Genomic DNA, 57,671 nt, shown 5'->3' with positions numbered 1-57,671 from the left:
TAGTTGGAATAGGTCTTATTTTCACTATTTATCTAGGTTTTCCGCAATTTCGTTATTTTAAAGAAGGCTTGAGTGCAAGTTTTGGAGATTTATTCAAAAAAGGTAAGAAAAAAAATTCTGGAATAACAGCCCTACAAGCTATGATGATTTCAATTTCAGCACAAGTTGGAACAGGTAATATCATAGGCGTTGCAACTGCTATCAATTTAGGTGGAGCAGGAGCTATATTTTGGATGTGGGCTAGTGCATTTTTGGGTATGGCTACAATTTTAGCTGAAGGTGTTTTAGCACAACGCTACAAAGTATGGCAGCACGGACATTATATCGGAGGTCCTGCGTTTTATATAAAACTTGGTCTTAAGAAAAAATTAGGTGCTAATACTTGCAATTTACTCGCTGGATTTTTCGCTATTGCAATTATTGTTGCACTTGGTTGTGCGGGTCAAATGACACAAAGCAATTCTATTTCAGGTGCAATTCATCAAGCTTTTGGGGTGGATTTGAAAATCACAGGAGCAATTACTGCAATTATCGCAGGATTTGTGGTGATTGGTGGGGTTAAAAGGATTGCTAGATTTGCTGAACTTGTAGTGCCTTTTATGGCTATATTTTATGTTTTGGTTGCAGTTTATATTTTAATAGCATTTCACGAAAATATAGGCAATGTATTTTCTATGATTTTTAAACAAGCTTTCGGACTTGAAGCAGTAGCTGGTGGAGCTGTTGGAATTGGTATTAAAGAGGCTATTAGATATGGGGTTGCAAGGGGACTTTTTGCAAACGAAGCAGGTATGGGAAGCACACCACACGCACACGCAAGTGCAACTACTAAAAATTCTGTTTCTCAAGGTTTTGTGGCAATGCTTGCAGTATTTATTGATACAGCATTTATTTGCACAGCAACTGCTCTTATAATCTTACTTAGCGGAGCTGATTTAAGTCTTAGCGGTATTGAGCTAACTACTTCGGCATTTAGCATTGCTTTTGGTAGTATTGGTGTGAAATTACTTGCAATTTGTCTTGTGTTTTTTGCATTTACAACCATTATTGGCTGGTATTATTTCGCTCAAATTAATGTGCAATATTTATTCTCAAATAAAGCTTTACCTATATTTAAAATAGTGTTTGTTTTATGTATTTTTATAGGTGCTATGCTAAAGCTTGATTTGGTTTGGAGTATTTCTGATTTATGTAATACTTTAATGGTATTACCTAATGTTTTAGCGTTATTTTTATTAGCTCCAGTAGTTAAAAAAGAATTATTAAAATTTAATGAAAGTAAGAAAAAATAAGTTTTATTCCTATTTCAAATTCTAGAATTTGAAATAGGATTTTTTTTATTTTATTTGAGTAAAATTCATACCGTTTATTTTTATTTCTACATTATCGTTAAAGTCTTTAGGTAATTGATTTTCACTTTCTTCTATAGCTTTTAACATATTATATTTATTTTTAACTTTTAAACTTTGCTCAAATTTGTGTGGTGTATTAGCAAAAAAACTATCAACAATTGGTCTAAATTGTTCAGGGACTTTATCAATATTTTGCATTACATATTCTTTAATAGCTTTTAAGTTATTGTTAATATTTATTTTGCTTTCAATTGAATTAATTAATAAAGATTCTGCAAATTCTTTATTATCCATATCGTATTTATCAAGTGTATCTACATTATCAATCTTATAATTATCAATATTATAAGTAATATTTAATTTATCACATATTTCAAAGAATTTATCTAATACATTTAAATCTATTGCAAAAGCTAATTCATTTTTATTATGTTTGCCGATTAATTTAAATTCAACCTTAACATTTCCATTATTTGCCACATCTTTTGTTTTAGTAATTGTGTTGATAGAATATTCATCTTTTGCTAGTTCTGGAAGTATTCCTAATTTATTATCAGAAATAGCCAACATACTAGCAAATCCTACAGCTATTTCACCTAGTTTAATTGATTTTATTTCGCTTTTATAAAAACTTTCTTTAGGAGTATTAGTTGCTAATTCTTTTATGCTAACACTTCCTTTTTTATCTCCAGTATAAAATCCATTTGTTTCAATTTTTATTTCTTCAACACTTAAAACTTTTTGATTATTTATAATAACATCAATACCTTTGCTCTTACATTCTGCATAATCACCTTTATTTTCACATTTGTAATCACTAATATTTACATTAGATGGAATTTCAAACATAGCAGTTAGAACTTTTAATTTTTCAATTTCGTTTTTAATAGAATTATTTAATGAAATTTCAAAATTTTTAACTTGCTCATCACTGATTTTGTTTCCACAACCAATAAACATAACAGCTACTGCACTAAGTGCTAATAATGATTTTTTCATATTTCTCCTTTTTTTATAAATTTGTTAAGAATATCAATTTATAGTTAAATAATACTAGTGAAAATGAAAAATATTTTTAATTTAAATAATAAAAATTATTAAATAATAAAAATTAATTAATCTATTTTTGTTATAATGCAACACAAATTCAATTAAAGGAGACAGAATGTCATTAGAAAAACAATTATTACAATTACAAGCTGATGCACACGCATTATTTTTAAAGTTTCATAACTACCATTGGAATGTAAAAGGATTACAATTCTTTGCACTTCATTCATATACTGAAGAAGCATATGAAAAAATGGCTGAAATGTTTGATGATTGTGCTGAAAGATTATTACAATTAGGACATAAAGCTATAGTTTGCCCAAAAGAATTAATGGAAACTTCAAAAGCTCCAAGAACTGATAAAACTTGCTTTGAAGCTACTGAATTAGTTGGACTTATATTAGCTGATTATGAATACTTATTAGCTGAGTTTAAAAAGTTAAATAAATTTGCTGAAGAAGCAGGAGATACAACTACTGCAGCTTATGCTCAAGAGCAAATTGCTAGTTATGAAAAATCAATTTGGATGCTAAAAAATACAGGTGCAACAAGTTGTTGTGTAAAATAATTTAAAGGCTTGATTATCAAGCCTTTTATTTTATAATATCTGCTGACATTTTCCATAAATTATCAATTTTTACCATTTTTCTCTTTTCATTTTTAACAAAACCATTATTAAATTTAGTAATAATTTGCACTTCAGCACTATTATTAGAACTATTTAATATATCTACTTTAATTTCTGCAATTCCACCATAATTATTAAATAATTTAGGTAATACATTTTCAAAATTAATACTTAATTGTCTTTGAAATTCATTTTCATAATAAAAACATTTATCAAAAACAGCTTCACTTGGTTGATTTGAAAGTTCGTTTAAGCAATTTTTGACACTTTTTTGTATATCTTCGTTTTTACAAGCACTTAAAAATAATAGGCTAACAATCATCATATATTTTTTCATTTTATATCCTTATAATTTATTTAAAATTAATCTTAAATCTATCAATTCTTTTTCTAATTCTTCTAATTCATCTGTGCTAAGTTCTAAATAAAATACAACATTTGCTCCAAAATCTTTAGAATAAACGATATTTAGTTTATCTAAAATATAACTTAATTTATTTATTTGGCTATATTCAAGTTCTATATAATATGATTCTTTTTTTATATAATTAGAAAGTAGATTTAGCTCATTAGCTTTTGAAATTCCTAAATTAACTGCGTTTGAATATGCTCTTACAAGCCCGCCAACTCCTAATAATGTTCCACCAAAATATCTTACTATATAACAAGCTGCATTTACAATATCAGCTCCCCTTAATACATTAAGAGCAGGTGCTCCACTACTTCCTTTAGGCTCTCCATCATCACTTTGATTTTCTACAATTTGCCCAAATTCATTTAATACTCTACTAGCATAGACTACATGAACGCATTTAAAATGCTCGGCTCTTAATTCTTCTTGTCTAGTGCGAACATTTTCGTTAATATTAAGTGGTTCAAAATAGCATAAGAATTTAGAACCCTTTACTTCAAAACTATCAAAACAAGGCGATTTTAAAACTTTCATTTGCTAATATTAGCGTTTTTTATTAAAGGATTAATATGAAAATAATTTTTAGTTTTATATTATTTATATTTTTAGGATGTAGTTCTTTAATAAGCGGTGTGGCTTCTGTCGCAACTTCTGTTGCTGTTTTTGCAATTACAATTCCTATTAAAGTTATTTATAGTGTTGGTAAATCAGCCTTAAATGCAGCTAGTTCTAATTCAAATTCAAATGATACTAAAATTGCTAAAAAAGCATTAGAGCAAAAGAATTTCAAAAAAGCTTATGAATATTATGCAAGAGCTTGTAATGATGATGAGCCTATGGTTTGTGCTTTAGGAAATTATGCTTATACAAAATGTGAATTATTAAATGATGGTTGCAAGATTAATACAATAATAAATAATAACGCTATAAAATATTTTAGTGCAAAATTATTTTTAGATGAGGCAAAAGAGCTTAGCGGGGACAATAAAAAAGCTTATATAAATATAGCTTGTAGTTACGATAATAGTATAAGTAAAGATTGTAAGTAATCTTCCTAATAATTTAGGAAGATTAAATATTTACTTGCCTCTAATTTTATTCATTAAAGCAGTAATTAATCCGTTTTGGTAAGCAACAGCAAGAAGTGCAATCACAACACCAACTTTTTGTAATAATGATGAGCTTTCGCCAAACATAAGAGGTCCGATTAAAGCAACAGTAGCTATTGGACTTAAGATTAATAACCCAGCACCTAAAGTAGGGTTTAGTTTAACTGAACCATGTTGAGCAAATGTCCAAGCAGCAGCTTGACCTGCAGTTCCTAAAACTATCATCCATAACCAGTTCATTCCAGTGATAGGATCACCTAAAGCCACATTACCAAATGGACTTGTAACGCTTTCTATAGCAGCTTGTGGTAAGTGCATTGCTTTAATACCAGCAGCAGTATCAATCATAACACCTTGGTCAAATATGAAACCATTTCCTGTGATTAAGAACGCCCATACAACAGGAGCTACAAGCTGAGCAGCACTTGAGATTAAGATAGGTTGAACAACTTGTCCGTTTCCAATTCTTCCTGCTCTTCTGCTAGCGAATAAGTAAATTCCATAGCAAAATCCTGAAGTAAGACCGCAAATTGTTCCAACTGCCATAATACCAGTACCAAATACTTCTTGAGGGCCATTTGGATCAACTATACCATTTTCTAAAGCACCACCAGCTAAAATAACACCAGCAAGCATTATAGGTGCTATGAAATAATAGCTAAATGGAATTCTTTCTCTATCTGTAATGAATGCTAAAGCTGGCAACATAATTACTTGAATATTTAAAAGAATTGAAGCAATTCCTGAACCTACAAAGAATATTGAATAATTCCACGCAGTAAAGTCAATCCCTAATACAAGTCCAGCTAAAATAGATAGCCATACGCCTTTTTTGGTAAGCTTACCGATTTTTTTAGCTTCCATAATTGCAAAAGGAATAAGGCAGATAGTTCCTATCAAGCAACGCATAAAAGCACCTGTAGCTGGGTCAAAGTTAGATAATTTTTGCCAAGGTGCAGTAAAAGAAAGAAATAAAATACCGATTAAGAATATGACATAGGTCATACCTGTGGCATTTCCTCTTAAATCATTATTCATGATTTACTCCTTAAAATTATTTTTAAATGATTTTTATCTTTTTGTAAAACAAAAATACATTTTCCTATTGTAGATTGATTAAAATTAAAATAATCTTAATCTTTATAAATAATTTATTGTTTTTTTTTTTTTTTATTTAAATTTATGCAAAATTTATACAAAATATGAAAATTATTTATAAAAATTAAATAATATATAATTATTATAAATAAATAATTAATAATAAAATTATATAAACTTTTTAAATTTTAAATAATTCAGCAATTTTTAAGCTTGATAAAACTAAACTAAAAGCTACAATTAATTTTTTTTAAAGGATTGTTATGAAAAAACCTGTCATTATAGGTGTAGGTGGTCCTGTTGGAGCTGGTAAAACTCTTTTAATAGAAAGGTTAGTAAGAGTTATGAGTAAAGATTATGAAATAGGCGTTGTAACAAATGATATTTATACAAAAGAAGATGCCTTATTTTTAGCGAAAAACAGCGTTTTACCACCAGAAAGAATTATAGGTGTAGAAACTGGTGGGTGTCCGCACACTGCGATTAGAGAAGATGCTTCAATGAATGAAGCTGCATTAAATGAATTACAAAAGAAATTTAATTTAGATTTACTTTTTTTAGAAAGTGGTGGGGATAATTTAGCTGCTACTTTTAGTCCTGATTTAGTTAATTTTAGTATTTATGTAATTGATGTGGCACAAGGTGAAAAAATCCCACGCAAAGCAGGTGCTGGAATGATTAAATCTGATTTATTTATAATTAATAAAACCGATTTAGCTCCTTATGTTGGTGCAAATCTTGATATTATGAAAAGCGATACTTTACATTTTAGAAAAAATAAAGACTTTTTCTTTACAAATCTTAAAAAAGATGAAGGTTTGTCTGATGTTATTAATTGGATTGAGAAAAATTGTCTTCTTAAAGGCTTAGAGTGAGCTTATTAAAAATAACACTTGAAAATAACCATTTAAAAGAGCATTACCAACAAGGTATGCAAAGGTTAATTCAAGTTCCAACTAGATTTGGAGAAGATAGCGAAAATGAAGATTTTTTTGCTTATCTTAGCACTTTAGGTGGTGGTTTTGTAAATCAAGATAATTACGCTCAAAGCTTTAAATTAGTTAATTCTAAGGCTACTTTAAGTTCTCAATCAAATCAAAAAATATATAAAGGCACTTCTAGTTTAAAAACAAATATAGAGCTTGATAATAATTCTATTTTGGTTTTTCATAATGATGCTAATATTTTTTATCAGAATTCAAATTTTTCAAGCAAAACTACTATTTTTATGAATGATAATTCAAGATTATTTTATTTAGATGGTGGATTTTTAGGCTATGCAAATTCGCAATTTAAAGCAAAATTATCTTTAAGAATATTTATCAATAATAAATTAAGCATTAATGATATATTTTATTATAACTCTAATAGTAGTTTAAATTCTCTTTATAATCATAACTATTTTTATACATTGATTATAAAAGGCGATGTGGAATTTAAAACAATTCATAATGAGAATTTAAAAGCTCATTCAAGTATTATTAATAATACTAATATTATTAGAATTTCATCAGATGATAATGATTTAGCTATGAAATATATTAATGATATTAAAAGCAATTTTTTGCATAAAGGAGGTATGAAGTTAATCTTAGCAAGACAATAAAAATATAATAATTTTATAAAACTAATTTTGTAAAGGAGAAATTATGACATTAACAAAAAAAGAGCAAGAAAAACTCTTATTAAGCTATGCAGCAGTAGTTGCTAGAAAGCGTTTAGACAATGGTCTTAAGTTAAATTGCCCTGAAGCAATTGCTATTATAAGTGATTATGTAATGGAAGGTGCAAGAGCAGGTAAGAGCGTAAGCGACCTTATGAACGAAGGTAAAAATGTTTTACGCAAAGACCAAGTTATGGAAGGTGTTGCTGATATAGTAAATGAAGTTCAAATTGAAGCTACTTTCAAAGATGGAACCAAATTAGTAACTATCCATAATCCAATTAACTAAGGAGGAATTATGAAATTAGGTGAAATAATTTATGCACAAGGTGATATAGTTTGCAACGAAGGTCGTGAAAGTATAGAAATTGAAGTTGTAAATACAGGAGATAGACCAGTTCAAGTAGGTTCTCATTATCATTTTTATGAAACAAATAAACTTTTAGAATTTGATAGAGAAAAAGCTCGTGGAAAGCGTTTAGATATTATTAGTGGAACTGCAGTTCGTTTTGAACCAGGTATGAAAAAAAGTGTTAAGTTAATTGATTTAGCAGGTAGTCGTGAAGTTTGGGGACAAAATTGCAAAATCAATGGTAAATTAGATAAATAAGGAGCAATAATGTTTAAAATAACTAGAGCAGAATACGCATCTCATTTTGGACCAACTACTGGTGATAGTATAAGATTAGCTGATACAAATCTTTTTGCTAGAGTTGAAAAAGACTATACAAAATACGGCGAAGAGTGCAAATTCGGTGGTGGAAAAACTCTTCGTGATGGTATGGGTCAAAACTCAAGATTTTTAGATAAAGATGTAGTTGATTTAGTAATTACAAATGCACTTATAATTGATTATACAGGTATTTATAAAGCAGATATAGGTATTAAAAATGGAAAAATCCACGCAATTGGTAAAGGTGGAAACCCTGATATTACTGATGATATTGACTTTGTAACTGGAGTTGGCACTGAAGCACTTGCAGGAGAAGGTCTTATAGTTACAGCAGGTGGGATTGATACTCATATACATTTTATAAATCCTGAACAAGTTGATGAAGCTTTAAGCAATGGTATTACTACTTTATTTGGTGGTGGAACAGGTCCAAACGATGGTTCTAAGGCTACAACTTGTACCCCTGGTATATTTAATATAAAAAGAATGCTTCAAGGCACTGATGATTTACCTATTAATATAGGTCTTTATGCTAAAGGTCATGGTTCTAATGTAGAAGTGAATTTAGAACAACTTCGTGCAGGTGCAGCAGGACTTAAAATTCACGAAGACTGGGGAACTACAAAAAGTGCTATTGATAACGCATTAAAAGCTGCAGAGATTGCTGATGTATCAGTAGGTATTCACACAGATACATTAAATGAATATGGTTGCGTAGAAGATACAAAAGCAGCAATTAATGGTAGAACTATTCATACATTCCACACTGAAGGTGCTGGTGGCGGTCATGCTCCTGATATTATTAAATTAGCAGGTGAGCCAAATATTTTACCAGCTTCAACAAACCCAACAATGCCATTTACGGTTAATACTATTGAAGAGCATTTAGATATGTTAATGGTTTGCCATCACTTAAGTAAAAATGTTAAAGAAGATGTTGCTTTTGCTGATAGTAGAATTAGAAAAGAAACAATCGGTGCTGAAGATGTATTACACGATATGGGTGTAATCTCAATTATGAGTAGTGATTCTCAAGCTATGGGAAGAATTGGTGAAGTTGTAAGTAGAACTTGGCAAACAGCTCATAAGATGAAAATCCAGCGTGGAGCATTAGGTAATGATAGTGAATATTCTGATAATGAGCGTATTAAAAGATATATTGCAAAATATACAATAAATCCAGCAATAGCAGCAGGAATTTCTACTTATGTAGGTAGTGTTGAAGTTGGTAAAATTGCTGATTTAGTATTATGGGATCCAAAATCATTTGGAACTAAACCTAAATTAATAATTAAAGGTGGATTTTGCTTACATTCAGTAATGGGAGATAGCAACGCATCAATTCCAACTCCACAACCAGTAATGCATAGAAAAATGTTTGGTGCTTTAGGTGTTGCATTACACGAAACTTGCTATAGTTTTATGTGCAAAATGGCAGTAGATGCAAATGTTGCTAAAGAATACGGAATTAAAAAACAAGTATTACCAATACAAGGTGCAGCTAGTGCTAAAAAATCTGATATGAAATTAAACAACGCAACTCCAAAAATTGAAGTTGACCCACAAACTTATGTAGTAACGGTTGATGGAGAAGTTGCATATAGCGAACCAGCTACAGAATTACCACTAACTCAAAGATATTATTTATTTTAGGAGAAAAAATGATAGTAAAAACCATACTAGGCAATATAAAAGATTATGATACTAAAGGCAAAATGATAGATAATGTAAAAGTTTCGCCTGATGATAGATTAAAACACATACTTCGCTTAACAAGTGATAGTGGAGTAGAAATTGGCATAAGCCTAGATAATGGTCATTTTCATAATGGCGATGTTTTAGGCGAAGATGATAAGAGAGTTTTTGTGATAGAATGTTTGCCACAGAGTGTAATTTTGATTAAGCCAAAAGATATGATGCAAATGGGTTTTGTAGCTCATTCAATAGGCAATAGACATATGCCTGCTGTTTTTGAAGATGGTTTTATGATAGTTGAAGATGATTATTTAATAATTGAGTGGCTAGAAGAAAATCAAGTAAGCTATGAAAAAACGCAAAAAGTTTTGCGTCATGCTTTAAAACACGCGAGTCATCATCACTAATGTTAGGGCAGTTTTTATTTGATAGTGCCTTTGCAAATGGTGCTTATTCGCATAGTTTTGGTTTAGAAAGCTATATTTCTTGGGGCGTTGTAAAAGACGCTTCAAGCTTTCAAAAATGGTTAGAAAGTTATATGCTAGATGTATTTGCTACTAGCGATGGTGCTATTTATGCTATTGCTTGTGGCTTAAAGGGTAAAAAACTAAGTTTATTAAAATTAGCAAAAGTAGCTAATTCATCAATGGCTAGTGCTGAATGCAAGGCTGCAGGTATTAGTATGGCAAGAGCTACTTTAAAAAATACAGAATTTATGCACGATGAATATGCAAGTTGGTATTATAAGGCTTGTGAGAACGATGAATTTTGCAATCCTGCTATTGCTTTTAGTGTTTTAGGGCAAAATATGGCTGTTGAATACGCATATTCAAGTATAAAAACACTAACTCAAAACGCAACTCGTGCTATACCATTATCTTATAAAAAATCAAGCGAGTTATTACATATTAATTTAGATTTAGCTAAACGCTCTGCTGATAAATCAATGCAAATTGCTAAAAGTTTTATAGAAAAAGGATTTTTTAGTTTGCAATTATTAGATGAAAATGATTTAAATAAATATCATTTGTTTTCTACTCATCACGAATTAGATTTAGGAATGTTAGCTCACGAAAAACTTGATTTTAGATTGTTTATGAGTTAAATCATTAGAATTTGAAAATATAAAAAAAGGTAATAAATTAATAATTTATACCTTTTTTAATCTATTAAAATAATTTTTGTAATTCTTCTTCGCTTAGTTTCTTAGAATTATATTTGATTAAATAAATATCATCTTTTTTATTAATATCTATAACAAATTCGCTTTCTTTTAAAGGAGCTTTATTAGATTTATAAGTCTTAAAATCATTAGGATTATCCATAGTTTTTAGGATAAAAAACCAAATAGCACAAACAAAAGCAATCAGCATTAAAAACTCATTTTCCAAATCAGCGTGCATAAAAATTCCGCATAAAAACGCTCCTAAAAACGAGCCAAAATATCCGCAAGAATTTGAAAATCCTAATACTAAACCTTTTTGTCTAGCTTTGCAAATTTTAGAAATTGAGCTTTGCATAATAGGTTCGTGCAGACAAAATGCAATAAAATATAAAATAACAGCTAAGAAAAATAAATAATAACTAGAGCTTAAAAATATTAAATATGATAGGAAAAATAATGCAACTCCGCTTAATAATATAGTCTTACTTTTGCCTTTTGATTCGCCAACAACTCCACCAACTCCCATAGCCAAAAAGCCAAAAAACATAGCCACGCTATAAATAATCCATAAATTATCACTATTTTTATGAAATATATTTACATAAGCTAAAGGAATTAGCATAAAGGTGCTTGAGCTTAGCATTTTTTGTAAAAAGCAAGTTAGATAAAGTTTGTTTAAATTAGCACTTATGAATGCTTCTTTAAAAGGGATTTTTTCTTGTTTTATAATTTCTTTTTCTTTAGGTAAAAAGGCTAATAATACAATACATAAAACGCTTAAAATAGCACTTATATAAAATAAAGCCCCAAGCCCTAAAAAACTAGCAATAACAGAACCCAAAATAATAGCTACAACAAAGCTAAGTCCAATAGCTCCACCCATTAACGCCATTGCTTTTGCTCTATCTTTTTCGCTAGTTAAATCAGCAATCATAGCAGTAGCAACCCCGCCAATTGCTCCCATACCTTGTAAAACCCTACCAACAAGCATTGTATAAATATCACTTGCACTTGCACAAATTAAACAACCTATTATAAAGATTATTAATCCTATAAGCATAGTTTTTTTACGACCGATTTTATCACTTAATGCTCCAAAAGGCACACTAAAAATCATTTGAAAAATTGCGTAAATTCCAACAATAAGTCCAGCCAATACATCATTAGCTCCGTTTAACTTATGCGAATACAAGCTAATCACAGGTAAAACAATAAAAAGCCCAAAAAATCTTGAAGCAATAATAAAACTTAAAATCAAGGTATTTTTATTCATAATCTATCCTTTTTGATAAAAGATTATTTTACTCCTAAATTTATTTACCACCAATTTAACTAAATAAAATTATCAAATTAGCTATATAATCTACTAATAATTTATGTTAAAATAACGATAATTTATTATTTGTGGAGTTTTGTTTGAGAATTATTATCTTACTTATATTTAATTTGTTAATTTTTGCAGATGAATTAAAATTCGGTATCGTATATACTATTCAAGACAAAAATTATTCTAAGCAAATAAATGATTGTTTATTAAACCCATCTTTAGGCAAGGTTGATGGTTATAAAGGATTTTTAGGAGATTATTTAAAATTATGCTCAAGCTTGGGAATAAATTCAGAAAATAAAAATAATAAGATAATTTATTGTTTAAACAATGATAAAAAGCTAAGTGGAGGCGGATATTTAGATATTGTAAATACTAAAATAAATTCCGATATTTTAGATTTGTATTCATCAAGTGCTGATGATAATTCTTATAAGAGTTTGATTAATTCTAATCAAGATAAATTTTCATTCGTAGTAGAAAATAAAAATAATATTAAAACATATATAGAAGAGCTTTATAAATTATATTCAGTGGATACTACTGGCAGAATTAAAATAGAATATAAAAAGACTTTAAATGATGCTGTTTATTATCTAATTGACCAAAGTCCAATAAAATCAAAAAATATTAGCGAAGGTATTTTGATTAATGATTTTTATAATTACATAATAGCAAATCCAAGCTCTAATTTAAGTGATGATTTACAAAAAACCTTTAATGAAATAAAACAAATACAATCAAAAAATCGCTATATTTTTGCAAGTAATAAATTTAAAGAAAAAGCATTTTTAAAGAATTTAAGAGCTGCATATAATGAATACTCATCATATCCTTTACCTAGACAAAATGAAGGTAAGTGCTATATTTTTGATATTTTTGCTTATGATACAAGTAATTTAGGTAAGAATGTAATTAGGTCTAGTAATTTTAAATATTCTCATCAAAATAGTAAGTATTATTCAAGTGATTTGATTACAAATTATAGTATTCATAAAAGCTCTCTTGTTAGAAAGGGTATATATGAATCAACATTCGCAGGAGAAGAAGTTAAATTTAGTATTAATTTAAGAGCTTTAAATGCGATAGCTAAAGGCGAAATTAAATTAAGTTTTTATCCAGACGCTAGTAATTTAGAAATTAAAAATGAAAAAATCTATTTAAAGGATAGAAATAAAGCTTTATTAAAAAGAGAAGCTGACGCTAAATATTATATGAGTGGTAGCAAACAATCAAAATGCCAATTAAATCTAGTAGAAAATACTAAAGAATTAGTTTTTAATTTAGGCAATTGTTTAATTAATCAAAAAAATATTGAAATTACAGAAAGAATTAGGGGTTTTGAAAGACCTATATTTCAAGAAAGCGGTAAAAGTATAATCAAAGGTTCTGTTGGTATTCCTTTAGTAAATGATTATCAAAATATATATACTTTATATACCAATAATAATGAAAAAGTAATTATAAATAATGCTAAAAACTCTAATGCAAAAAAGGCAAAATTAGTAAATACTATGCTAGAAAATGAAGAATATTTCATAGGGCTTAGCAATAAATATTCAAATATTAGTAGAGTTTATATTGACTTTTTGCCTAATTCTAATTTTGAAATTCTTAATGTCTATAATGCAAATTCTAAAATAGATAAAATCACTGAAGGTGCGTGTGCTGGTAAGTATTTATTAAATGATGAATTAATCCTTAGGATAAAGACAAATCAAGCAATCAAACAAACAAGTATTAAATATAATCAGTATTTTGAAAAGACTAATCAAAACAATGAATTAGTATGCGAACAAATGATAAATGATAATTATAACTATACTTTTGCTAGCAATGATTTTGCTATTAGACCTAAAGAATTTAGTTTAGGCATTTCATCGTTAAATCAAGAAGCATTTCAAAATACTTTAAATAGTTTTGTATCAAGAGAATTGAAAAATTATTCAAATCTAGCAATTGGAATAGCTAATTTGGTGATTAGTTATGATAATACTACTAAAAAATTTGCCTTATTAAATAATGAAAATAATAAAATTACAATTTTTGCTAATGACAATCGTGTAAGAAACAAAGAAAAATATGGAGTAGCTTTTATAAATAATGGTAAGTTTGATTTAAATATTAATTTTCCTTTAGCTACTGATGGTTTAATAGAATTAGCAGAAACTAATTTTACAAAACACGACCAAGAATTAGATATTTGTATTCAAGATGAATTTGATTTAGATAGTGCAAATACTTTAAAAAATGGAAAAATTTCTTGTTTTATACCTATTAAAAAAGCCTTAAATATTGAGTTTTTATCACAAACAAAAGCTATTAAAAACGAATATATAACTTGCAAAAAAGATATGCAAAAATGCAAACTTAATCAAGACAATTCAATAGGTATTAAAAATATAGCTTATGATAAACTTATGTTAGGGGATAATGCGGGCTTGGTTTATAATCTTTATTTGTTAAGTTCAAATTCTAATAACAAATTTGTTCCAACAAAGTTTAAAAATGATATAAATTTAATGATAGATGTAGGCAATTTAAATGGTTTAGTAGTAAATGAAGGCAATTTAAAAACCTTACACATTAGCAAAAACGATTTAAATCAAGCATTTAAATTGGCTTTTGATAATTTAGGAGAAAATACAAGATTATCTAATCTAAACGAATACTCGCAAGATGAGGCAAGCTATAAAAATACTACGCAATTTACTTTCAAAAAGGACAAGCCAAGACCTTTACAAAAGGTTACAATCAGTGTCTATGTAGATGGTAAAGATGAGTTTAATATAACTTATAATAATGTTTATGATATAGCTTATACAGGCTTAATGTTTAAAGATATTAATGCTACTAATCAAGCTTTAGAATTTAAAAAAGATTATGATTTTGGGTATTATGATGAGGTAGATGGGAAATTAAGCTTTATTAAAGATAATATTATTTTAGATGATTTATTGTCTAAAATTGACTTTATACCAACCTATAACAGCACTCAATTTATTAATAATAGTTTTCATAATATTTCAAATTCTTCATACACAAAAGATACTATAAAATTTGTTCCTAAAGCAGGATTTGAATATCTTTCAAATACTAAAAATACCTTTACAATAGAGTTTAAATAATATTAAGCCCCTTTAATATGGGGCTTATTTTTCTACGCAAAATAAAGCCCAGCTTAATTCTTGTTTGATTAAATCTTTATCGTTTTCATATAGATTTTTTAGTTTTTCAATTTGAATATCATTTAGTTTTTTGTAAGAAAACTCAACGCTTTTTTGTAAATCTTCATAAGTTTTATAATAATTTTGATTTTTTATAGTGATTTTATTTAAAGTGAAAAAATACCCAAGCTCATTTAAAATATTTGCAGCGTAAATATAATTAGGCGTTGCAATTATGTCTAAATCAAGGGCATTTATGATTTTTTCGTGTATGTAAGAATTGTCAATTTTATATGTAAAATATAGCCTTTTTTTAGTGCAGTTTAAAAGAATTTGCAATGCTTTTGCTAGGTCATTAACATCTAAACACCTACTAGCAAACACCAAATCCCAACTACTATCTAAATCATCATAAGAGCCTTGAATTATCCTTGCATTAGGGCAATTTATCTTAGCAAACTCAAGCATTTTAGGAGAAAAATCACATAAAGTAATATTGTTTATTAAAGAGTGCTTAGCTAAAAAAGCACTCCCACAAGCAAAATCAAGCAAACTATCACACCCACTAAAATCAACTTGCTTTAAAAATTCTCTCACATAAGCTTCGTGTTTTGCGTAATCATTAAAACTTTGAGCTTTTTTATCCCACTCACTTGCGTTCTTACTCTTAAAATCACTCAAATTCTTTTGCTCAATATAAAGATTTTTAAATGATATTTTAGAAAGATTGTTTGCTTTTAGCATAAATTCTCCTTAAAAACTTGGAATTAATATATCTTTAAACTTAGTATTTAAAAACTCTCTCATTTTTTCACTTCTCATAGCCTTAAGCAAAGCTTTAGTTTTAGGGCTATTTAAATCATTGGCTCTAACAGCTAAAACGCTAGCATAATCACTATCGCTACTTTCGTGCAATATAGAATCCTTAATAGGATTTAGTCCTGCTAGTAGGGCGTAATTTGTATTAATTATCGCCAAATCACATTCATTAAGTGTTCTTGTAAGTTGTGGAGCTTCTATTTCTTTTATTGTAAGTTTTAATGGATTATCTTTAATATCTAATACTGATTTTGTGCTAGATTTTGCATCTTCATTAAAGCTTATTATATTATTTAAGGCTAGTAAATCTAAAGCTCTAGCACCATTAATAGGGTCGCTTGGTATATAAACTAAGGCATTTTTAGGCAAATCTTTAATATCTTTAATAGTATTTGAATACGCTGCCATTGGACCTAGAAATATTTTTCCTGCACTAACTAGATTTGTCCCTCTTTCTTCGTTAAAGCTTTCTAAAAATTGTCTAATTTGAGTAAAATTTGCATCTAATTCTTTATCATTTAGAGCATAATTTGGGACTATGTAATTATCAAATTCTATGATTTCTAGTTTGTATCCTTGATTTTCAACCAAGTCTTTTACATTTTCTAAAATCATAGCAGTTGGATATGGAGTTACTCCGATTTTGATTAATTTTTCATCAGCATTTAAGCTTAATAAACATAAAAATATTAATAATTTTTTCATTTGTTTTCCTTTAATTTTCAAGGTGCTTACCGCACAACAATTAAAGAAAATGTTTTTACATTTTCTTTCTAGCCCACGCTTGCTTTTTATTCATTTTTGCGTCTAGCTAGAAAGTTTAGCTAGACGCTAACGCATCTGCATCATTTATAATCCTTTTTAATTTTTTAAAGCTAATCTTAATTATAAATATTAAATAAAATAATAAAAATACTTATATTTTTTATAAGTTGTGTAAAAAAGTAACAAAATATTAAGGAATGATTTTTGCTTTTTTAAATAAATATTTAAAGGAGAGCAAATGAGAATAGAAAGTATTTCAATTTTTGATGAAGCCAAACTTCAAAAAGCTCAAAAGGCTGCAGGTGTATCATTTTCATCTATTTTTGCAAGTGAATTTGCAAGGGTAAATCCTAAGCTAGAAACTCAAGCTAAGTATTCGCTAGATAAAGACATAATAGACGCTTCAAATATCTTTATAGATAGGTTTAATAATTCAAGATTTAAGGTATTTGATAATACTCATGATTTAACTAAGCTAAATTCTAATATATCTTGGCAAGGAGATTTAACAAAAGCTAAGATTTACAATGCTACCGAGTTTGGTTATAGCGTTGATAGTAGTGGCTTTTTAGGAGCTGATTTTAACAAAGCTGCAGGCTTGCCAAATGATTTTAAAATCCATTCAAGCACACTAAAAGAAATCTCAAGACAAAATAACCTAATGACTATGCCACAAGTTGGGATTTTTAATAATATTTATGAAAATATTGATTACGCAGACACTATCAAACATCAATTTAGATTATACGAGCAAATTGTAGGAAATGTAGCCGAGTTTAGTAAAGATGATATTGCTAATATGCCAAATTATGTTGATTTGGTTGGACTTAAAATCAATAATGGCTATACATTTGATTATTCACACGCAAATATTGGCAATAAGTATTATGAGAATAAGGAAAATGCTTTACAAATAGGCTTTAAGTTTGATTATGATTTAAGCGTAAATAATAGCAGAAAGCTTAATTTTGATTTAAGTCCTTATATGAAAGATGGTGAGATTTCTAACGCAGGATTATTTGTAAGTTTTCTAGGTGGCACACAAGGGCTTAAGGTAAGCGATAGTGGGGCAACTAAGATTAAAGATGAATATAAAGAAAGAATGATTATAGAAGATGCACTAAGTAAGCTTAATCCAAATGAAGGCATAGATATTTCAAAACTAGAATTATTAACAGGGCTTAGCAAGGAAAAAATCCAAGATTATTTAGATAAGTTTGAAGATGAGAAAAAATTAAAAGAAAAGGTAAGAGAGTTAAGCCAGAGCCTAGCAGTAGATGCTTTATTAAACAATAATTATTCAAATGATTTTAGGGCTAATGCTAAGGATTTTTATAAAAGAGTTCAGATATAAATTAAATATCTATTAATATTTTTTTAAACCTACCGATATAGAAAAATAACGGGGGTTTAAAATGCAAATAACAAATAACAATTATATAAATTATCAAACAAATATTAAAAATCAAATTCCAACCACTCAAACTCCTAAAGATAATCTAAAAGAACAAATCGCAAATATTTTAAAAGACGCCCCACAAGATGAATGGGGCACATATGATCCAAATGCTGTGCTTAGTAAAATAGGAGCTTATGAAAAAGGCAGTAAGATTTATGAAGCCTTAGAAAACGAAATGCTAAAAGGAATAATTACTTACGAAAAAGACCCAAACGAAGAAATATTAAGCACAAAAGATTCTCTTAAAGTAAATAAGTGTGATCCTGCTTGGGTTGTATCACTTAAGCTAGAAGTTCAACCTTTGTTTAAATTTGAAAACAATTCAATATATCAAAGAGCTTTTTATCAAAATAACGATGATTCAAAAGAGCTTTTAGAATTTTTAAAAGAAAATCCCATAGACAAACTATCTTTAAGTGATAAAAAATTTAAAAAATCATTTGAAGATAATGATAATAGATTAGAAATGTTGTTTGCAAATGAAGAAATCAGCATAGAAGACTTTAAAAAAGAATATTTAAAATTAAAAGCTTTTTATGATGAGAATAAGTTAAAAGAAGAAAAAGAAGAACAAACTAAAGAAAAACCATTCGAAGCCATAGAAGTAAAAGGCTCTAACACTCGTGAAAGTATGGAAGATATTTTAAGCAAACTTGATATTCAAAATATCAAAGATGAAAGAGATTTATTAGCTATTTTAATGGCGTATAAAAATAGCAAGAATTTATATGATAAAAGAGTTTAAAATAAAGGAATAATTATGAAAATAAATTCTTATTCAACATATCAAATAACTAATATAAGCAAAAAAGAAACAAATAACGAGATTAAAAAAGTAGACAATAAAGCAGATGATAAAAAGGTAGGTGAAGTATTAGGATACGGAGTTGATAAAGATGGCTTTTTTACAAGTGATTTTAATAAAGCCGCAGGTATTCCGGATAATTATAAAATCCACAGCGATAGTTTAAAATCTTTAGTAGAACAAAACAATAAAGCTCATATAATAGGTAAAAGATTCATGGAAATTGATATAGCAAAAAGCGTTGGAAATGCTTATAAAGTCTTAAGCCAAGTTGTAAGTGAAGATTTTTTAAACTCTAAAGAATTTTTTAACAAAGAAGATATTAACAATTTGCCATGTGGGTTTGAGATAGATAATAGTACCTTTAGTGTAGGCAAGATTTTACAAACTAGATATGATTTTGAAGATTATAATGATAAGAATATTCATGCACGAGATTTTCAAAGAATAAAGGGTGCTGATACACTATTTCATTATGATGGTGATGGCAAAATGGATATGTTTCCCGTGCATAGCGATAGTTTTTCTCAAGGTTATTCTATTTTATGGGACGCTAAAGGCGATAATTATAAAAACAATCAAGGAGATGTAAGTCGTGGTGGAATATTAATAGCCGTATTAAGAAATAATCATTTTTTAGTAGAAGGCGAGAGAACTTATTGGGGCAAGATGAGTGGCGGGGATAGATTTGTAGATTATAAAGAATTCGCACAAAATGTCGCAAAACCACTTAATTCTATGGTAGCAAAAGGTTTAATAACGCAAAGCGATATTTCAAAAATGCCAAAATATTTAGCTGATGAAGCAAATAGATTATCACAAGATTTTAAAAGAGCAAGAAGTGAAGAATTAGCAAAAGAATATAAAAAAATACTAAATTGGTATGAAAAACTAGCTTATGAAATGCTAAGTGGTAAAAATCTAAAAGCTCCTAAAGATATAGATAGTTATGAAACATTTGAAGAGTTTTTGCAAGTGGCTTTACAATACAGCCAAAAAAATATAAGTTTATTTGATATAAAAGTTTAAATTCCTATTTCAAATTCCATTAATTTTAAAGGAATTTAAAATTATGAATTATTTAAAAATATTACGAAAAGTAACAAATATTAATAATATTTTTAATATTAAGTTTTATTTAAAATTAGTTAAAGTATTATGAGATTTTATTTTAAAACAAAGGAGAAAAAATGTTTAAAAAAACATTAAAAGTTTTATCTTTAGTTGCCGTTTTAGGCTTAAGTGCTAATGCTAATGATTTATTAGCAGATATTAGCAAAGGTGCTATAAGCGATAGTTCATTAGGTGTTAAGGTATTAAATACTGAAGAAATGAATAAGGTTCGTGGCGGGTATGTTTTAACCGATATATACACATATGGTGGTATGGCATTTGTGTTGGCTATCCCACATACATCAAATGAGTTAGGCGCTAGATTTAATAGTGATGGTTTATTGATAAAAAATAGTATAGGGCTTTGTCCTTTAGGGCAAACTCAATGTTACGCGAATCCTAGTACTAGAGAGCATATTGATAGAAATTACGGCAGACTTGTAGATTATATTAGCGCATTAGGCGGCAGAACTATAACAGGTCATGTTTTATTATACGGTATAAAAAATACAAATGTGGGTAATGGAGTGATGGCACCAGTTACTCATGTATATGCTGTAGAAAAAGAGTATTTAAATCTTTCAAATGCTAGTACAGTTCGAGAATTAATATATATGCTTAATCGTTGGTTTGACCATGAAGCTACGAATAGTTTTCAATTAGAATATAATCAAGTATTAAGAGAAATAAAACAAGCAGTAGGAGCAGATTTGCTAAGAATGGCAAGATAAGGATTTATTATGATGGTTAATGGAGTAAATAATTTTTCAAATACTTATGCAAATACGCTTAATAATAAAAACTCACAAAATAAAGCAAATGATGGGGCTAGTTTAGAATATCTAAAACTAGCTCAAGAAAAGCTAGAAAACGATCCGACCTATAAACCATTATATGACAATAATTTAGGTCTTCGTGATAAGCTAACTTATGGTATGTATGGAGCGTTAGACCCTGATGTTGTAAAGAATATAAGGTTGGAATTGGAGAAATCTCCAGACATTGATCCAGAAGAATTAGTAAAAACTCTAAATAAACTTTTTAAAAATTTAGATAAATTAACTTCAGATAGCATAAATGATGAAGAAAAAAATAAATTAATGAAAAGTATTTTTTCTAATACAGATGAAGATTTAAAAATATCACAATCTAAAGAAGAAATTAAGCAAGAAGAAAAAGAAGAACAAACTAAAGAAAAACCATTCGAAGCCATAGAAGTAAAAGGCACTAGCACTCGTGAGAATATGGAAGAAATACTTAGCAAAATTAATATTCAAAATATTAAAGATGAAAGAGATTTATTAGCTATATTTTTAGCCTATAAAAATGGCGAGAATTTATATGATAAAAGGGTTTGAAATTTTATATTTTAAATTGAAAGGAAGAGTTTGAAAAAGTTATTTTTTATAGCATTTACTTTAAGCTTTTTATTTGGCTCTGATGCTATTACTATTGATAGTCTTTTTAAAAGACAAATCGGACTTAGAAGCATTACAAGTCTTAGTTTAATCACTAGCGGGAATGCTAATATCTACACAAGTTATCCAAGTCTAATAATAGGAGGCGATCCTGTGATTTGGACTGATAATAAAAGGCTTAGTTTGAATGAAACTTTGATATATTCATTTAATAACAAGCTTGATTTTATAACTTCAATTGGCGCTAATGCTACTAGAAATGAATATAGTAATTTTTTTACGGGTAAGCCTATGAGTGAAACTCATTATTCATTTGAGAGCTTGTGGCTTGGGTTTAATTATAGATTTGATAGTTTTAGTGATAAAATACTTAGTTTTTCTTATCAAGCAGGATTATTACAAAGAGAAAAAGCACTTGATACAAATAAAAGTTTTTATTTTAAATCACATTCAGCTAAGCTAAACTTAAAAGGATATAGCGACCCTGCTATTTGGGGTATTTATATGGGATTTACATATAATGATACTAGGACTTTTGATAAACTAGCGATAAATTATGGAAATTCTTATAATTTTGGTGCAAATCTTAGTATAGTATTAAGCCCTAAAATTACGCTTGATTTAGAAGCTTCACAGAGTTTTCAAGCAGCTCAGAAAATCAATGGTGTAAAATATACAAATCTAAGAAGTATCCCAACATATAGTGTAGGCTCAACTTATAGTATAAATGATGATACAAGTATCAGTTTTAACGCTAGTTTTGGTGGTGGTTCAGCTGCTCCTGATAGTGTGTTTGGTATTAGCTTATGGCAAAAATTCTAATAATCTTTATAACTATAACTTGTCTTAATGCCGAGTTTGCAGTGAAGTCTTATAGACAAATCAAAAATAACTCCGTAGTAAGACAAAGTTATGAAGAATCTTGTGGGGCAAGTAGTATAGCGACATTGCTAAATCTAACAAATATCAAGCGTTTTAGTGAAAAAGATATTTTAGAAGTTTTAGATAAAAATACTAATATGCTAAGTTTTAATGAATTAAATAATGCGTTAAATAAATTGGGTTTTAATGCAAAAGCTTATAAATTAAATCGTAATATGTTTGAAAAAATATTCGTGCCTTTTATAGTAAAGATTGAAAATGACCCGAGATTTCCACATTTTGTAGTGGTAAATAATATTAATGGGGATTTTGTGAAAGTATATGACCCAAGCTTTGGCGAATATCTAAGCTCTAAAAAAGAATTTTATAGCGTATGGGATAAAGATGGTTTAGGTGGATACGCTCTAATAATTAAGCCAAATATTACAAAAGAACTAAAGCCAAATTTACCACGCCCAAGTCAAATAAAAGAAATTTAAATAAGTTTTATATTTTTAAAGTTTTTGTTAATTTTGCTGATATAGATGATAAAGGAGATGATTATGAAAATAACGGCTAATTCTTATATAACATATCCAACAACTAAAATTAGTAAAAAAACAAATAATGATAACCTAGATATTCAAGCTAATAAACCTTATTATGAAGATGGAAAGGCTAGTTTAGAATATCTTAAACTAGCCCAGCAAAAGCTAGAAAACGATCCGACTTATAATCCTTTTAATGATAGAAATTTAAATCTTGGAGAAAAGGCAAGTTATTGTGTGTTTGGAGCATTAGACCCTGATTTAGTAGAAGAAATAAGCAAAGAATTTATGAAAAATTGGGTAGAAATTGATAAAAAAGAGCTTGATAGAACGCTAAACTCACTAAATATGCCATCTTTAGGTTTGCCTGATGATTTTCCTTTAGGTTATATAGATAGTAAGAAAATGCCAAGCGTTGAAGAATTACAAGCTAGAGTTAAAGAAAAAGAAAATTTAAGAAATAATGCAATAAATACAAAAGAAGAAATTAAACAAGAAGAAAAAGAAGAACAAACTAAAGAAAAACCATTTGAAGCCATAGAAGTAAAAGGCACTAGCACTCGTGAAAGTATGGAAGATATTTTAAGCAAAATTAATATTCAAAATATTAAAGATGAAAGAGATTTATTAGCTATATTTTTAGCTTATAAAAATGGCGAGAATTTATATGATAAAAGGGTTTAGTTAAAATGACAATCATAAATAACAATCAGAGTATTTTGGATTTAAGGCAAATATTTTTAAGAGATGAGATAAGGACTGAAACTAATAAAGATTTAAATTCTAAGCCAGTAAGCTCTGATGATTTAAAAGGCATTTCTAATTTATATAATCACGATAATTGGGGCAAGAGTTTTAGTGGGGTTAGTAAGAATGGCGAAGTTACTATTTATGGCAAACTATTAGGGTTTGATGATAAAAGCAATTTAAATGAATTAAGCGAACTTTTAAGCTTTATTATGACTAATTCAAATTCAATAAACGGACAAATCGCCTTAAATGATGAGTTAGAAAGCTTATTAAATAGTGATTTAAGCATAGAAGAATTTAAACCTAGATGGCTTTTAGCAATTACTAAGGATTTAGCAGCAAAAGAGCTAGATACTAAAGAGATTAAAAGAGAACCGATTGAAGTAAAGAGCGATTTAAATGTGTATAAAGAAAACTTAGCAAACTTGGTAAAATCTCTAAGAGAGCAAAAAGATAGTTATGATGCTTATGTTTTATCTATGCTAGAAACCGAGTTTATAAACAAAAGGACATAAATGCAAATTAACTCATCTTTAAATCAAATAAATCTCATTAATACAAATAATAAAGATTTAAAAAAGATAGATTTAAGTAAAGAGCTTAGCCAAATTGCTAAGCCTAATGATATGTTTGATTTGTTTTTACAAGTTCAAAATGATTATAAGACAGATAGTATTTATCAAAGAGCTTTTGCAAAGCATTCTGATATAGAGATTAAAAAAGATTTGCAAAGCTTTTTGCAAGCAAATCCTATAAATAGTAGTAGTGGTAGCTTTACATATTATGATGATTTAAGATTTAATTTTAGCGATGATGAAAGGCTTTTTAGATTATTTGCAGATGAAAAAATAAGCATAGATGATTTTAAAAAAGAATATCTAAAAATAAAAGCTGAATATGAAGAAGAAAAGCCTAGAGAAAAAATAGAAGTAAAAGGCACTAGCACTCGTGAAAGTATGGAAGAAATACTTAGCAAAATTAATATTCAAAATATCAAAGATGAAAGAGATTTATTAGCTATTTTAATGGCATATAAAGATAGTAAGAATTTGTATGATAAAAGAATTTGAATAAATCAAATTCTTTTTATTTTTAAAATATAAATCCACCACCTTGAACCGGTGTTATATCTTTTACATCTTTTCCGTTTGCATCATTACTTGTAGAGTTGTTGCCAATATTTTTAAATCTACAAATATCGCCTTTATTTGCATTACCTTCTAGTATTTTTGCATAGCTTGTTTTAGCATTTGCATTAGTTACTTGCACTAAAGCACTAAAAATTTCTTCGTAGCCGTTTAGCTCTTTTGTGTAACTATCATAGATTTTATCACCTTTTTTATAGCATTCTAGTTGTGTATTTATAGGTAGGCTTTGAGTAAAAACTGCTTGATTATTGCTGATTTTTTCTATTTTTGGTGGATAAATAGCAGCCTGAGTGTTTAATACAATAGTGCTTGCAATATTGTTTAAAATACTATCATAATCTTTAGATTTTATATCAAGGCTTATGCTATCAGCAAATCTTATTTGTCTAGTTGCAAATGTAATAACTTGATAATTTATACTAACACTTACTTTAGAACTACTACCACTGCCAATAATTGAGTAATTTTTATTAGTTGTATTAACATCGCTTATGGTGTAAAGCAATATATAATCAGTGCCTAGATTTTGACCTAATTTTAAGGCTTCATCTTTATTTGCGTCATTTAAAATTATATCTCTTTCAACAGCTAATGCTTCTCCTGCTTGTCTATCCAATAAATCAAATTTACGAGTTTTGTGGATATTGCTTTCTATTTTAAACCTTAAATCTCTTAATATTTGTTCGCTATCTCTTCCTAATAAAGAAAAATTATTCGGACTTAGAGCAGGTGCTACGATGATTTTTCTTCTATCGTTTTTCATTCCGGCTAGTTCGTATTTTTTTGAAACTGCTGTTTTTTGAATACTTACGACTACTCTAAATCCATCTTCTGTTTTTGTATTTTCTATAACTTCAAAAGAGCTAAAGCGACCATTTGTTGCTTTGCTAATTTTTTGATTAAATAAAGCATTAATGTTTGTTCCGTCTGCACTTGATTCTAATTGTGTTTGACTAAAAGAATTACTAGCTTTAATATATGCACCATTTAGCTTAGTAACAGCTTGTGCTAATGCATTATCAACGGCTTCGCTATAAGTAATGCCGTAGCCTTCTCCGGTAGCAGTTTTTGTGCTAGTTGTAGTTACTACTTTAGCATTTAGGCTTACTAAAAATAAGCCTAAAAAAATAATTAATATCTTTTTCATAATTTAATCCTAGAAATCATCAACTTCTACATTTTTAGAGCGAATTACTTTTGAAGTATTTGTTGGTGGTGTTATTGCTTGTGTAGGTTTTAAACCACTTTTTGATTCATGAACGCTTGCAGGCGAATAATATACCATCACTCCTGTTACACCTTGCTCACCTTTTGTTTTTCTCCAATTATTTACAATTTTTGTGCCAATTAGTTTCATACTTGCACTAGCACTCATATTTTCTTGGAATACTGTTGAAATAGCATTTTCTTCTACTAAACCACCTGTTTGCTCATCAATGCCATCTTTGCTCTTAACTTCAACTGCTACTTTTTCCATAGCTCTTTGAACTGTTCTTTCTCTTTCTTTTGTGCTAATTTGAGTTCCTATAAACATAGCTAGATTTTGCTCTGCTTTCATTTGTGCAACTTTAATAGCGTTTTCAGCTTTTCTATCTGCAAATTTACCTTTATTTTCATAGTTTTTCATACCATAAGAAATTAATGCTGGTTGGCAATTTTCATCATAGAAAAATGTAAGCCCTAATTTTGAAAGTGGGGTTTTAATACTATTTGCTAATTCTCTTGCATTTTTGCATTGTTCTTTTTTAGCTGTTGGTTTTGCTAAATATCCACCTTTTAAAGCTTCTGCTAATTCTATTGATTTAGGTGATATATAAGCTACTAGACCAACTTGGTCATAGCCATTTTTACCTTTTACAATATAATTTTCATAAGGAATTAAACCATTTACAGCACCAAATGCTGTTTTAAGCGATTCTGTTTTAAAATCTTGAGAGTTTTTGATTTTTTCAGCTTTATAAATTAACTCTTGTTCTTTTATAGCATCATCTCCTACGATTTTTTTAATTAGTGCATTTATAATGTTTTCTGCTGTTCTGTTTTTTTCTTTTTGACTTTTAATTTCTTGCTCTATTAATTTATCAATATCAGCATCACTTAAATCATCGCCATAACCACTTAAAATAGCTTTTGTTTGATAAATGCCGTATTTTTCCATAACGATTTTTGCTTTTAATCTTAAAAATGCTTCACTATAAGCACTTGCTAAATAATCATAGTATTTTGGGTCTTCTCTAAATACAGGAATTGGAATAGCAGGAGAAATGAAAGCTTCTCTTCCACTTGCTTTATCTTCTATTTGTTCTGCTACTTCACTCATCATTCTTAAAATATCATTTTCATCATCAACAAAGCCATTGTTTTCATCGCTAATTGGCAACACTTCATCAACTGAAGGTTTTATATTTTGACTTACAACACTTTCTTCTTTTGGTGTTGTTACTTCATTAACTACTTCTTGATTTTTAGTTTCTTCTGCAAATGCTCCAATACTTAAAATACCTGCTAATACAGAACTTAACAATACTTTTTTTACCATGCTACACTCCTATTTGAACCAAGTTTATTAATTTTTATTTCATCTTCCCAAATTGCTAAGCCATTATCAAGATTTGTAACCGTCATTTGGAAATAATAATCAACTCTTTGAGAATCACTAAAAGTTCCTTTAATTCTAGTATTTCTTTGAATTATTTTACCGCTTAAAGACCTATTTGCACTCAAGATTGTGCCTTTTTTAGCGATTGTTTTTTGATTAAATTCGTCATTATCTCTTAATTCTCTTGTAGCGTGGGTCATATTATCCTCAGCCCCATTAGCTCCAATTGCTGTTGTTACATAAACACGACCAGAATTAAGTAAAGCAATTCTTATTTTTTTAGTAAGAATATCTGTATCAAAATGTTGCATTGTATCATTAGTAATCCTACTCATTACAAGAATATGGCGTTCGTTTGGATTTGAAGTAGCAAAAACAGGGCTTGCTAACATAGAATTAATCAAATCTCTTGCCGCATTTTGTAAATCTATATCATCAATACCTAGTGAAACAGGCTGATTTTTGCCATTATTTACTTCATCAACGACATAACTTGGTGCAGCTGCACAAGCTCCTAAACTTAGTGCTAAAGCTAGTGTGTAGTATTTTTTCATTTTGTCTCCTTAATTAAATTTGTTAATTTTTATTTTGTAATTATGTGCGTTTGCTGGAGCACCTAATTTTATATATTTTGTTTCTTTTGGTTGTAGTGTTAGCTCTTTTTTAGCTAAACCTAAATTATCAACATGCATACCATTATCATAAAACCAATCTTGTGAGTATTTAAGATTTAGTTCATTATTGCTTATATTAGTAAGTTCAATACTAATTATTAGGTTATTAAAATCATTATTGCTTCTTTCTTCGCATTTTAGAATTTTATTTAAATCTTCATCTAAATAGCTTACATTAAAGCATTGATTGTTTTTGATTACATTTGCATTGTTAGCACACGAACATAAAAATACAGCAAAAGCTGTTAAGATATATTTTTTCATTTTTTTACCTTTCTTCAAATATTGTTATATATTCAGTTCCTATTGTAGGAATTTTTACAAGTATTACATAATGTTTATTTATATCTAATTCTTGTGAAAATAGTGTTTGAGAATTTGGACTTGCAATATTTATACTTCCACTATTTGCAATTCTAATTGCTTGATAGTTTTTAGGTAAACCTATAAAGTATCTAATATCAGAATGGTTTAATAAATTATTTACCAAATCAACACCTATGCCAGAATATAAATTCTCTTTATTGGCTTTTACACTAATCATTGTTTTAGTAATCGCTCTTAAAAAAGACTTAGATATTCTAGGTATTAATGTAGCTTTGTATTCAGCGCCTATTATTTTATCCATATCACTTAGAAGCCTTGTTTTTTGATTATTTGCTACTATAAATGGATAAGCATCGCTACTATCTCCTAAAATTGCTATTGAAAACACTAAACTACTAACGGCTAATTGATTAGCATAAACAGAGTATTTTTCATTTCCAAAAGGAATTTTATAATCTATATCATTATCGTTTTTCTTAATAAAAACAATAGGCAATGATAGATTAAATTCTTTTAAAGATTTAGATTTACCATTTTCATAAATTACCCAAATATATTTATTTGTTTTAGATATTTGCATTCCTTTTTTTATTTTATTTGCTATTCTTTTAGTGTTGAAATTGTTTTTAGCTAATTCATAATCTTGATAAAACAACAAATCATTTTCTTGAGAATAAACTTCTTTTAATAAATCAATAGAATTATTTGACCTACCATCTAAAATATAATAAAGAGCAGAAAAATAGCTAACAAATGGATTAGAATAATTAGCATAAGACTTATAAGCAGGAATTGGGACACTATTATTTATAATGTCTATTACTTCATTACTTTCTCTAGGTTTTTGTTGTAAGTAGTTTAATTCGCTTAAAATATCGCTTTCAAATTCTTCTTTATTTCTTTTTTGTCTATCTAAGGCTCTTTTGATTTCAACTCCAGCTTCATCGTATTCGCCTAAAGCTAGATAACTCATTGATTTGTATGTATTAGTTAGCATTTTTTCATAATATTGACCGCTATAATCAGTTATATTATCATTAAAAAGACCTTCTAAAACTCCTTCTCCAATCTTTAACAATAGATTTTTTTCATCTTTATCTTTATAACCATCTTCAACCAAATCAAATAGCTTAATACTATCTTTATAAGACTTACACAAGAATGCTTGATATCCGTAATAATTGCCGTTGTAAAGTGGGTCTTTAATCTTTTCTAATACATTTTCTTTTGAGTATTTTAGCTCTTTTTTCGTAAGTAATTCGCAGTCTTTAGTATCTAAAGAATATATTTTATTTTTATTTTCTTCTTCGTAGCCTAAAAAGACAGAAGAACAAGCATTTAATACTAATAAAGTAAAAACTAAAACAAAAACTTTTAACAAAACTCTTAACATCGCCGACCCCCCCCCCATTTTTAAAAAACGCCATTTTATAAAAACTTAATTAATATATATTAATTTTTTTTAAATTCAATAATTCTTAAATAATAAGAATTATTGTTTATTTTTATAGCTCTAGTATTTTAATAGGAAGACCCATTTTATTCATTTCATCAAAGAATGGTTTTGCATCAAATTCTTCCATATTAAACACACCTTTTCCGCTCCATTTACCACTTGCTATTAAATATGTTCCAATTGCAGCAGGAACGCCTGTTGTGTAGCTTACTGCTTGAGCGCCAGTTTCAGCGTAGCATTCTTCATGCACGCAAACATTATAAACATATACTTTTTTAGCCTTGCCATCTTTAATACCTTCAATAATACAACCTATGTTTGTCTTGCCTTTAGTCCTTGCACCAAGACTTGCAGGGTCAGGTAAAAGTGTCTTTAAAAACTCAATAGGAATTATCTTCATTCCTTGATGTTCAACTGGCTCAATTCCTAGCATACCTACATTTTTAAGACAATTCATATGTTGAATATAGCTTTGTCCAAAAGTCATAAAAAATCTAATTCTTTTTAAACCTTTTATATTTTTACATAAGCTCTCAAGTTCTTCGTGATAAAGTAAATAGCTATCTTTAACCCCAACTTCAGGATAATCGTGTTCAACTTTAATCTCAAGTGGTTTAGTCTCAATCCACTCGCCATTTTCCCAATATCTACCATTTGCACTAACTTCTCTTAAGTTTATTTCAGGGTTAAAATTAGTTGCGAAAGCATAGCCGTGATCTCCTGCATTACAATCCATAATATCAATTGTATGAATTTCATCAAATAAATATTGCTGCGCATACGCACACATAACATTCGTTGCACCTGGGTCAAATCCACTTCCAAGCAGTGCAGGAACACCAGCTTTTAAAAAGTCATTATTTCTAGCCCATTGCTCTTTATATTCAAATTTAGCTAAATCAGGATGTTCGTAATTTGCTGTATCAATGTATGGAATTTTAGTTTGAGAACAAGCGTCCATTAAAGCTAAATCTTGATAAGGTAAAGCCACATTTAATAAAATCGTAGCGTTTATATCTTGTATAAGCTTAACAACTGCATTTGTATCATCAGCATTAATCGTAGCAGTTGCAATCTCAACTCCTAAACGCTCTTTAATAAAACTTGCTATTTCATCACATTTGCTTTTTGTTCTACTTGCAAGCGTGATTTTATCAAAATATTTATATTCAGCTGCTTTATAGGTTGCTACACGGCTAACTCCACCAGCTCCAATTATTAATAAATGTTTCATATTTTCTCCTTTTAGCTTATGATAAAATATTTATGATAATGATTAATCTTTTTATGAGATTATATTAGTCTTATTTTATTTTAGGAGTATATTATGAAAAAATTATTTTTAGCTTTAAGCTTAGCAGGTATTTTAGGTGCTAGTGAATTTGTTCTTGATAAAGTTCATACTAGCGTTGAATTTAGCGTTAAACATATGTTAGTTTCTAATGCTAAGGGCAAATTTAAAAGTTTTGATGCGATGATAGATTTTGATGAAGCTAATAAAACTTTTAAAGTATTTAATGCAAGCGTTGATGTAGCAAGCGTTGATACAAATAGTGAAAAAAGAGACGAGCATTTAAAATCAAGTGATTTTTTAAATGAAAAAGTTAATCCAAAACTTACTTTTGTTATGAGTAAATACGAAAAAGTAAGTGATACACAAGGAAAAATGACAGGGGAATTAAACATAAATGGCGTTAAAAAAGAAGTAACATTTGATGTTGCTATCAATGGTGTTGCTACAATGGGAGATAAAACTAAACTTGGGTTTGACCTAAATCTTGACCTTTTAAGAAAAGATTTTGATGTAGCAAAAGATACAAATGAGGGCTTAGTAGCAAACGAAGTAAAAGTTCAAATTTTTGCTGAAGCTGATAAAAAATAATTAAAATTAAGAATTTGAAATTTTATTTCAAATTCTTATATCAATTAATCTTGTATCGCTTAAATCTTTTTTAAATTCTTTCGTAAAATCTATAAAATCTCCTAGCTTATCACTACTTATTAAATCTTTTAATTTATCTTCGCTTATTTTTAATTCATTACTTATGTTTTGGATATTAAATTTTTGTAATATTTCTTTTTCGTTATTATCTAAAGATTGTGATTTTTTAAGTTTTTCAATTATATTATTAAGTTTAATTTGTTCTTTTGTTTCTTTATTTAATTCTTCAGTTATATTAGTATTTATTTTTTTGTGTGAAATTGTCATAAAAGGTAGATTATCTAAAAATACTCCGTATTCATAAACAATATCTTTAAAATCATATTTTTCAGCAATTGTTATATAACCATCAAGATTTTTATCCATACTAATAGTTTCATCAAGTATTGTGCTAATATCAGTTGATTGTTTATTATCAACAGTCAAAATACTTGGAACATAACTTGCAACTTTAGTAGCTTGTCCTGAACCATCTTTAGTTGGCTCTATATATAAAGCAAATGCATAGATAGTATAATCAATTTCTTTTTTATCTACTTCTCCATCGTTATTTCTATCGGCTGCTAAAAAATTACTCTTATACGCTACATCGCTAAACCACCCAGCGACAAAACTTGCTGCATCTTTATCTAAAATAATGCCTTTGCTAGTATCAATGAAATTATCTTCATTAAAAAATTCTTTTAATCTATTAATATTCTTGTCACTAAGTTTTACTCCGATATTACTTTCATCAAATTTAAAAAATACATTGTAATTTTGCTCTTTATTTGTCTTAATCTCAAAATTATTTTTATTTATATTATCTTTTAAATTGCTAATATCTTTAGTATTTAATTCTTTAGTTTTAACATTATCAGCCCAAGACATTGCTATATTTTTTACTTGCGAGATATCTATTTTCATAAAAATTCCTTAAAATTAATACTTTTAAAATTAATTGGTTTGATTTTAATTAATACTATTATTATTTTATTTAATATTTTGATATATTGTAACTTTTAGTAATAATTAATTAAAAATAAAAATTAAACCTTAATATCAATTAATTTTGTATCGCTTAAATCTTTTTTAAATTCTTTTGTAAAATCTATAAAATCACTTAATTTATCATTTGTAATTAACTCTTCTAATTTATCTTCGCTTATTTTTAAATTAATATTAAAATCTTTTAAGAGTTTCTTTTCATCATTTGTTAGACTTTTTAGGCCTTGATTTTTAAGTTTTGCTAAGGCTGCTAATTTTTTTAATTCTTCTAATTCTTTCTCTTTTAATTTATCTGTATTTGCAATCTTATATAAGCTAATAAAATCATTATTATTTTTATTATTAGATACTTCTATGTTATCTTCAAAATATCCCTTTTCGCCTACATTTAGAAATTCGCCAAATGTAATAATACCATCAAGATTTTTATCATTATTTAAACTAGCATTTAAAGTATAGCTAATATCAGCATAGTATTCATCATTATCTGCTAAAAATTTACTCTCTTCATAGCCTTTTACATAATTAGTGATTATATATTCACCTTTATTATCTCTTCTATATTCAAGCCTTTCAAGTATAAAGTTTAATGTCTTTTTTCCTTCTTTATTGCTTAGCTCCCCATTACCATCAACATCAGCTTCAAGGAATTTTCGTTTATAAGCAATATCACTAAACCACCCAGCTACAAAGCTTGCTGCGTCTTTATCTAAAATAGTGCCTTTACTATTAAAAATGAAATTATCTTCATCAAAAAATTCTTTTAACCTATTGATATTATTTTCACTAAGTTTTATTCCGATATTACTTTCATCAAATTTAAAAAACACATTGTAATCTTGCTCTTTATTTGTCTTAATCTCAAAATTATTTATATTTATTGCATTTTTTATATTGTATAAATCAAAAGAATTTAAAGAATTTGAATTAATTTTATCTTGCCAAGCTATAGGCGTATTTAAATAGTTTCCTAGATAATGTCTCATAAAAAATCCTTTAAAATTATGACTAAATTAGATCTAGCTAATTAATCAAGACATTTTTAAAATCATATAGCTATTTTTTACACTTAAAAAGCAATATTAAAGCACTAATACTTTTTAAAATATGCACTAACATTCGTAATGCAAATTAGGTTAATACATTAAAAAATGATTTGAATTATTATAATTTGATTTTAATTAATACTATTATTATTTTATTTAATGTTTTGATATATTGTAACTTTTAGTAACAATTAATTAAAAATAAAAAATTAAACCTTAATATCAATTAATTTTGTATCGCTTAAATCTTTTTTAAATTCTTTCGTAAAATCTATAAAATCATCTAATTTATCATTTGCGACTAATTCTTCTAATTTATTTTCACTGATTTTAAGATTAAGACTAAAGTCTTTTAAGAGTTTCTTTTCATCATTTGTTAGACTTTTTAGGCCTTGATTTTTTAGCTTTGCTAAGGCTGCTAATTTTTTTAATTCTTCTAATTCCTTTTCTTTGAATTTATCTATATTCATAATTTTATAAATATTACCACTATCAATTTTAATTCGCTCATCACTTGATTTACAATCAGCTGTATATTTATGAATTTTATTTTTACCATCAGCTCCTAAATATTCGCCAAATGTTATTATTCCATCAAGGTTTTTATCATCATTTAAACTAATATTTAAAGCCTTGCTAATATCCATACTCTCGCCCTCTGGCAAAGCTACCATACTAGGTAAATATGTGCCTATGATTGCACTTGAGATTATTTCTTCTTCAAGTGTCTTTTCATTTACTACTATTTCGGCTGCTTCACTAAATACCGTAAATGTGTATTTAAATTCCTTGCCCGTTAATTCTCCATCGTTATTAATATCAGCTGCTAAGAGATTTTCTCTATAAGCAATATTGCTAAACCATCCAGCGACAAAACTTGCTGCATCTTTATCCAAAATAGTGCCTTTATTATTAGCAATGAAATTATCGCTATCAAAAAATTCTTTTAATCTATTTAGATTTTTTTCATTTATTTTTACACCGATATTATCACTATCAAATCTAAAAAATACATTGTAATCTTGCTCTTTATTAGTCTTAATCTCAAAATTATTTTTATTTATTTGATAATTTAAATCTTTTAGCTCTTTTTCTGTTAGCTCGTGCTTTTTAACATCAATTTTCCAAGCTATCGGCATATTTTTACTAGCACTTATATCGTGTATCATAAATAATCCTTTAATATTTATTTAAAGGATTATAGTTTATTTAGGATAAATAATTTAATCAGTTTAAATTCTTTAACCTAAGCTTGAGATTTTTTCTATAATTACTCCAAATCCTTGCCTTGCTACAGAGCCTACGACAAAATCACTAATTAAGGCATTTTCTCCACGAATAGTATCATCAGGTATTATATTTGAGATACTAACGCCTGTTCTTTTTGAAATATTTTTAGCAATTAATTTCCCATCAATATAAAAATCACTAGCACCTTCGCCACGCCTAGCACGAGAATGCTCAATTCCTACTGCTTCTTTATGAATTCCTTTTCTAGTTTTTAATATTCCTATTATTTTTTTATCATCTCTTATAACTTTGATTAAATCCTTATCTTTAAGACCTAGTTTTGCTGCTGTATCTTCGTGTAATTCAATGTAGTTTGAATATCTTAAATGAGTTAGTTTTGAACTAGCAGCAACTAAACTTGAATATATATTTGATTTATACGAAAAGGCTTTTAGATTTAACTCATCTAATGTGGTATTGTTTTTAAATCTTTGTTTTACAAAATAAGGAACCCCACTATAATTTTTCCCAGTTAAAGAATCCTTAGTAAGTGCTAAATCTTCGTTATAAATAGCTACTTCTTTTTTGTATGTTTTTGCTAAGGCATTTTTGTTATATGCTTTGTTTTTGCTTTCAAATTTTCCACCCCTTGCCATACAAAATAAAGCTTTTTTATAGTGTTTTGGGCTAATTTCTTTTAATTCTTGAATGAATGGTAAGTCCTTTATCTCATCTTCGTTTATTTCATAATCAAATCCACCATCAAGCGTAACATTTATAAAACTTCTTAAATAATAATCACTCGGCTTATCAAGGTCAAATAAATTACCTTCACTATCGCTAATTGCGTTTTTGCCAAATCCTGCTAAGCCTAATTTTTTGCCTAATTCAATTATAAAGCTATCCATACATACGCTTTCATTATTGCTAAACTTAACATTAGGAGAATTTAAAATAGGAAATCTAAAATGACTAGCTTTACTCAAAGCACCACCCCAAGGATTAACAACGCCCCAAGTCTCATACATAACGCTATCAGGAACTATATAATCAGCAAACATACTTGTTTCGTTTATGAATGGGTCAATTGCTATGAATAATGGTATTTTAGAGCTATCTTTTAAAGAATTTTTAACATTATTCATATTACTAGCATAAGCAATATTAGCATTCCAAGAAAGCAATATATCTATTCCGTAAGGATATTTTAATGCTGCATTTGTGATTGCGTCGGTGCAAATTGCATTAGTTAGTGGATACCAAGGTAGTTTTGATGGATAAGGGTTTTCGTTGTTTTTGATTTTGTTTTTATATTCGCTAGTTGCTTCATAAGGTTTTTTAGTTTTATCAACCCTAATTCCACTAGGTTTAATTTTGCCTTTATATTTTGCTAATTCAAATTCTCCTGACAAATCATTATATTTACCCCCACCAGCACTCATTCCACCAATTTTATTTAAATTCCCAAGCAAACCAACTAATTCTAAAATAGCATAAGCTGTATAAAATCCATTAGTTTGCATAGTCCCGCCGTGCAAATCAAATGCTACTTTATTTTTATATTTTTTGATTTTTTCTAATAAATATTCATAATCTTTTTTACTAACGCCACTATTTTGCAACAAATCATCTAAAGAATTTGAATTGACACTTTCTTTTAATTTGATAAAACTTGTTTTAACCTTTATTGCTTCATCATCTAAAGTTATTATTCCATCATAATAAATATTAGCTTTTTTACAATCTTTTGCACTTATTAATCCTTGCTCGTTAATAACCATAATTTCATTATTAATTCTTAAAAATTCTCCTTTTTTATAGTTTTTATAATCATCTTCAACGACTAAATAAGCAGCATTAGAAAAACTTACATTGTTTTCATTTAAATTAGTATAAGATAGATATTCTTCATCATAAATTTTTTGATTTATTACATCTTGTAATAAGGCTAATGCTAAAAACAAATCCCCACCAGGCTTTATAGCAATCCATTTTCCTACGCTAGATGCACTTGAAGTAGAATTTGTAAGTATTGGGGTTATTGTTGCGTATTCTAAATTATTGCTTTTTCTATTTGCTATTTTTAATCCTTGTCTTTTGAAAGGATTTCCAGCTTGAGCAGGAGCACTTGCGAAATTAATCAAAAACTCGCAATTATCAAAATCAGGTTTTAAGTGTGGGTATTTATCAAAATCATTTAAAAAAGCAGCCATTCCAGCTCTCATAGAAAGACCGCAAGTTGCTGTGTGTCCGTGAAAATTAATAGTTCCGAATGATTTTTGAAATCTTTCTTGAAAGAAATTCTTTCTTCCTTCATCGCCTGTTGCGATTATACATAATCCATTTGCTTTCTTTCCAAATTCAGGAGCATTTTCATCTATTAAATCAGTATGATTATAAACTTCTTTAAATCCTTTTACATAGCCTTCATTAAACAAATCTCCACCATTTACTATCTCATCTAAAAATTTATCAGGCTCAATACTTTGCCATTTATTTTCTCCCCTTTTTCCAACTCTTTTTAGTATTTTAGTTACCCTTGCTTTATCATTTAATTTATCAAATACTAAATTACCCCTAGCACAAACACTTGAATGGATTTTGCCTTGATTTGTGAGTAAATAACTATCTTTTATACTAGTATTCATATTAAGCCAAGGGTCGCTTGATAATAAACTATATGGATTTCCAATAACTTTTAAAACCTTATTATCTAATACTTTTACCCTAACACCACAATGAGTAACGCAACCATTACAAACACTTGAATAATACTTGCCGATTTTTGGATTTAGGCTATTTGCATATATGCTATCGTTTGTTTTTGTTTGTGGTTTTATGATTTTTTGTATTGTTTCATTGTAAAAATAAGCCCCTGCTATGCCTGTTATCCCTGATGCTATTAAAAACTTTCTTCTACTCACTTAATTCTCCTTTTATTTGTTTTTCTAATATGCTTACTAAAAGACAAAACAAACTTATACAAATTAGCCAATTGCCAAATACAGAACCTAAACTATCACTACCTAAGATTTTTGGTGTGTATGTTAAAAATCCACTCATAATTTTTGGCATAGAATTTCCTGCAAAAACTACATTGAATTTAAAGCTAAAGCTATAAATTATCATAGACAAAAATGCAAGTAATAAAAAGAATTGATTGTTTTTTAATCTTGTAAAAAGATTTATTAAAATAATAAAAATTAAGCAAAACTCAAGTATGAAAATCTCATAAAATCTAGCCATAAATACATATTGATATAGCTCTTTAATTTCTTTATTAAAACCAAGCATAAAGCTAAACCAAAATAATCTTAATAATAAATCACATACTATTAAAGCACTAGCAAGTCTTATAAAGATAAAAAGATTGATTTTATAATTTATGATTTTTGAATATATAAATAAGACTAAAGCACATATTCCAACACCGCCTACACCGCCATTTGCAGCAAATAAAAGTGGTAAAACAGGTGTATTCCAAAAACTAACTCCAACACTTGTTCCTAAAATATATCCAGTGTATAAAGGAATGCAAAAAGATACAATAAGTGTGATTATTCCTAATTTTTTAGTATTTTTATTGTTAATATGATTATATGCTAATAGTATTAGTAAAATAGGGTAGGTTATAAGTAATATAATTCCTATTTTCATAGCTGAAGTTGGTAGATTGCCCCAGCCATTTAAAAAGATTTCAAAAACTCTGCTAGGTTGTTTTAAATCATCAATTAAATTAAAAGGAATTGCACATAAACAAACAAAAGAAATTATCATTGAAAATAGGGCGATATTTTTGTAGTTTTTCAATCCAAATACTAAATATAAACTAGCACATAAAAACGCTCCAAAACTAGCCCCTGCTATGAAAAAATCATTCACAACATCTAAAGCCCAAGTTCGCTGAACGCTAAAACCTTCTAAAACCACAGCACTCATTTTATTCTCCATTCTTCTTCTAAAGCCAAATCAAATTCTTTTGAAATATCTTGAAACATTTTATGATTAGGATTGATTTCATTTAATTCATTGTCTAAATTAATATAAAAAACTTGTGGTTTAGTCCCAAAATTTTGCTTTAAAACACTTGTTGGATAATCTTTTAATATTTGTGAAATTTCACTTGAACTATCATTTAAATCGCCAAAAATTCTAGCCCTACCAACACAGGTTTGAACACAAGCTGGTAATTCATTATTATCTATTAAATGCACACAAAAAGTGCATTTATCAGCTACTTTTGTATTTTTATTAATAAATCTTTTATCATAAGGACAGGCATTTACGCAGTAACTACAACCCCAGCATATTTCATTATCTACTAATACTATTCCATCTTCTCTTTTAAAAGTTGCTCCTGTAGGGCAAACGCTTACGCAAGGTGGATTTTCGCAATGATTACAAAGTTCTGGCAAAAATGCCTTAAATACTTCATCGCTTTTACTTAATTCATATTCAGTAACAAATGTTCTAAATTGTTCGTGGGGGACTTGATTTTCATTGATACAAGCAGCAGTGCAAGCTTGACAGCCGATACATTTTCTAAGGTCAATTAGCATTGCATAGCGTTTTTTGCTATCTCCTATATATCTTTTATCTTTTTTATCTATACCATTATTTTGTAGGCTAAAAGCATAACTTGATGAAGCTAATGTGGTTGTAATAAATACTCTTCTATTCATATAAAACCTTTGATTTAGATTTTAATGAGTATATTTTTTGATTGTATAATTAATGTTAAAATTTAATAATAAATTAAGGTTTAAATATTATTGCCTAATTTTGGTTTGTTATTATCAATAAGTTTATATATAAATTTTATATAAATTTTTATAAGAATTTAATAACCATTAATATTTTTTTAAACATACCGATATAGAAAAATAACAGGGGTTTAAAATGCAAATATCAAACTATAATCACTTTTATAATATTTTAAAGCGTGAAGCAATAATTAATTACAATGTAAAAGAGCGTAATCAAAGCACAATTGATAGTGTAAGAGAGCAATATATCAAAAATCTTAATTTAGATGAAAACTTATTAAATGATTTAAATAATACATTTATAAGAGATGATTATTTGCCAAAGAAAGCTTATACAATCAAAGAAGCTTTAAAGAATTTAAATAGTGATTATAGTGAAGCTTTAAAAGATTTAAAATATAACATAAATCAAATGTCTAATTTAATTTATAATTCAGCTTTTAGCGATTTTGATGAAACTTTTGTTGATGATGGGACTAATTTAGGCAATCTAAAAACCAAGCTTAATTTAAAATTAAGAGTAATGCAAGAATACAAAGTAAGTAATATTTATCAAAGAGCTTTTAGTGATTTTTTTAACCCTGAAGACAAAAAAGAACTAAGAGAGTTTTTAAAAGATTTTAAGATTAATAATGAATACATTGATGAAAGTCTTAATAATATTAATGATAGTGATATTTTAAAATTATTATGTGATAAAAATATTAGCGTTAAAGATTTTATAAGTGAGTGCAAAAGATTAAAAGCTATAAAAGAAAATCATACAATACTTGATAATAAAAAAGATGATTTTAAACCAATAGAAGTAAAAGGCACTAGCACTCGTGAAAGTATGGAAGAAATACTTAGTAAAATGGATATTCAAAATATCAAAAATGAAAGAGATTTATTAGCTATTTTAATGGCATATAAAGATAGCGAGAATTTGTATGATAAAAGAGTTTAAAATAAAGGAATAATTATGAAAATAAATTCTTATTCAACATATCAAATAACTAATATAAGCAAAAAAGAAACAAATAACGAGATTAAAAAAGTAGACAATAAAGCAGATGATAAAAAGGTAGGTGAAGTATTAGGATACGGAGTTGATAAAGATGGCTTTTTTACAAGTGATTTTAACAAAGCAGCAGGAATTGCTGAAGATTTTAAAATACATAGCGATACTTTAAAAAATCTAGTAGATAGAAATAACAATTCTTTAAGAGCATATAGAAAGTATTATGAAATTGATATAGCAAAAACTGTTAATAACGCTTATACACTTTTTAGCCAAGTTGTAAGTGAAGATTTTTTAAACTCTAAAGAATTTTTTAACACCGAAGATATAAAGCAATTTCCACAAGGTTATATTCAAGCAAGAAGTGATGAAATCAAAATCAATAAAATTTTACATTCACCTGATGATTATGAGAATAATCACGGAATGACTTTTCAAAATGAACTTTACCAAACTCATCATCCCTTATTTTATTCTTTTGACAATGATGATAAAACCTTACCAAACACAAATGTTTTTCCACCTGATAATATCAAGCAAGACCCTAGATTTAGTGGATATTTTGGTGATTATGACGAAGCAAGACAAAATTATATAAATGAAAATGGAGAAATATCAAAAGGCGGGCTTTTGATAGGTATATTAAAATCAAACCCAACTTTAATTGAAGGAGAAAGCACATATAAAGGTAAATTAAGTGGTTATGATAGAAAAATTAGCTCGGCTACATTTTTTGCATTTGATAAAGCGTTAGGAATGCAAGTAATGGCAAGGGGAGAAAATGGCTTTATGAGTGCTGAAGTTGAGCGTATGCCAAGATGGCTGAAAGATTATGTCAAATTAAATGCTTATGATAAACCATTAAGCCAAAGAAGTGCTATTTTAGGAAGTGCTAATTATACTAAAACCTTATATAGTCTTAATAGTGGATTTTTTAGTAGTAATAAAAAAGCTGAAGAAAAACAAGCTGATGAATTTATGAGAAAGATAAGAGAGTTAATGGGTTTAGAAAATCCAAATAAAAACATTAGCGAATTAAATTATGATGAGTTTTTAAAACTAGCTTTTAGTTTTAGCCAAAATAAAGTATCTAATGTAAGATTGTTTGATATAAAGGTTTAGATTATTTTAGAAATTTTATTGCAAAAGTTATAAGATATTTTGATTTTTGAAAAGATTTTCTTATTTTAAATTCTTAAAACTCAATAGAATTTAAAATAAGAATAAAAAGCGAATTAGGAATAATCCTAATTCAAAATTATTAAAGTTTGCCGCCTTCTACAACAACGCTTTCTTTATCAATATCAGTTCCATAAACAGGTGCTAGAGTTTCATCATAATTTTTGTGGAAGAATTGCTCTTCGCCTAGTTTTACTATCTCATTATTTAGCCATTCTAAAAGCTCTTTATTGCCTTTTTTAACAGCAGGTGCGATTACATCAATATCTCCTAATTCACTAATACCTACTACAAAATCAGGATTGTTTTTAACCCAAGCAAAAAGCAAGGTGTTATCGTGTGCTAGTGCAGCACCTCTGCCATCTAATAATGCTCCAAAAGTTTCAGTATTTTGGTCGTATTTTGCTAGATTTACTCCGTTTTTATTTTTTGTAAAATACGCATCAGCAGTTGTGCCTTTATTTACGATTAGAGTTTTTCCATCTAGTTCTTTAATGTCTTTAATCTCTGCATTTTTAGGACTTGCAATGCCTAATGAAACTTTCATATAAGGTAATGCAAAATCAACAACTCTTGCTCTTTCAGGTGTTTTTGTAAAATTAGCTAAAATAATGTCAACTTTATCAGATTGTAAAAACTCAACCCTACTAGCAGCTTCAACAGGAACTAAGGTTAATTTATCTTCACTACCTAATAAATCTTTAGCAATTCTTTTTGCAAAATAAATATCATAGCCTTGGAATTTGCCTTCTTTATCAACAAAGCCAAATGGTGGTTTATCAGCAAAAACACCTATTTTAATATTATCGCTAGTTTTAATCTCTTCAATATTTCTAGCATTAGCAAAACAGGTTAGTAAAGCCCCTGCAACAAGTGATAAAATAACTTTTTTCATAATTTCTCCTTTAAATAAAATCGCTTGTAATTAAAACGCAAAAAAATTAATAAAAGATAATTTTAATCCTTTTTAAATTCAAACATATTTAAAAATTGCTTAGCTCTATTAGTTTGTGGATTTGTAAAAAACTCTTCAGGACTTGCAATTTCAACGATTTTGCCACTATCCATAAAAATAATTTTATCAGCTACAGCTCTAGCAAATGCCATTTCGTGAGTTACTATTAGCATTGTTTTTTCTTCTTTTGCAAGATTTAATAATACATCTAAAACTTCTCTTACTATTTCAGGATCAAGCGCAGCCGTAACTTCATCAAAAAGCATAATTTCAGGATTCATACATAAAGCTCTAACTATTGCAATTCTTTGTTTTTGACCGCCACTTAGCTCTTTTGGATAGGCGTTTTGTTTATGCTCTAAACCAACTTTTTGTAATAAATCTAGGGCTTGTTTTAAAACTTCATCTTTTTTACGCTTTTGAACTTTCATAGGAGCTAATAAGATATTTTCAAGCACATTTAAATGGTCAAACAATTCATAGCTTTGAAACACCATTCCAACATATTTTCTAATCTCTTGCCAGTTTTTATAATCTTTAGTAATTATTTCATTTTTTATATAAATATTTCCACTAGCTATATTTTCAAGTCCGTTAATACACCTTAAAGTTGTGCTTTTCCCGCAGCCACTAGGCCCTACTAAAACAACAACTTCGCCTTTATTAACTTCAAAAGAAATATCCTTTAAAGCGTGGTTATTGCCGTAAAATTTATTAATATTTTCAAGTTTTAAAATACTCATTAACTCCACCTTTTTTCTAGTATTTTTGATATTTTTGATAAGGGATAACAAATTATAAAATATATAAAAAATATAATTGTATAAATATATAAAGGTGCTAGATTGCTAATAAATAATGTAACTTCTTTTAATTGATTACCTATTGCTAAAATATCTACAACACCTATTAAATAAGCTACTGAAGTAGTCTTAATCATACGGCTTAAAAGATTTATTACATTAGGAATTAATCTTTTTAATGCAAGTGGCAAAATAATATATCTATACATTTGGTATTTGCTAAGTGCAAGTGCGATTGAGCTTTCAAATTGGTGTTTAGGAATACTTGTTATTGCACCCCTTACTAAATCCATCATCTCAAACATACCCCAAATCACAAATACAATAATAGTAGCACTAATAGCATCTATACTAAGCCAACTTGACATTCCAAAATATATTAAAAATAGCCAAACGATAATAGGCATAAATCTTATAATTTCAAGAATTATTTTTAGAATATAAAAAATAATTTTATTTCCTAAACTCATAAAAACGCCTAAAACAAGCCCGCCTATAATTGAGAAAAATATAGATACAAAAGATATAAATAAAGTAACTTTTAAGCCTTCATAAAGCCTTGAATAAATTGATAAATCAAATAATATTTCACTCATTTTCTAATCCTCGCTTCAAACCAAGTTAAAAATAATGAAAGCGGTAAAATCATTATAAAATAAGCAACACAAAGCATAAATAAAGCTTCATTAGTCACATAATAAAGTCCTATTATATCTTTTGCTGTATAGACTAAATCAGCTAGAGCTATTACACTTACAACTGATGTTTCTTTTAACAAAAATATTATATTTGCATTAATACTAGCTATAGAAACTCTAAGTGATAATGGCAATAATATGTAGTATAAAACTTGATTTTTGCTTAATGCTAGAGCATATCCTGCTTCTATTTGGTGTTTATTAATAGCATTTAAACCTGATTTTAAACTCTCAGCCATATATCCACCACCTAAAAATGCAAGTCCAATTACTCCACAAGTAAAGGCTTCAAGCTTAATTCCAAGCTTTGGCATTGCATAATATAAGAAAAACAAATGAATTAAAAGCGGGGTATTTCTTGAAAGCTCTATATAAGCATTACAAATTAGTTTTAAAAACCTTAGTTTATGTAGTTCAACCCACATACAAAATAACCCTATTAAAAATGATAAAACTATGCCATAAAATGCAAGTTTTATAGTAAGGATTAATGCGTCTATGTAAAGTGGATAAAACTCTTTTATAACTTCAAAATCCATCTAAGCTCCTAGCTAAAATAAAAACGGGTTAAATATATCTTTTTTTGATAAATAATATTTGCAATTTTATTTTCAAATTCTTTTAATTTTGTTACAAAAATTATTAATAAATATGTGTTTATATTAAATAATTTTATTCAAATAAATTAACTTGATTTTGAGATAAATAATTTAAAGAAATCTTTAAGAATGCTAATTTATAATCAGCCTTTTAATTTTGGCTAAGTTTTAGCTATACAAAGGATTTTTATGAAAACTTCAAATTTTGGTGCAGAACTTGCACACTTTCATCAAAACTACCTAAGCAAATTCTATAGCAATACTAAAGCGGTTATGGTTTTAAGCATAATGGCAACTTTATATTTTGCTATTTTTGGTGGTGTTTTTGCAGTAACAGGTGAATTTACTCGTATCGGTGGGGAAATTCTTGAGCTTTTTGGAATGGATTTAAGTTCGTATTCATATTATCAAAAGCAAAATCTAAACGGAACTATGCTAACTCGTGTTGATGGGGTTATGATTATTGGACTTATAATTGGTTGTTTATTAGCTGCTAGCGTTGCTAATAAAGTGTATTTTAGAAAAATAGCTTCTAAGACTAGATTTTTTCAAGCATTAGTAGGCGGGATATTAGCAGGATTTGGTGCTAGACTTGCTTGGGGGTGCAATTTGGCTAACTTTTTTACAGGTCTTCCTTATTTTTCTTTACATACTTGGGTTTTTGCTATTTTTATGTGTCTTGGGGTTGCAGCGGCTATTTTGGTGCTAAAAATTAAGATTTTTGCTCCTAGATATGAGATGATTAAAACAAATACTCCGCAATTAAAAATAGATAAGAATTTAGAACAAAAAAACAAAATTATTTTATTTCTTAGCGTAATTGCTTTTTTTGTATTCTTTGCGTATTTAGCTAGTAATGATACTAAAAATCTTCCTACAGCATTGATATTTGGAGTGATTTTTGGCTGGTTGATACAAAAAGGACAGATTTGCTTTACTTCTTGTTTTAGGGATTTATTTTTATTTAAAAGATATAGTTTTTCTTTAGCTTTATTTGTATCAATGTTAGTTGCTAGTATTTTCGTATTTGCATTATTAAATAAAGGCGGATACAACGCTAAGGTTTTAGAAATATCTCTTGGGCTTTGCACGGGAGCATTTATATTTGGCTTTGGTATAGTGTTTGCAGGTGGTTGTGAATGTGGATTTTTATATCGTGCAGTAGAAGGGCAAACTCATTTTATAGTAGTTGGTATTGGAAATATAATAGGAACTATGCTAATTGCTTTAAATTATGATTTATTGCCTAAGTGGTTTTTGAGTGGAGAAAAAATCAAATTAAGCGGATATAGTGGTCTTGGCATTAATATAGCTTTATTTTTAATAAGCATTGCTTTAATATTATTTTATGCAAGGAGAAAAAATGAAAATTGATTATTCTATTTCTTTATTAGGCGAACCTTGTCCTTATCCTGCAATTGTTGCTAATGAAGTAATTCACAAGTTAAAAAGCGGCGAAGTATTAGAAATAATTAGCGATTGTCCGCAAAGTATTAATGGAATTCCACCTGATATGAAAGCTTTAGGTCATAGTTGCGAAGTAGTGCAAAATGGCTCTATTTTAGGCTTTTATATCACTAAAAAATAAGTTTAGAATTTAAAACAGAAGTTTTAAATTCTAATTAACTTAAATCTTAAAATATAAACTAGACTTGCAAGTAAGCAAAAAACGCTTATTATGCAAGCTAGTGCAAAACTCGTATTAGCATTCATAGCACCGACTAAAAACGCTGCAAATCCTGCGAACATAAATTGCATAGCTCCAAGTATTGCTGAAGCACTACCTGAATATTTTTTAGATTTTTGCATAGCTTTTGTAACTAGATTTGGTGTTATAAAGCCTAGCATACATAAAGTTAAGAATAAAAATAAAGTAAAAGTATAAAAATTATTTGATAAAAGTATTAAGCAAAATGAATTAATTATCATTGTTATACAAGCTATAAAAATTACTTTTGATATACCAAATTTAGAAGTAAAATACACATTTAATCTAGCTGTTATCATAAATCCTAAAGAATTTATCCCAAATATTAATCCATATTCTTGTAAGCTGATATTAAAAACATTGGTAAAAACAAAACTTGAGCCACTAATATAAGCAAATAAAGTGCTCATAATTAAACTTGAGCTAATTACATAAATTAAAAAACTTTTATTAGTTAAAACACTTTTATATGCTTTATAAATATTTGAAAATGAAAATGGAATTTGATTTTTGTTACTTTCTTTTATATAAAAAATACTTAAAAATAATAATAAAATTCCAAGACAAAATAAAGTAATAAAAATGCTTTGCCAAGAAAAGTATTTAAGCAAAAGCCCACCAATGCTAGGAGAAATCATAGGAGCTATGCTAGAGCTAATCATCATTAATGAAAATACAGCCACTGCTTTTTGCTTAGAAAAACAATCATTTACAATAGCTCTTGCAATCACAACCCCAGCACATCCGCCAAGTGCTTGCATAAATCTTAAAGCAATAAAAGTATAAATATTATCAACTAAAAAACATAAAAAGCTAGATATTATAAATATGAAAAGTCCTATAATTAATGGGATTTTTCTACCATAAATATCACTAATTGGTCCATATAATAATTGTCCTAATGCAAAGGCTATAAAAAAACTAGCAATGCTTAATTGAGTATAAAACTCACTTGTATTAAAACTATGCTGAACTAAGCTTAATGCAGGTAAATACATATCAGTTGCAAGTGGGGCAATAGCACTTAAAAATGCCAATATTAAAATAAAAAATTTTTCTTTCATCTATACTCCTAAAAAATATGATATTGTCTTAATTTGGCAAATGAAGTTTTATGCAAGGAAAATTACCTTGCATAAATTATTAATGTTGATGATGATTGATTGCTTCTGGATATTTATAGCCTTTTTTCTCTAAATATTCTTGCATAAATTTAATTTCAATTTCTTGAGCTTTTATAATATCATTAGCTAATTTTTTGATATTTTCATCTTCTCCATATTTTAAAACGATTTTAGCCATATCAACAGCACCAATGTGATGAGGTAGCATACCTGCTACAAATGCTATATCAGGGTCGTTTTCATTCATACCTGCTTGCATTTTAGAATGCATTTTCATCATACTTTCATTTAGTTCTTTTTTCATATCGTTTAATTCTTGAGGACTTAAATCTTTAGCAAATAAACTAAATGCACCTAAGCATAAACATAAAAAAATTTTTTTCATAAAATACTCCTTGTTTTAAATAAAGATATATTTTATTAATTAGTAATTTCTATTAAGTAAATTATTTAGATTTTACATTAATTAAGACTATTTCGCTACTTGCATTAAATCTAGCTACTATACCCCAAAATCCCGCTCCACTTGTTACATACATTTTGCTATTTTTTATATTATATAAGCCTTTTAAATATCCTTGCTCAAGTTTAACAGCTAGGCTAAAAGGAAAGATTTGTCCTGCGTGAGTATGTCCAGCTAGGATTAAATCATAAGGGCTAACATCGTATTTTTTAACAAATTTTGGCTGATGGGTTAGTAAGATATTAAACTTATCTAATTTAGGCTTTAATTTGCTAATATCAGGCTCAAAAGTCTTAAGCTTTAGCCCCATTAAATCATTTACACCTGATATTACAAAATCATCAAATTCTATGCTTTTATTATCTAAAAAATGCAATTTATATTTTTTTAATTCCTTAGCGATACTGCCTACTCCGTGATAATATTCGTGATTTCCTAAGACATAAAATGTGCCATAGGTTGATTTTAGTTCATTTAGATAATTAAGGTTTTTGACATTATTAATACCTGTATCTACTAAATCTCCTACGATTACTACTAAATCAGGATTTAAAGAATTAATTTTATTAATTATATTTATAAAAAACTCATCATTTAAATTCTTTTTTAGATGAATATCAGCTATCATTGCGATTTTTAAATCTTTTTTTAGTTTATCTTCGTTTAGATTTATTTCTTTGATTTTAGGGACTTTTATTGCGTTTTTTGATACCTTATAAAAAAATACAAAAGCTATGAAAATAAATATATACTCATAATTTAAAATATTTATATCTTTTAAATAATAAATAAGTATAAAAAATATAGGAAAAAAATTGAATATCTCCCATATATCAATTACTTTTGCAAAATGTTCTTCATAGACGATTTTTGTCTTGATATAATAAAAACTCATAATTATAAAAAACACAATAGTTGAAGCAATTAAAATTATAAAAGAATAATATAAAAGCTCTTTAATTAAGTTTTCTTGAGTAATTAAGCTTAGTTCAAACGCAAAAATAATACTATAAAAAGCCACAATTATTTTTCTAAATTTATTAAAAGTATTATTTTTAATAGTTCTTAAAAGCATATTTGCATTAGCGAAAAATACCAATAAAAAATATAAAATACCAAGTAATATAGCCATAATTAGTCCTTATTAGAATTTAAATTAGGAATTTCAAACTGCAATTCATCAGCAAATAGATTTCTCATACCAAAAATCCTACTTAATATTACATCTTGTTCTTTTACACTTGAGAGATTTTTGCCTGCATCTATTGTGGTTATTGCTACTTTTCCAACGATAATTCTACTCTCAACTCCACGCTCATAATTTTTAATCCCCCATAAATTATGTAATATATAGATTTTGTTATCAAATTCTCCTAAATATAAAACTATATGACCTTTTAGAGCTAGCAAGGTTGCAAAAGGTATTGCATTGCTTTTAATATAATTATATTTTTGTTTATTGCTAAGTTTTGAGATATTAAAAAATATTTTTCTATTTAAATAATCTTTTTGATAGATTTGATCTTGCGAATTTCTAGCTAGAAAAACTCCAAATGTGCCAAATACATCTTTTAAAAAAGCAGAGCAATCTCTATCGCCGTTTAATCCGCCCCAGCCATAGTTTTGTCCTATTAATTCATTTGCGATTTTTTTTAAATCAACGCTAGAAAAACTATCTCCAAGTTTGAAAAAATCTTCTTTTTTGACCTTTATTTCAATAAGTTTTGCGTTATTGTTTAAATCCTTTTTAAAAACTCTTATAGTATAAAAATTAGCACTTTCTTTACTTAATGCCAAAGGCATTCCAATTCTTGCGTATTCTATGAAGTCTTCATTTTTATCTATTAATGCAATTTTATCTTTTTTAGGCATTATGAAGTCTTTTGATGATTTATAAATATTTAAATCTTCATCACTAATAAATGCAATATTTTTATTTTCTATAAAGCCAACTACCACGCTATTATAAATAAAACTCCAGCCAAAATCCTTGCTAAAATGAGAGATTTTAACAGGAGTATATGCGTAGATAAATGAGTTTTGCAAATAATCAAACGGATAGCCTTCGCCTGCTAATTTAGGATTTTTAAATCTTGGTTTTTTAGTAGGTAATAATCTTAAATTACTTGAATGAATAATGATTGCATTTTTTGAAATTTTGTTTAAATTATCAAAATCAGCATTATCCACTATATTTTGCATTAATTTTTGAGAATTTAATTGATAATTTTCTCCATAACCTGTGTCTTTTAAAATATCATTTGCAATATTTTTCATATTGATATTGGTTTTATCAATTCCCCACACATAAAATAGGTTTTTTAAATAATTTTCTTTTAATTTTTGCGATACTTCTTTAGTGATATAAAACTCATTGCTCTCATAATTATTTAAATCTTGAGATGGAAGAGCAAAATAATTTTTACTGCAAGAAGTAAAAACTACAAGACAAATAATTAAAATAATATTTTTCATCATTCAAATCTAATTAAAATTTCACCTATAAATTTATTATCTTCGTAAGCTTCAACCCTATAAATCTTACCTGCTTTATCAATTGAGTATTGTTTTTGCATATTTTTAAGGCTTAGTTTTATACTATCTTCACTATCTTTTGCGTTATAGCCTATGACATTTATCCTTACTTTATCGTGTTTTTTAACTAAAAAATAATTTTTTACTTCAATCATTTTTGCGAAATTAGTTGTGATTTCTTTATCATCAACAATTAAATTTAACTTATCAATAATATCGCTATATTCAACATTTTTTTCTAAATACAAATTAGTTTGAAAGCGATTGCCGTATTGAATACTAAAGCCATTATCTTGATTGTTTTTAAAAATCGCAGTTAATTCATTGCTAGCTTTATAAGTAAATGGCAATTTTATTGGAATAAATCTTATTTTTTCTCTTGGTTTTTGAAGGCTTAATAAAAAGCGATTTTCAATTTTAATTAAAATCGGTTTTTCAATAACTTCTCTTACTGCATTAGGATTTAATTCAAATTCTCGTTCAAACTCAACTCCAGCAGCCTTTAAATAGCTCTCAATTGCTAGTAAATGATAATATGCTCTTTCGTGAGTTAATAGATTTTTGCTAGCTTCGTTTGCATAGGCGGCTTTACCTTGAGTAATTGCATAATAAGTTAGGCTTTTTAGCATTTCTTCATCGCCATTTGCTGTGTTTGTGTTTTTTAAATGATAGCTATGTAATTTGTGTAATAAATTATTATTTATACTTTCACAAGCTTTACTTGCAATTTCGTTTAAATTCCCGTATTTTGCGTCAATTTGCTCTTGGTCAATTATGCAAGAATTTCCCCATTTTTTAGGATTTTTATCCTTATTTATATAATTTGGAGAATAATATCCACTACCATCGTGAAGATTTATTATGAGTTTTACTTCAGGTAAAGTTATTATTTTTTTGATTAATTCAACCGTGTAATAATCAGGGTCATCTTCGCTAAGTTCTGCGAATTTGCGATTTAAATCTCCAAATTCTCCACGACTTCTAGCAATTATTGAATCAAATGCAAGATTTGGCACGACAATTACTTTTCCTTTAGTGATTTTATAATCAGTGATTAATAAGCTAGCAGCGTGAAAACCACCTGGCTCATCTCCTTGAATACCGCCAAAAATCAAAACGGTATTATCACAAACTTTTTCACATTCTCCTAAAGTGTTTATAGTAAAATTTAAAGCAAATAAATTAAGACTTAAAAATGTTAAAAATATCTTAAGCATTCAAAAACTCTCTTACCATTTTATCTACACTAAACACATCATCAATAGTATTTATTTTACTATCAGCAAATTTATCTAAAGCCTTAAATACTGCGTCACTAATATCATAGAATTTACATTCATCTTTTAAATATTTATATACAAATTCTTCATTAGCAGCATTGATAATAACACCTAAATCAGGATTATTTAATAGCTCATCTTTTAGTTTGAAAATAGGGTATTTATTAGGATTTATCTCAAAGAATTCTAATTTAGCAAGTTTTAAAATATCAAAATATTCACAAGCAGCAAAATCACTCTCACCTAAGAGTGCATTTGCAATGCTAAGCTTCATATCAGGTACGCTAAAATAAGCACTCATTGAGCCATTAATACTTTCGCAAAATGCGTGAATACTTGAGCTTGGCTCTATGATTGCATCTAATTCTAAATTAGGGTATAAATGTTTTGCTTCTATTAATTCATAAAGCTTATTTGTCATTGTTGCACTATCTATTGTGATTTTTGCTCCCATATCCCAATTAGGGTGTTTTAAGGCTTCATTTGCTTTTAGATTTGCAACTTCATTGTATTTAAAAAATGCCCCACCACTAGCAGTAATTGTGAGCTTTTTAGGGTGTTTAATACCCCTTAAAAGTGCTGCTAATGCACTATGCTCGCTATCAATAGGAGAGATATTAAAAGTATCAAGAAATTTTCCAGCCACAACCAAGCTTTCTTTATTTGCTAAAAAGAGTTTTTTATCTAATTCTTGAGTTTGTAAAGATATTTTAAGCCCTGCAAATCCTACTATTGCATTGATAATTCCATCACTTTTTAAATCTTGCATTATAAATGCAGCGTCTTTTATTGAGTATTTATTAGAATGATTGACTTTATCTAGTATTTCATCACTTGCTAAGACTATTTTAGGATTAAACATTTTTATTTGTTCGTTTAATAATTCATAGTTTTTATAAGCACTAATGCACTCTAATTTAATATCAGCTTGTTTTATTATTTTTAAAGCATTAACGCCGATTGAACCAGTTGAACCAAATACACTTATAATTTCAGGTTTTGTTGGATTTATAGTAAAGCTCATAAGAATACCACCATAATAATACTAGCAAAAATCAAAGCATCAACTCTATCTAATACTCCGCCATGTCCAGGGAAAAGCTCTCCACTATCTTTAACCTTCGCTAAGCGTTTTAAATAGCTTTCAAATAAATCTCCAAATACAGCAAAAAACGCCATTAAAAATGATAAAAATAAAACTTCTAAAAAGCCAATCTCACTATAAACAAAACTAGCATAAATACTTGAAACTATTGTGCTAATAATAATTCCGCCGATTACTCCTTCTAAAGTCTTATTAGGAGAACTTGGACTAAAGCTAGTTTTTCCATATTTTTTACCTACAAAATAAGCAAAACTATCACATAAAACAACGCTTAAAAGTAGCCAAATAAAGCCACTTAATTCAAATCTAATATAAGTTTCAAAAATAAAGCTAATTCCAATTCCTGCATAAATAAATGGTAGAATTTCTTTTAAATCTCCTTGTTTGTATGCTAAAAAAGAAGCAAGAACTAAAATAGCAAAAATCATAGAAACCACAGGCATTTGAGTATAAATTCCTAATATCAATCCTAAAGCTAAAATTAAATAATTATTTTTAGTATCAAATAATTTACAAGCTTCAAAATATCCAATGCCACTAGCTAATAAAAATATTATTAGCCATAAATAATAAGAATTTATCGCTAGAAAAATTACTGCAATTATTGCAAAAATTAAGCCTGTTTTTATTTTTTCATTCAACATAAATACTCCTTAAACAAGTTTATCAAAAAGCCTATCGCTTTCTTTTATTTCTTCAATTTCTTCATCTTCTTCTATCATAACACCGAAAAAATTAGCTCTTTTATGCTCTTTTTTAGGGCGTTCTTCTTGATATGATTTTTCATCATCAAGATTTGTGTTTGTTTTTGAGCTTTCGCTACTTTCTTCTATTACATTAACTTCTGGCGTAACTAAAGTAATTTGCTCATCAGCAAACATTTTTGCATTATGTTTTGCGTGATTATCAATCGCTACGCCTTGATTTTGATTTATATAATTTATATTTCCAATATTGCTAACACTCATAAAAAAACCTTTATAGTATCGTAATTAACATAATTAACGAATGCTTTTTCAATAATTTTTACATTTGCTCTTTTTGTAAAATCTACTAAAAAATTACCTTCTTTTTTACCAGAATAACAAGCACAAAGACTTGCAGCATGATAGATTAAATCTATATCATAGCTTTTTTTGTTGCTTGAAATTATTACATGAGAGCCTTTTAAATCCTTTAAATGAAACCATAAATCATCTTTTTTGCTATTTTTTAGCAAATATTCATTAGCGTTTTCATTAAGTCCTACGCTAATTTTGTAATCATTTACATAAAAATTTAATATGTTTGGATTTTGCTGGGTTTTGCCTTTTTTATTGTTTTTTGCGAATAATGAGCGTAAAAATACTTCATCTTTTGTGCAAATTATTGCTTGTTTTAGACTATTTAAAGCATTTATTTTTTCGTTTAGATTATCTTTTTCTATGCTTATATTTTTTGCTTTTTGGCTTAATTTTTTAGCGTTTTTATAAATATTATTTAGCTCATATTTTGCAGAGTTGATTAAAGAATATTTATAAATTCCTATTTCAAATTCTCTTTCGTAATCTTTGATTTTATATAAGTTTTCTTTTAGTGCATCGCCTTTTGCGTATTCATAAAGTGCTTTTTTGTTTAGCAATTCTTCATCTTCTAAAGAATTTATTAAAAGCTCTAATTTTTCAATTTTTTTATCATTTTCCATTATTTTTTGAGCTTTTAATGAGTTTAATTTCTCGTTTTGAAGACTTGCAAAAATATTTGCGAAATAAATTTTAAAATCTTCAATTTTTATATTTTTTTCAGTGATTTTTGTAGGTTCTAAATCTATGTAAGGTTCATTTTGTAAAATATCTCTAAGGTTGTTTTTGCCGTATCTTAAGGCACTTATTATATTTCTTTTATCATCTAAGATTAGTGCATTTGTAAATTTTCCTGAAAACTCAAGTATTAAATAAAATTCCATTTTTTTATAAGCGTGAGCTAAGGCTAGTTTAAACTCTAAAATCCTATTATTTATAGGCACTTTAATATCTAAAATACTTGCGTTAAAAAGCATTTTTTTAAGTTGTAAATCAAATGGACTAGTATAATCTTTAGCATATAAATTACCACTATAAATTGCACTTTTGCCCTTGGTTAAATCAAAATATAGTTTATCTTTAAACTCAATACATAAGCAATTATCATTTATTCTATATGCACGATTTATCTTTTTATATTGCTTTAAATAATCTTTAATTTGCACTAAATCATAATAATTCATTTTTAATCCTTTTATTAATTTTAACGGCTAAAATTAATAAAATTAGAAAAAAAGGGAAATCTATGACTTTAACAGAACAAATATTTGCTCATCATATAGGAAAAGAAGTAAAAGCAGGTGAGATTATTGATTGTCCTATTGATATGGTAATAGGAAATGATATTACAACTCCAATTTCTATTAAACAATTTAAAAAAAGTGGTGCTACAAAATTAGCTAATCCTGATGGCTTTGCAATTGTGCTTGACCACTATATTCCTGCAAAAGATATTCTAAGTGCAAATCAAGCAAAAATTAGTAGAGATTTTGCAAAAGAACATAATTTAAAATATCTTTTTGATGAAAAAAATATGGGTATTGAACATGCACTTTTACCTGAAAATGGACTTATTAGCCCAGGTGATGTGATAATTGGTGCAGATAGTCATACCTGTACGCACGGAGCTTTAGGAGCATTTGCTACTGGAATGGGAAGCACTGATTTAGCGTATGCAATGATAACAGGTAAAAATTGGTTTAAAGTGCCAAGTGCTATTAAAGTGCAGTTTCGTGGAAAATTAAAGCCTTGGGTTTATGGAAAAGATTTAATTTTAGAAATTATTAGAATTTTAGGCGTTGATGGGGCTTTATATAAATCATTAGAGTTTTTTGGAATTGAAGAGCTTGATATGGATAGCCGTTTTAGTTTATGTAATATGGCGATTGAAGCAGGTGCAAAGAATGGAATTTGTGCTGTTGATAATGTTACAAGAGAGTTTTTAAACTCGGTTAATTTAAAGAGAAAAGGCGTTGAGTTTAGCCACTTGCCAAATGCTGTTTATGAAAGAGTAATTGAGATTGATTTAGACAAGCTTGACCCTGTTGTAGCATATCCGTTCTTACCAAGTAATGGTAAAAGTATAAAACAAGCTGTAAGTGAAAAGGTAAAAATTGACCAAGCATTTGTAGGCTCATGCACAAATGGAAGGCTAAGTGATTTAAGAATTGCAGCGAGTATTTTAAAAGATAAAAAAGTTCATTCAGATGTAAGAATGATAATTACTCCAGCTACAACCAAAATTGCTTTACAAGCTCAAAAAGAAGGCTTAATGGATATATTTGCTAATGCTGGTGCAGTTGTAAGTAATCCAACTTGCGGTGCGTGTTTAGGTGGATATATGGGGATTTTAGCTGATGGAGAGCGTTGTATATCAACTACGAATAGAAATTTCGTAGGTCGTATGGGTGCAAGAACTTCAGAAGTTTATCTTGCAAATAGTGCAATTGCGGCTGCTAGTGCAATTAAAGGATATATTTGTTCTCCTGATGAGCTTTAAAAATAGCGTTTGCCTAATTTTAGGTGGTGGAAAATCAAGTAGAATGGGGCAAGATAAGGCTAATTTATGCTTTAATTATAAAAAGCGTGAAATTAGCCTGATTAATTATTTATATGAAAAATTACAACCTTTATTTAATGAAATATATTTTTGTGCTAAGGCTAAGCCAAGTGATTTAAAATGTAAATTTTTAAAAGATAATTATGAATATTTTCATCCGATTAATGGTTTAAAGACTTTTAAAAATATTAAAATTCCTAATTCAAATTCTGTTTTTGTAATTGCAGTTGATTTTGTAAAAATTAATAAAAGCTCTATAAAAAGACTTTTTTATAAACATAAAAGATATAAAAGTTCAGTAGTTGCAAAAAGTATCAAAACTCATTTTTTATGTGGTTTTTATAAGATGAGTGATTTAAAATATTTAGATAAATTAGATGAAAATTGTAAAATCAAAGATTTTTTTATAAAGTCAAAGGCAATTACTTTAAGCTTTAAAAATGATAATATTTTTTTAAATATGAATACAAAAAGTGATTTTGAAAAGTTCATTAAAAGTTACAGACATTAAACATTTTATGTTATAACTAAGCCTTTTTTATGGAGAGT

Annotated in this window: 60 protein-coding genes and 1 tRNA gene (2 of these 61 only partly in view); 29 read left to right on the top strand and 32 right to left on the bottom strand. The window is 27.8% G+C overall.

Annotation, left to right across the window (positions count from 1 at the left end; genetic code table 11):
• Positions 1-1,292: the 3' portion of an alanine/glycine:cation symporter family protein gene (locus AVBRAN12637_RS01180; RefSeq protein WP_214119668.1), read on the top strand. The gene continues 67 nt to the left of window position 1, outside the view; 1,292 of the gene's 1,359 nt are visible here — the last part of the coding sequence; the start codon falls outside the window, past its left edge; it ends in the stop codon at positions 1,290-1,292.
• 45 nt (positions 1,293-1,337) lie between these two features.
• On the opposite strand, the gene AVBRAN12637_RS01175 is transcribed toward AVBRAN12637_RS01180, so the two are convergent.
• Complete coding sequence (locus AVBRAN12637_RS01175; RefSeq protein WP_336615186.1) at positions 1,338-2,351, bottom strand: hypothetical protein; 1,014 nt, start codon at positions 2,349-2,351, stop codon at positions 1,338-1,340.
• A gap of 166 nt (positions 2,352-2,517) precedes the next feature.
• Here AVBRAN12637_RS01175 and AVBRAN12637_RS01170 point away from each other — a divergent pair, with 166 nt between their 5' ends.
• Positions 2,518-2,970, top strand: coding sequence for a Dps family protein (locus AVBRAN12637_RS01170; protein ID WP_214118777.1), 453 nt, complete (start codon positions 2,518-2,520; stop codon positions 2,968-2,970).
• Between the two features lie 25 nt (positions 2,971-2,995).
• Here AVBRAN12637_RS01170 and AVBRAN12637_RS01165 read toward each other — a convergent pair whose 3' ends face one another.
• Positions 2,996-3,367, bottom strand: coding sequence for a DUF4878 domain-containing protein (locus AVBRAN12637_RS01165; RefSeq protein ID WP_214118775.1), 372 nt, complete (start codon positions 3,365-3,367; stop codon positions 2,996-2,998).
• Positions 3,368-3,376: 9 nt separating this feature from the next.
• Positions 3,377-3,976, bottom strand: a complete 600-nt coding sequence (locus AVBRAN12637_RS01160; protein WP_336609631.1) for a YigZ family protein — start codon at positions 3,974-3,976, stop codon at positions 3,377-3,379.
• 35 nt (positions 3,977-4,011) lie between these two features.
• Here AVBRAN12637_RS01160 and AVBRAN12637_RS01155 point away from each other — a divergent pair, with 35 nt between their 5' ends.
• Positions 4,012-4,491, top strand: coding sequence for a hypothetical protein (locus AVBRAN12637_RS01155; protein WP_336615185.1), 480 nt, complete (start codon positions 4,012-4,014; stop codon positions 4,489-4,491).
• Positions 4,492-4,521: 30 nt separating this feature from the next.
• Here the strand turns inward: AVBRAN12637_RS01155 and AVBRAN12637_RS01150 are convergent, their stop codons facing one another.
• Positions 4,522-5,589 (bottom strand): DMT family transporter, encoded by a 1,068-nt coding sequence (locus AVBRAN12637_RS01150; protein ID WP_336615184.1) that lies wholly within the window; start codon positions 5,587-5,589, stop codon positions 4,522-4,524.
• Positions 5,590-5,912: 323 nt separating this feature from the next.
• Between AVBRAN12637_RS01150 and ureG the strand changes: the two genes are divergently transcribed.
• Genes ureG through AVBRAN12637_RS01115 form a run of 7 tightly spaced genes read left to right on the top strand, consistent with a single transcriptional unit; the run spans position 5,913 to position 10,785 of the window.
• Positions 5,913-6,524: an urease accessory protein UreG gene (gene ureG, locus AVBRAN12637_RS01145; RefSeq protein ID WP_214118767.1), complete on the top strand. Its 612-nt coding sequence runs from the start codon at positions 5,913-5,915 to the stop codon at positions 6,522-6,524.
• A complete protein-coding gene (locus AVBRAN12637_RS01140; protein WP_214119673.1) occupies positions 6,521-7,255 on the top strand; it encodes an urease accessory protein UreD in 735 nt (244 codons plus the stop codon). Before ureG ends, AVBRAN12637_RS01140 begins: the two co-directional genes overlap by 4 nt.
• Before the next feature lie 43 nt (positions 7,256-7,298).
• Positions 7,299-7,601: an urease subunit gamma gene (locus AVBRAN12637_RS01135; RefSeq protein ID WP_214118762.1), complete on the top strand. Its 303-nt coding sequence runs from the start codon at positions 7,299-7,301 to the stop codon at positions 7,599-7,601.
• 9 nt (positions 7,602-7,610) lie between these two features.
• A complete protein-coding gene (ureB, locus tag AVBRAN12637_RS01130; protein WP_214118760.1) occupies positions 7,611-7,922 on the top strand; it encodes an urease subunit beta in 312 nt (103 codons plus the stop codon).
• A gap of 9 nt (positions 7,923-7,931) precedes the next feature.
• The gene (gene ureC / locus AVBRAN12637_RS01125) at positions 7,932-9,638 is read left to right on the top strand and encodes an urease subunit alpha (RefSeq protein WP_214118758.1); all 1,707 of its coding nucleotides are present in this window, start codon (positions 7,932-7,934) and stop codon (positions 9,636-9,638) included.
• Between the two features lie 8 nt (positions 9,639-9,646).
• Positions 9,647-10,087 (top strand): urease accessory protein UreE, encoded by a 441-nt coding sequence (locus AVBRAN12637_RS01120; RefSeq protein ID WP_214118756.1) that lies wholly within the window; start codon positions 9,647-9,649, stop codon positions 10,085-10,087.
• Positions 10,087-10,785: an urease accessory protein UreF gene (locus tag AVBRAN12637_RS01115; RefSeq protein ID WP_214118754.1), complete on the top strand. Its 699-nt coding sequence runs from the start codon at positions 10,087-10,089 to the stop codon at positions 10,783-10,785. Before AVBRAN12637_RS01120 ends, AVBRAN12637_RS01115 begins: the two co-directional genes overlap by 1 nt.
• A gap of 64 nt (positions 10,786-10,849) precedes the next feature.
• Here the strand turns inward: AVBRAN12637_RS01115 and AVBRAN12637_RS01110 are convergent, their stop codons facing one another.
• The gene (locus AVBRAN12637_RS01110) at positions 10,850-12,118 is read right to left on the bottom strand and encodes an MFS transporter (RefSeq protein ID WP_336615183.1); all 1,269 of its coding nucleotides are present in this window, start codon (positions 12,116-12,118) and stop codon (positions 10,850-10,852) included.
• Positions 12,119-12,261: 143 nt separating this feature from the next.
• On the opposite strand from AVBRAN12637_RS01110, the gene AVBRAN12637_RS01105 reads away from it, so the two are divergent.
• A complete protein-coding gene (locus AVBRAN12637_RS01105; protein WP_336615182.1) occupies positions 12,262-15,300 on the top strand; it encodes a hypothetical protein in 3,039 nt (1,012 codons plus the stop codon).
• A 24-nt stretch (positions 15,301-15,324) separates the two neighbouring features.
• On the opposite strand, the gene AVBRAN12637_RS01100 is transcribed toward AVBRAN12637_RS01105, so the two are convergent.
• Together AVBRAN12637_RS01100 and AVBRAN12637_RS01095 are read right to left on the bottom strand one after the other, a co-directional pair.
• A complete protein-coding gene (locus AVBRAN12637_RS01100; protein WP_336615181.1) occupies positions 15,325-16,083 on the bottom strand; it encodes a class I SAM-dependent methyltransferase in 759 nt (252 codons plus the stop codon).
• A 9-nt stretch (positions 16,084-16,092) separates the two neighbouring features.
• Entirely contained in the window at positions 16,093-16,863 is a 771-nt protein-coding gene (locus AVBRAN12637_RS01095; RefSeq protein WP_214119677.1) for a MetQ/NlpA family ABC transporter substrate-binding protein, read from the bottom strand.
• Positions 16,864-17,161: 298 nt separating this feature from the next.
• On the opposite strand from AVBRAN12637_RS01095, the gene AVBRAN12637_RS01090 reads away from it, so the two are divergent.
• The 10 genes from AVBRAN12637_RS01090 to AVBRAN12637_RS01045 all read left to right on the top strand — a co-directional run bounded on the left by AVBRAN12637_RS01090 (position 17,162) and on the right by AVBRAN12637_RS01045 (position 24,947).
• Positions 17,162-18,277 (top strand): Cj0814 family flagellar-dependent secreted protein, encoded by a 1,116-nt coding sequence (locus tag AVBRAN12637_RS01090; RefSeq protein WP_336615180.1) that lies wholly within the window; start codon positions 17,162-17,164, stop codon positions 18,275-18,277.
• A gap of 61 nt (positions 18,278-18,338) precedes the next feature.
• Positions 18,339-19,127 (top strand): hypothetical protein, encoded by a 789-nt coding sequence (locus tag AVBRAN12637_RS01085; protein ID WP_336615179.1) that lies wholly within the window; start codon positions 18,339-18,341, stop codon positions 19,125-19,127.
• A 15-nt stretch (positions 19,128-19,142) separates the two neighbouring features.
• A complete protein-coding gene (locus AVBRAN12637_RS01080) occupies positions 19,143-20,216 on the top strand; it encodes a Cj0814 family flagellar-dependent secreted protein (protein ID WP_336615178.1) in 1,074 nt (357 codons plus the stop codon).
• Between the two features lie 161 nt (positions 20,217-20,377).
• Entirely contained in the window at positions 20,378-21,031 is a 654-nt protein-coding gene (locus AVBRAN12637_RS01075; RefSeq protein WP_239803355.1) for a hypothetical protein, read from the top strand.
• Between the two features lie 9 nt (positions 21,032-21,040).
• Entirely contained in the window at positions 21,041-21,658 is a 618-nt protein-coding gene (locus AVBRAN12637_RS01070) for a hypothetical protein (protein WP_214118894.1), read from the top strand.
• Positions 21,659-21,688: 30 nt separating this feature from the next.
• Entirely contained in the window at positions 21,689-22,540 is an 852-nt protein-coding gene (locus tag AVBRAN12637_RS01065; RefSeq protein ID WP_214119684.1) for a hypothetical protein, read from the top strand.
• The gene (locus AVBRAN12637_RS01060; protein WP_239803356.1) at positions 22,525-23,079 is read left to right on the top strand and encodes a cysteine peptidase family C39 domain-containing protein; all 555 of its coding nucleotides are present in this window, start codon (positions 22,525-22,527) and stop codon (positions 23,077-23,079) included. Before AVBRAN12637_RS01065 ends, AVBRAN12637_RS01060 begins: the two co-directional genes overlap by 16 nt.
• A 63-nt stretch (positions 23,080-23,142) precedes the next feature.
• A complete protein-coding gene (locus tag AVBRAN12637_RS01055) occupies positions 23,143-23,811 on the top strand; it encodes a hypothetical protein (RefSeq protein WP_239803357.1) in 669 nt (222 codons plus the stop codon).
• A 5-nt stretch (positions 23,812-23,816) separates the two neighbouring features.
• Positions 23,817-24,392 carry a hypothetical protein gene (locus AVBRAN12637_RS01050; protein ID WP_239803358.1) on the top strand — a complete coding sequence of 192 codons (576 nt, stop codon included), beginning with the start codon at positions 23,817-23,819 and terminating at the stop codon, positions 24,390-24,392.
• The gene (locus AVBRAN12637_RS01045; RefSeq protein WP_336615177.1) at positions 24,393-24,947 is read left to right on the top strand and encodes a hypothetical protein; all 555 of its coding nucleotides are present in this window, start codon (positions 24,393-24,395) and stop codon (positions 24,945-24,947) included. It begins immediately after the preceding gene.
• A 22-nt stretch (positions 24,948-24,969) separates the two neighbouring features.
• Here AVBRAN12637_RS01045 and AVBRAN12637_RS01040 read toward each other — a convergent pair whose 3' ends face one another.
• From AVBRAN12637_RS01040 to AVBRAN12637_RS01015, 6 genes are all read right to left on the bottom strand, one after another.
• Positions 24,970-26,172, bottom strand: coding sequence for a hypothetical protein (locus AVBRAN12637_RS01040; protein WP_336607648.1), 1,203 nt, complete (start codon positions 26,170-26,172; stop codon positions 24,970-24,972).
• A gap of 9 nt (positions 26,173-26,181) precedes the next feature.
• A complete protein-coding gene (locus tag AVBRAN12637_RS01035; protein WP_336612910.1) occupies positions 26,182-27,564 on the bottom strand; it encodes a hypothetical protein in 1,383 nt (460 codons plus the stop codon).
• Positions 27,558-28,178 (bottom strand): penicillin-binding protein activator LpoB, encoded by a 621-nt coding sequence (gene lpoB, locus AVBRAN12637_RS01030; RefSeq protein WP_214118878.1) that lies wholly within the window; start codon positions 28,176-28,178, stop codon positions 27,558-27,560. Before lpoB ends, AVBRAN12637_RS01035 begins: the two co-directional genes overlap by 7 nt.
• A 9-nt stretch (positions 28,179-28,187) precedes the next feature.
• Positions 28,188-28,562 (bottom strand): DUF1425 domain-containing protein, encoded by a 375-nt coding sequence (locus AVBRAN12637_RS01025; protein ID WP_214118876.1) that lies wholly within the window; start codon positions 28,560-28,562, stop codon positions 28,188-28,190.
• 4 nt (positions 28,563-28,566) lie between these two features.
• Positions 28,567-30,018 (bottom strand): hypothetical protein, encoded by a 1,452-nt coding sequence (locus tag AVBRAN12637_RS01020; RefSeq protein WP_336615176.1) that lies wholly within the window; start codon positions 30,016-30,018, stop codon positions 28,567-28,569.
• 112 nt (positions 30,019-30,130) lie between these two features.
• Positions 30,131-31,315, bottom strand: coding sequence for a saccharopine dehydrogenase family protein (locus AVBRAN12637_RS01015; RefSeq protein WP_336615175.1), 1,185 nt, complete (start codon positions 31,313-31,315; stop codon positions 30,131-30,133).
• A 93-nt stretch (positions 31,316-31,408) separates the two neighbouring features.
• On the opposite strand from AVBRAN12637_RS01015, the gene AVBRAN12637_RS01010 reads away from it, so the two are divergent.
• The gene (locus tag AVBRAN12637_RS01010; protein ID WP_214119700.1) at positions 31,409-31,963 is read left to right on the top strand and encodes a YceI family protein; all 555 of its coding nucleotides are present in this window, start codon (positions 31,409-31,411) and stop codon (positions 31,961-31,963) included.
• A 27-nt stretch (positions 31,964-31,990) separates the two neighbouring features.
• Here AVBRAN12637_RS01010 and AVBRAN12637_RS01005 read toward each other — a convergent pair whose 3' ends face one another.
• From AVBRAN12637_RS01005 to dsrO, 6 genes are all read right to left on the bottom strand, one after another.
• A complete protein-coding gene (locus AVBRAN12637_RS01005; protein WP_336615174.1) occupies positions 31,991-32,929 on the bottom strand; it encodes a hypothetical protein in 939 nt (312 codons plus the stop codon).
• A gap of 122 nt (positions 32,930-33,051) precedes the next feature.
• Positions 33,052-33,996 (bottom strand): hypothetical protein, encoded by a 945-nt coding sequence (locus AVBRAN12637_RS01000; protein WP_214119702.1) that lies wholly within the window; start codon positions 33,994-33,996, stop codon positions 33,052-33,054.
• A 269-nt stretch (positions 33,997-34,265) separates the two neighbouring features.
• Positions 34,266-35,225: a hypothetical protein gene (locus tag AVBRAN12637_RS00995; RefSeq protein ID WP_336615173.1), complete on the bottom strand. Its 960-nt coding sequence runs from the start codon at positions 35,223-35,225 to the stop codon at positions 34,266-34,268.
• 72 nt (positions 35,226-35,297) lie between these two features.
• Positions 35,298-38,210, bottom strand: coding sequence for a tetrathionate reductase subunit TtrA (locus tag AVBRAN12637_RS00990; protein WP_336615172.1), 2,913 nt, complete (start codon positions 38,208-38,210; stop codon positions 35,298-35,300).
• Positions 38,203-39,237, bottom strand: a complete 1,035-nt coding sequence (gene nrfD, locus AVBRAN12637_RS00985; RefSeq protein WP_336608270.1) for an NrfD/PsrC family molybdoenzyme membrane anchor subunit — start codon at positions 39,235-39,237, stop codon at positions 38,203-38,205. The genes AVBRAN12637_RS00990 and nrfD overlap by 8 nt, the downstream gene beginning before the upstream one ends.
• The gene (gene dsrO / locus AVBRAN12637_RS00980) at positions 39,222-39,968 is read right to left on the bottom strand and encodes a sulfate reduction electron transfer complex DsrMKJOP subunit DsrO (RefSeq protein WP_336608269.1); all 747 of its coding nucleotides are present in this window, start codon (positions 39,966-39,968) and stop codon (positions 39,222-39,224) included. Before dsrO ends, nrfD begins: the two co-directional genes overlap by 16 nt.
• Positions 39,969-40,185: 217 nt before the next feature.
• Between dsrO and AVBRAN12637_RS00975 the strand changes: the two genes are divergently transcribed.
• Complete coding sequence (locus AVBRAN12637_RS00975) at positions 40,186-40,998, top strand: hypothetical protein (RefSeq protein WP_336615171.1); 813 nt, start codon at positions 40,186-40,188, stop codon at positions 40,996-40,998.
• 15 nt (positions 40,999-41,013) lie between these two features.
• Positions 41,014-42,174, top strand: a complete 1,161-nt coding sequence (locus AVBRAN12637_RS00970; RefSeq protein WP_336615170.1) for a Cj0814 family flagellar-dependent secreted protein — start codon at positions 41,014-41,016, stop codon at positions 42,172-42,174.
• A gap of 139 nt (positions 42,175-42,313) precedes the next feature.
• On the opposite strand, the gene AVBRAN12637_RS00965 is transcribed toward AVBRAN12637_RS00970, so the two are convergent.
• The 4 genes from AVBRAN12637_RS00965 to AVBRAN12637_RS00950 form a co-directional block, all read right to left on the bottom strand.
• On the bottom strand, positions 42,314-43,126 hold the full coding sequence (locus AVBRAN12637_RS00965; RefSeq protein WP_214119709.1) for a cysteine ABC transporter substrate-binding protein: 813 nt from the start codon (positions 43,124-43,126) through the stop codon (positions 42,314-42,316).
• Between the two features lie 62 nt (positions 43,127-43,188).
• Entirely contained in the window at positions 43,189-43,929 is a 741-nt protein-coding gene (locus AVBRAN12637_RS00960) for an amino acid ABC transporter ATP-binding protein (RefSeq protein WP_239803371.1), read from the bottom strand.
• Positions 43,929-44,585, bottom strand: a complete 657-nt coding sequence (locus AVBRAN12637_RS00955; protein WP_214115982.1) for an amino acid ABC transporter permease — start codon at positions 44,583-44,585, stop codon at positions 43,929-43,931. Before AVBRAN12637_RS00955 ends, AVBRAN12637_RS00960 begins: the two co-directional genes overlap by 1 nt.
• Positions 44,582-45,226, bottom strand: a complete 645-nt coding sequence (locus AVBRAN12637_RS00950; RefSeq protein WP_214115980.1) for an amino acid ABC transporter permease — start codon at positions 45,224-45,226, stop codon at positions 44,582-44,584. The genes AVBRAN12637_RS00955 and AVBRAN12637_RS00950 overlap by 4 nt, the downstream gene beginning before the upstream one ends.
• A gap of 249 nt (positions 45,227-45,475) precedes the next feature.
• Between AVBRAN12637_RS00950 and yedE the strand changes: the two genes are divergently transcribed.
• Together yedE and yedF are read left to right on the top strand one after the other, a co-directional pair.
• On the top strand, positions 45,476-46,660 hold the full coding sequence (gene yedE, locus AVBRAN12637_RS00945; protein WP_214115978.1) for a selenium metabolism membrane protein YedE/FdhT: 1,185 nt from the start codon (positions 45,476-45,478) through the stop codon (positions 46,658-46,660).
• Entirely contained in the window at positions 46,650-46,874 is a 225-nt protein-coding gene (gene yedF / locus AVBRAN12637_RS00940) for a sulfurtransferase-like selenium metabolism protein YedF (protein ID WP_214115976.1), read from the top strand. The genes yedE and yedF overlap by 11 nt, the downstream gene beginning before the upstream one ends.
• A gap of 23 nt (positions 46,875-46,897) precedes the next feature.
• On the opposite strand, the gene AVBRAN12637_RS00935 is transcribed toward yedF, so the two are convergent.
• The 9 genes from AVBRAN12637_RS00935 to AVBRAN12637_RS00895 all read right to left on the bottom strand — a co-directional run bounded on the left by AVBRAN12637_RS00935 (position 46,898) and on the right by AVBRAN12637_RS00895 (position 55,746).
• Entirely contained in the window at positions 46,898-48,058 is a 1,161-nt protein-coding gene (locus AVBRAN12637_RS00935; RefSeq protein ID WP_214115973.1) for a multidrug effflux MFS transporter, read from the bottom strand.
• Between the two features lie 79 nt (positions 48,059-48,137).
• The gene (gene copM, locus AVBRAN12637_RS00930; RefSeq protein WP_214119711.1) at positions 48,138-48,503 is read right to left on the bottom strand and encodes a CopM family metallochaperone; all 366 of its coding nucleotides are present in this window, start codon (positions 48,501-48,503) and stop codon (positions 48,138-48,140) included.
• Positions 48,504-48,564: 61 nt separating this feature from the next.
• Positions 48,565-49,713: a metallophosphoesterase gene (locus AVBRAN12637_RS00925; protein WP_336615169.1), complete on the bottom strand. Its 1,149-nt coding sequence runs from the start codon at positions 49,711-49,713 to the stop codon at positions 48,565-48,567.
• A gap of 2 nt (positions 49,714-49,715) precedes the next feature.
• Positions 49,716-51,056: an SH3 domain-containing C40 family peptidase gene (locus tag AVBRAN12637_RS00920; RefSeq protein WP_336607824.1), complete on the bottom strand. Its 1,341-nt coding sequence runs from the start codon at positions 51,054-51,056 to the stop codon at positions 49,716-49,718.
• Positions 51,056-52,333: a M99 family carboxypeptidase catalytic domain-containing protein gene (locus AVBRAN12637_RS00915; protein ID WP_239803375.1), complete on the bottom strand. Its 1,278-nt coding sequence runs from the start codon at positions 52,331-52,333 to the stop codon at positions 51,056-51,058. The genes AVBRAN12637_RS00920 and AVBRAN12637_RS00915 overlap by 1 nt, the downstream gene beginning before the upstream one ends.
• A complete protein-coding gene (locus AVBRAN12637_RS00910; RefSeq protein ID WP_214119727.1) occupies positions 52,326-53,384 on the bottom strand; it encodes a 1-deoxy-D-xylulose-5-phosphate reductoisomerase in 1,059 nt (352 codons plus the stop codon). Before AVBRAN12637_RS00910 ends, AVBRAN12637_RS00915 begins: the two co-directional genes overlap by 8 nt.
• A gap of 32 nt (positions 53,385-53,416) precedes the next feature.
• Positions 53,417-54,145, bottom strand: a complete 729-nt coding sequence (locus AVBRAN12637_RS00905; RefSeq protein ID WP_336608468.1) for a phosphatidate cytidylyltransferase — start codon at positions 54,143-54,145, stop codon at positions 53,417-53,419.
• 9 nt (positions 54,146-54,154) lie between these two features.
• A complete protein-coding gene (locus AVBRAN12637_RS00900) occupies positions 54,155-54,469 on the bottom strand; it encodes a hypothetical protein (RefSeq protein WP_214115955.1) in 315 nt (104 codons plus the stop codon).
• Entirely contained in the window at positions 54,466-55,746 is a 1,281-nt protein-coding gene (locus tag AVBRAN12637_RS00895; protein WP_214115953.1) for an NFACT RNA binding domain-containing protein, read from the bottom strand. Before AVBRAN12637_RS00895 ends, AVBRAN12637_RS00900 begins: the two co-directional genes overlap by 4 nt.
• Positions 55,747-55,808: 62 nt before the next feature.
• On the opposite strand from AVBRAN12637_RS00895, the gene AVBRAN12637_RS00890 reads away from it, so the two are divergent.
• From AVBRAN12637_RS00890 to AVBRAN12637_RS00880, 3 genes are all read left to right on the top strand, one after another.
• Entirely contained in the window at positions 55,809-57,062 is a 1,254-nt protein-coding gene (locus AVBRAN12637_RS00890; protein WP_336608467.1) for a 3-isopropylmalate dehydratase large subunit, read from the top strand.
• The gene (locus tag AVBRAN12637_RS00885) at positions 57,052-57,633 is read left to right on the top strand and encodes a molybdenum cofactor guanylyltransferase (protein ID WP_336615168.1); all 582 of its coding nucleotides are present in this window, start codon (positions 57,052-57,054) and stop codon (positions 57,631-57,633) included. Before AVBRAN12637_RS00890 ends, AVBRAN12637_RS00885 begins: the two co-directional genes overlap by 11 nt.
• A gap of 30 nt (positions 57,634-57,663) precedes the next feature.
• Positions 57,664-57,671 (top strand) — tRNA-Sec (locus tag AVBRAN12637_RS00880); it runs 91 nt beyond the window's last position.

This window comes from Campylobacter sp. RM12637, assembly GCF_020137645.1.
In the GTDB taxonomy this organism is placed as follows: Bacteria; Campylobacterota; Campylobacteria; order Campylobacterales; family Campylobacteraceae; genus Campylobacter_E.
The sequence above is the reverse complement of the archived record's forward strand: the minus strand, read 5'-3'. Positions and strand labels throughout refer to the sequence as shown.

Excerpts from the sequence above, each read along its gene's own strand:
- AVBRAN12637_RS01025 (WP_214118876.1), bottom strand. The coding sequence starts at position 28,562 with ATGAAAAAATATATCTTAACAGCTTTTGCTGTATTTTTATGTTCGTGT.
- AVBRAN12637_RS00970 (WP_336615170.1), top strand. The coding sequence starts at position 41,014 with ATGAAAATAAATTCTTATTCAACATATCAAATAACTAATATAAGCAAA.
- AVBRAN12637_RS01150 (WP_336615184.1), bottom strand. The coding sequence starts at position 5,589 with ATGAATAATGATTTAAGAGGAAATGCCACAGGTATGACCTATGTCATA.
- AVBRAN12637_RS00900 (WP_214115955.1), bottom strand. The coding sequence starts at position 54,469 with ATGAGTGTTAGCAATATTGGAAATATAAATTATATAAATCAAAATCAA.
- AVBRAN12637_RS00960 (WP_239803371.1), bottom strand. The coding sequence starts at position 43,929 with ATGAGTATTTTAAAACTTGAAAATATTAATAAATTTTACGGCAATAAC.
- AVBRAN12637_RS01010 (WP_214119700.1), top strand. The coding sequence starts at position 31,409 with ATGAAAAAATTATTTTTAGCTTTAAGCTTAGCAGGTATTTTAGGTGCT.
- AVBRAN12637_RS00975 (WP_336615171.1), top strand. The coding sequence starts at position 40,186 with ATGCAAATATCAAACTATAATCACTTTTATAATATTTTAAAGCGTGAA.
- AVBRAN12637_RS01055 (WP_239803357.1), top strand. The coding sequence starts at position 23,143 with ATGAAAATAACGGCTAATTCTTATATAACATATCCAACAACTAAAATT.
- ureG (WP_214118767.1), top strand. The coding sequence starts at position 5,913 with ATGAAAAAACCTGTCATTATAGGTGTAGGTGGTCCTGTTGGAGCTGGT.
- AVBRAN12637_RS01155 (WP_336615185.1), top strand. The coding sequence starts at position 4,012 with ATGAAAATAATTTTTAGTTTTATATTATTTATATTTTTAGGATGTAGT.
- AVBRAN12637_RS00915 (WP_239803375.1), bottom strand. The coding sequence starts at position 52,333 with ATGCTTAAGATATTTTTAACATTTTTAAGTCTTAATTTATTTGCTTTA.
- AVBRAN12637_RS01080 (WP_336615178.1), top strand. The coding sequence starts at position 19,143 with ATGAAAATAAATTCTTATTCAACATATCAAATAACTAATATAAGCAAA.
- AVBRAN12637_RS01040 (WP_336607648.1), bottom strand. The coding sequence starts at position 26,172 with ATGAAAAAGATATTAATTATTTTTTTAGGCTTATTTTTAGTAAGCCTA.
- dsrO (WP_336608269.1), bottom strand. The coding sequence starts at position 39,968 with ATGAATAGAAGAGTATTTATTACAACCACATTAGCTTCATCAAGTTAT.
- AVBRAN12637_RS01170 (WP_214118777.1), top strand. The coding sequence starts at position 2,518 with ATGTCATTAGAAAAACAATTATTACAATTACAAGCTGATGCACACGCA.
- AVBRAN12637_RS01005 (WP_336615174.1), bottom strand. The coding sequence starts at position 32,929 with ATGAAAATAGATATCTCGCAAGTAAAAAATATAGCAATGTCTTGGGCT.
- AVBRAN12637_RS01070 (WP_214118894.1), top strand. The coding sequence starts at position 21,041 with ATGATGGTTAATGGAGTAAATAATTTTTCAAATACTTATGCAAATACG.
- AVBRAN12637_RS01085 (WP_336615179.1), top strand. The coding sequence starts at position 18,339 with ATGCAAATAACAAATAACAATTATATAAATTATCAAACAAATATTAAA.
- AVBRAN12637_RS01110 (WP_336615183.1), bottom strand. The coding sequence starts at position 12,118 with ATGAATAAAAATACCTTGATTTTAAGTTTTATTATTGCTTCAAGATTT.
- nrfD (WP_336608270.1), bottom strand. The coding sequence starts at position 39,237 with ATGGAGAATAAAATGAGTGCTGTGGTTTTAGAAGGTTTTAGCGTTCAG.
- yedF (WP_214115976.1), top strand. The coding sequence starts at position 46,650 with ATGAAAATTGATTATTCTATTTCTTTATTAGGCGAACCTTGTCCTTAT.
- AVBRAN12637_RS01165 (WP_214118775.1), bottom strand. The coding sequence starts at position 3,367 with ATGAAAAAATATATGATGATTGTTAGCCTATTATTTTTAAGTGCTTGT.
- AVBRAN12637_RS00950 (WP_214115980.1), bottom strand. The coding sequence starts at position 45,226 with ATGGATTTTGAAGTTATAAAAGAGTTTTATCCACTTTACATAGACGCA.
- AVBRAN12637_RS00920 (WP_336607824.1), bottom strand. The coding sequence starts at position 51,056 with ATGAAAAATATTATTTTAATTATTTGTCTTGTAGTTTTTACTTCTTGC.
- AVBRAN12637_RS01050 (WP_239803358.1), top strand. The coding sequence starts at position 23,817 with ATGACAATCATAAATAACAATCAGAGTATTTTGGATTTAAGGCAAATA.
- AVBRAN12637_RS01020 (WP_336615176.1), bottom strand. The coding sequence starts at position 30,018 with ATGTTAAGAGTTTTGTTAAAAGTTTTTGTTTTAGTTTTTACTTTATTA.
- AVBRAN12637_RS01115 (WP_214118754.1), top strand. The coding sequence starts at position 10,087 with ATGTTAGGGCAGTTTTTATTTGATAGTGCCTTTGCAAATGGTGCTTAT.
- AVBRAN12637_RS01160 (WP_336609631.1), bottom strand. The coding sequence starts at position 3,976 with ATGAAAGTTTTAAAATCGCCTTGTTTTGATAGTTTTGAAGTAAAGGGT.
- AVBRAN12637_RS01100 (WP_336615181.1), bottom strand. The coding sequence starts at position 16,083 with ATGCTAAAAGCAAACAATCTTTCTAAAATATCATTTAAAAATCTTTAT.
- AVBRAN12637_RS00965 (WP_214119709.1), bottom strand. The coding sequence starts at position 43,126 with ATGAAAAAAGTTATTTTATCACTTGTTGCAGGGGCTTTACTAACCTGT.
- AVBRAN12637_RS01175 (WP_336615186.1), bottom strand. The coding sequence starts at position 2,351 with ATGAAAAAATCATTATTAGCACTTAGTGCAGTAGCTGTTATGTTTATT.
- AVBRAN12637_RS00895 (WP_214115953.1), bottom strand. The coding sequence starts at position 55,746 with ATGAATTATTATGATTTAGTGCAAATTAAAGATTATTTAAAGCAATAT.
- AVBRAN12637_RS01120 (WP_214118756.1), top strand. The coding sequence starts at position 9,647 with ATGATAGTAAAAACCATACTAGGCAATATAAAAGATTATGATACTAAA.
- AVBRAN12637_RS00955 (WP_214115982.1), bottom strand. The coding sequence starts at position 44,585 with ATGAGTGAAATATTATTTGATTTATCAATTTATTCAAGGCTTTATGAA.
- AVBRAN12637_RS01000 (WP_214119702.1), bottom strand. The coding sequence starts at position 33,996 with ATGAGACATTATCTAGGAAACTATTTAAATACGCCTATAGCTTGGCAA.
- ureC (WP_214118758.1), top strand. The coding sequence starts at position 7,932 with ATGTTTAAAATAACTAGAGCAGAATACGCATCTCATTTTGGACCAACT.
- AVBRAN12637_RS00890 (WP_336608467.1), top strand. The coding sequence starts at position 55,809 with ATGACTTTAACAGAACAAATATTTGCTCATCATATAGGAAAAGAAGTA.
- AVBRAN12637_RS00935 (WP_214115973.1), bottom strand. The coding sequence starts at position 48,058 with ATGAAAGAAAAATTTTTTATTTTAATATTGGCATTTTTAAGTGCTATT.
- AVBRAN12637_RS01015 (WP_336615175.1), bottom strand. The coding sequence starts at position 31,315 with ATGAAACATTTATTAATAATTGGAGCTGGTGGAGTTAGCCGTGTAGCA.
- AVBRAN12637_RS01075 (WP_239803355.1), top strand. The coding sequence starts at position 20,378 with ATGTTTAAAAAAACATTAAAAGTTTTATCTTTAGTTGCCGTTTTAGGC.
- copM (WP_214119711.1), bottom strand. The coding sequence starts at position 48,503 with ATGAAAAAAATTTTTTTATGTTTATGCTTAGGTGCATTTAGTTTATTT.
- AVBRAN12637_RS01095 (WP_214119677.1), bottom strand. The coding sequence starts at position 16,863 with ATGAAAAAATTATTAATATTTTTATGTTTATTAAGCTTAAATGCTGAT.
- AVBRAN12637_RS00995 (WP_336615173.1), bottom strand. The coding sequence starts at position 35,225 with ATGATACACGATATAAGTGCTAGTAAAAATATGCCGATAGCTTGGAAA.
- lpoB (WP_214118878.1), bottom strand. The coding sequence starts at position 28,178 with ATGAAAAAATACTACACACTAGCTTTAGCACTAAGTTTAGGAGCTTGT.
- yedE (WP_214115978.1), top strand. The coding sequence starts at position 45,476 with ATGAAAACTTCAAATTTTGGTGCAGAACTTGCACACTTTCATCAAAAC.
- AVBRAN12637_RS01135 (WP_214118762.1), top strand. The coding sequence starts at position 7,299 with ATGACATTAACAAAAAAAGAGCAAGAAAAACTCTTATTAAGCTATGCA.
- AVBRAN12637_RS01035 (WP_336612910.1), bottom strand. The coding sequence starts at position 27,564 with ATGGTAAAAAAAGTATTGTTAAGTTCTGTATTAGCAGGTATTTTAAGT.
- AVBRAN12637_RS01090 (WP_336615180.1), top strand. The coding sequence starts at position 17,162 with ATGAGAATAGAAAGTATTTCAATTTTTGATGAAGCCAAACTTCAAAAA.
- AVBRAN12637_RS00925 (WP_336615169.1), bottom strand. The coding sequence starts at position 49,713 with ATGGCTATATTACTTGGTATTTTATATTTTTTATTGGTATTTTTCGCT.
- ureB (WP_214118760.1), top strand. The coding sequence starts at position 7,611 with ATGAAATTAGGTGAAATAATTTATGCACAAGGTGATATAGTTTGCAAC.
- AVBRAN12637_RS01045 (WP_336615177.1), top strand. The coding sequence starts at position 24,393 with ATGCAAATTAACTCATCTTTAAATCAAATAAATCTCATTAATACAAAT.
- AVBRAN12637_RS00885 (WP_336615168.1), top strand. The coding sequence starts at position 57,052 with ATGAGCTTTAAAAATAGCGTTTGCCTAATTTTAGGTGGTGGAAAATCA.
- AVBRAN12637_RS01060 (WP_239803356.1), top strand. The coding sequence starts at position 22,525 with ATGGCAAAAATTCTAATAATCTTTATAACTATAACTTGTCTTAATGCC.
- AVBRAN12637_RS00905 (WP_336608468.1), bottom strand. The coding sequence starts at position 54,145 with ATGTTGAATGAAAAAATAAAAACAGGCTTAATTTTTGCAATAATTGCA.